This window comes from Nocardia sp. CA-128927, assembly GCF_050955855.1.
GTDB lineage: Bacteria > Actinomycetota > Actinomycetes > Mycobacteriales > Mycobacteriaceae > Nocardia.
Genome location: NZ_CP192087.1, coordinates 3201006 through 3257701, shown reverse-complemented (window position 1 = coordinate 3257701; position 56696 = coordinate 3201006). Strand labels below are relative to the sequence as shown.

The following is a 56696-nucleotide window of genomic DNA, read 5'->3' as shown; positions in this document are numbered from 1 at the left end:
CTGCGTGACTACTTCCCCGCCGCGCTGGCCGCGTTCGACGACCTCGACGCCGCCGACACCCTGGAACTGCTCGCCAAAGCACCCACCCCAGCTGCGGCGGCCCGGCTCACGATCCCCCAGATCAGTGCCGCGTTGAAGCGGGCGCGCCGCCGCAACGTCGCCGACAAAGCCACCGCTATTGCGGCCGCACTGCGCAGCGAGCAGCTCGGCCAGCCCGAGGTCGTGGCGCAGGCCTACGCAGCCTCGGTCCAGGCGCTGCTGGCGGTCCTGACTGTCCTCAACACCCAGATCAAGACGTTGCAGGGGCAGGTCGAGGCGCATTTTGGGCAGCACCCGGCCGCTGAGATCATCGCGTCCCAGCCCGGTTTGGGACAGGTCCTCGGTGCCCGGGTGCTCGCAGAGTTCGGTGACGACCCCGACCGCTACCGCAGCGCCAAAGCCCGCAAGAACTACGCGGGCACCTCCCCGATCACCCGCGCGTCGGGCAAGAAGAAGGTCGCCCTGGCCCGGTTCGTACACAACGACCGGCTCATCGACGCCCTCACCACCCAGGCGCAATCCGCGCTGATGTGGTCCCGGGGCGCCCGCGACTACTACGACCGTCAGCGAGCCCGCGGTGTCGGTCACTACGCCGCGCTACGCCAGCTCGCCAACCGACTCGTCGGGATCCTGCACGGCTGCCTCAAAACCGGAACCCTCTACAACGAGACCACAGCCTGGCCCGACCCAGCTCAGCAGTCCGCTGCTTGACATTCAAGCTCCTGGGATGTCTTTCTCGGGATCTGCACCGTTTCTGGGAGCCCATTCTGGATGCGGATCCCGAGACCAGGTTCGGCTCTTGTTCGGGCGCGCCTCCTGCCCGCGCCGACGCGTGCACGTCGATCCGGTTGATAACGTGCTGACGTGTCGCACAGTGCCTCGTCCGTCGAGCCGCGCCGGACGCTCGTCCTCGGCGGCGCTCGGTCGGGTAAGTCCGCCTATGCCGAAGAGTTGGCCGGCAATGCCCCGGGACGGGTCCGCTACCTCGCGACCTCGATTCCCGACCCCGCCGACCTCGACTTCGCCGAACGCATCGCCACGCACCGCGACCGCAGGCCCGCCGACTGGACCGTGGTCGAAAGTGCCGATCCAGCAACCGTTCTCGGCGCCTCGGCACCCGAGGGCACCACGCTGATCGATGACATCGGCACCTGGCTCGCTGCCCGCATCGACGCCCGCAACGCCTGGGAATCCCCGCGCGGCACCGTCACTCCCGACGCCGATGCCCTGGTCGCCGCCGTCGCCGCCTACCCGCATCGCCTGATCATTGTGAGCCCCGAGGTCGGCATGGGCATCATCCCCGCCACCCGCTCCGGACGCCTCTTCCGCGACGAAATCGGTACCCTCAACCAACGCCTCGCCCAAGCCTGCGACGAAGCCTTCCTCGTAGTAGCCGGACTCCCCCTGCGCCTCAAGTGAATCCACCCGGATTCGGCGCACCCGCACAGAACCGCCCATCCCGACTAGTCAGCACTTCGCACACCTGCTCAGCACATCACACAGGACACGAGCAGCTGAGCGGTGTGCAACAAGCGAATCACGTGCGCGAAGAGCACATCACTCGCTCGGACGGGACCTACGCGGGGCACCTAGTCTCCGTCTGCACCCGCGCACCCTCGAGCCGGGTCGCTGGACGGCGCCCCGTCTCCATCGGCGCGCTCGCACACACGAGCCGAGCTCGCGGGCTGCTGCGCGAAGTACACAGTGTGTGCGACACATCGCGGGTTGGGGCGGGTGATGTGCGGGGTGCTGGCTGGGGCGGGCAAGATTGAGCGGCGTATGAGTGTTTGGACCGTTCTGACCGGAAAGGCTCGACAGTGACACACGGATTTGGACCGGTGACGCCGCCCGACGCACAGGTTCGGGCGGCAGCCGAGCAGCGGCAGGCGCAGTTGACCAAACCCGGTGGGGCGCTCGGGCGGTTGGAGGAGCTCGGCAACTGGGTGGCGGCGTGTCAGGGTGTGTGCCCGCCGAAGCAGTTCGAGCGGGCCAGGGTGGTGGTGTTCGCCGGGGATCATGGCGTTGCGCGACACGGGGTTTCGGCGTATCCGAGCGAGGTCACCGCGCAGATGGTGGCGAACTTCCTCGGCGGTGGTGCGGCGGTGAATGCCCTCGCCGTTGTCGCGGGCGCCACCGTTCGGGTCGCGGACATCTCCGTCGACGGCGAGACCGATTCGCTCATCGCCAAGCACAAGGTGCGCCGCTCCAGCGGGTCCATCGACCGCGAGGACGCGCTCGCCGCCGAGGAAGTTCAGGCCGCGCTGGCCGCCGGTAAGGCGATCGCCGACGAGGAGATCGACGCGGGCGCCGACGTGCTCATCGCGGGCGACATGGGCATCGGCAACACCACCCCCGCCACCGCCCTCATCGCGGCACTCACCGACACCGAACCCGTTGCCGCCGTTGGCCGCGGCACCGGCGTCGACGACGCAGGCTGGGCGCGCAAGGTCGCCGCGATCCGCGACGCCATGCGCCGGGCTCGTCCGATCGTCAAGGACCCGGTCGAGTTGCTGCGCGTCGCCGCGGGCGCCGACTTCGCCGCCATGGCCGCATTCCTCGCGCAGGCCGCTACCCGCCGCACACCCGTCATTCTCGACGGCGTGGTCGTCACCGCCGCCGCCCTGGTCGCCGAAGACCTGGCCGCAGGCGCATCGGCTTGGTGGCTGGCGGGCCACCGCTCCACCGAACCCGCCCACAACCTCGCCCTGCAACGCCTACGCCTGGAACCGCTCCTCGACCTGAACATGCGCCTCGGCGAAGCCTCCGGCGCCCTCACCGCCCTCCCCATCCTGCGCGCCGCAGTCGCCACCCTCGCCGAGATGTCCACCTTCGCCGAAGCAGGCGTCAGCACCGCAGACACCGACACCGCAGAAAACACGGACCTCACCGTCCCCGCGGACACCGCCGACGCCCCGGGCCTCACCCCCGCCACCGAGACTCCCCCGGCCACGCCGGACCTGCGGAAATGACCGATCGGCCGTCGTGGACCGAAGCGCCCGCCACTTCGCACGGCGTCCATTGCTATTGCGGCACAACTGATCCCAGTCGTCGTGGGCTGACGATTTCCGCCGGATTCGCCGAGCCCTGCGGCCGCGGTAACGGCGGTTCCCTTGCGACACAGCGTTTTCCCACTGCGGTACGGGTAGACCGCCAATGAACGGGTTGCGGCTTGCGGTGTCCTGGCTCACCGTTTTGCCGGTGCGTGGGCCAGACAGTGTGGATCGGGCGGCGGCTGGGCGGGCAATTGCGTTGGCGCCGTTGGTTGGTGGGCTGCTCGGTGTGGGGGCGGCCGGGCTGCTGTGGGTGTTGGTCTGGGCGGGGGCCAGTTCGGCGCTTGCCGGGCTGCTGGTGGTCGGGGCGCTGGCGTTGATCACGCGGGGCATGCATCTGGACGGGCTGGCCGACACTATGGACGGGCTCGGCAGTTACGGGCCACCGGAGCGGGCCAGGCAGATCATGAAGAGCGGCGGTGCGGGGCCCTTCGGTGTCGCCGCCATAGTGTTCTCCATTGGTGTGCAAGCATTTTCGTTCGCCGCATTGGCGGAGGCAAACCGCTGGTTCGCCGTCGCCCTCGCGGTCACCGTCGGCCGCGTCGCGGTAGTTCTCGCCTGCCGCAAGGGAATCAACGCCGCGCCGGACGCCACCTTCGGTGCGCTCGTCGCAGGCACCCAGTCCTCACTCACCGCCGCCGCCTGGTCCGTCGCAGCACTCGCCGCCGCCATCTTCGCCACACCCAACCACTGGCAAGGCCCCCTCGCCATCCTCATCGCCATAGCCGCCTCCACCGTCCTGATCCGCCACTGCGTCCGCCGATTCGACGGACTCTCCGGCGACACCCTCGGCGCTACCATCGAACTCACCGTCTCCCTCACCGCCGCCACCCTGTCCCTCTGACACCGGAGGCAACAGCGCCGCCACAACCATATCGCGTTTGATCTTGGTCCGCCCTAGATGGGCAAACGTCCAGGTCTCTGCCGGGCCGGGAGTTCGACGCAGCAAACGATTTGCGCCTGCGGCGCGCGGATCGTCTGGGTCGGGCAATAAGGTGTGCGGTATGTCTTCTGAGCGCCTGTATTTTCGCCAGCTGTTGTCGGGGAGGGACTACGCCGTCGGCGATCCGATTGCGACGCAGATGCGGAACTTCGCGTATCTGATCGGGGATCGGGAGACCGGCGAGTGTTTGGTGGTCGATCCGGCGTACGCGGCGGGCGATCTGGTGGATATCGCCGAGGGTGACGGGCTCCGGCTGACGGGGGTGCTGGCGACCCACCACCATCCCGACCATGTGGGTGGAACCATGCTCGGGTTCACCCTGGGCGGGGTGCGTGAACTGCTCGAAAAGACAAGCGTCCCAGTGCATATCAACGCACAGGAGCTCTCCTGGGTCGCCAACGTCACGGGCATCGCACCGAGCGAACTCACCGGCCACGAACACGGCGACAAGGTCAGCGTCGGCACCTTCGACATCGAACTGCTGCACACCCCCGGACACACGCCGGGCAGCCAGTGCTTCCTATTCGACGACCGGCTCATCGCGGGCGACACCCTGTTCGTCGACGGCTGTGGCCGCACCGATTTCCCCGGCGGCGACTCCGACGAGATGTTCCGCAGCCTGCGCTATTTGGCCGAATTGTCCGGCGACCCGGTCGTCTACCCCGGCCACTGGTATTCGGAGGAGCCGCACGCCCCGCTCTCCACTGTCCGGGACAAGAACTACGTGCTGCGCCCCAAGACCTTGGACGAGTGGCACGTGTTCATGCCCAGCTGAGTCGGTCGTCAGGCCGCGAGTCGAGTGGCACACCATCACGGCAAATCGCGAGAGACCCCCACCATGGTGTGCCACTCACGGACTACATTCCGCGCATCCACCCGTGGATGTCGGCGAAGGTGCCGCGCTGGATCCCGGTGAGGGTGTCACGCAGCGCCATGGTGACCTCGCCGGGCTCGCCGCCGCCGATGGTGAACTCGCCGTCGTCGGAGCGGACCCAGCCGACGGGGGTGATCACCGCGGCGGTACCGCACGCGAAAACCTCGGTGATTTCACCGGATTCGGCACCCTTGCGCCATTCCTCGACCGACACCTTGCGCTCTTCGACCTTGAAGCCGGAGTCGGCGGCGAGGGTGAGCAGCGAGTCGCGAGTGATGCCGGGCAGCAGCGAACCGGACAGCTCCGGGGTGACCAGGCGCGCCTCGGAGCCGGAGCCGAAGACGAAGAACAGGTTGTTGGTGCCCATCTCCTCGACGTAGCGGCGCTCGCACGCGTCCAGCCAGACCACCTGGTCGCAGCCCTTTTCGGTCGCCTCGGCCTGGGCGAGCAGGGACGCGGCGTAGTTGCCCGCGACCTTGGCCTCACCGGTGCCGCCGGGGGCGGCGCGCACGTAATCGGTCGACAGCCACACGCGCACCGGCTTCACGCCGCGCGGGAAGTAGGCGCCGGCCGGGGAGGCCATGAGCAGGTACTTGTAGCCGGAGGCGGGCTTCACGCCGAGCCCGGCCTCAGTGGCGAACATGAAGGGGCGCAGGTACAGCGAGTCCTCGCCGCCCGCGGCGGGCACCCAGTCGCGGTCCACCTCGAGCAGTTGACGCACGGACTCGATGAACAGTTCTTCGGGCAGTTCGGCCATCGCCATCCGGCGGGCGGACCTGCGGAACCGCGCGGCGTTCGCGTCGATGCGGAAGCAGGCGACGCTGCCGTCGCTGTGCCGGTACGCCTTCAATCCCTCGAAGATGGCCTGGCCATAATGGAAGACCATCGTCGCGGGGTCGAGGGGCAGCGGACCGTACGGCTCGACGCGCGCGTTGGTCCACTCGCCGTCGATGTAGTCGATCGAGACCATGTGATCGGTGAAGAACCGCCCGAACCCGGGCGCCGCCAGTACCTCTTGTACCCGCTGCGCCGGGGCGGGCGCGGGATGCGGGACACGGGCAAACTGTGCAGCAACGGTCATGCGCCTGATCCTAACGAAGCCGCTTTCAAGCTTTGCGGCCGATTGCCCCTCGTACCGCAGAACTTCCCGCCACCCCAGCCACTCGCGCACCAATGTGCACCCCGCGCCTCAATTCGCCCCAGGAAATCACACCGGGCAGTACGCAACCTGCGCACCTGAGAGCGCGCCACGCCGCGACTTGCCGAACGACACGCCGCGTCGCGTCACGCCGCATCGCCGCGTCCTTCGGACAACCGCTCACGCGCAAGTCGGGTACCGCGCGCACCGCTCGGTTACCCACAAGACCAGCCACCTGCCAAGAGCATGCGCCGGTAGCCAGGCCTCGGGATATCCGCACGGCAGTCGCTGGCCGCTCACGACGAGATCAGGGTCCCGAGCATTGCCGGAGGCACACAACTGTTGCCGCGCGAGACGTCGTCTCACGCGAGCGGTGCACCTACTTCGTGTTCGTCTCCACGAACGGCGGGCGGATGACCTCGCAGCGGAGGCGGCGGCCGCGGACGTCTACCTCGACCTCGGTGCCGGACTCGATGCCTGCCTCGGTGTCGAGGAGGGCGAGGGCGATGCCGATCTTGAGGGTGGGTGAGAAGGTGCCGGAGGTGGTTTCGCCGACCGGCTCACCGTCGCGCAGCACGTTCTGGCCTTGGCGCAGGACGCCGCGGTCGAGTGCCTTGAGGCCCAACAGGGTTCGGCGCGGACCGGCCGACTTCTCCTGCTCCAGTGCGGCTTTGCCCCAGAACTCCGGCTTCTTCCAGCCGACGGCCCAGCCGGTGCGGGCCTGGACCGGGGAGATCTCCAGGGACAGTTCGTGGCCGTGCAGCGGGTAGCCCATCTCGGTGCGCAGCGTGTCGCGGGCGCCGAGTCCGGCGGCCTGGCCGTCGGCGGCCTTCACCTGCGCGACGAGGGCGCGGAACAGCGGTTCGGCGTCGGCCCAGCGGGGCAGCAGCTCGTAGCCGTGCTCGCCGGTGTAGCCCGTGCGGCACACGCGCACCGGACGTCCGTCCCATTCGGCGTCGGCGTAGGCCATGTATTCCATCTCGGTGGGCAGGCCGAGCGCGGCGAGCACCTCGGTCGAGCGCGGGCCCTGGACCGCGAATACGCCGTACTCACGATGCTCGTCGGTCACCGTGATGCCCTCGGGCGCCACCTTCTGCAGCTCGGCGACCACCGACGCGGTGTTGGCGGCATTGGGGACCAGGAAGATCTCGTCGTCGCTCACGTAGTAGGCGATCAGATCGTCGATCACGCCACCGTCGGGCGCGCAGCACAGTGTGTACTGCGCCTTGCCCGGCCGGATCCGGCCGAGGTCGTTGGTGAGCGCCGAGTTCACGAACGCCGCGGCACCCGCACCGCGCACCGTCGCCTTGCCCAGGTGGCTCACATCGAACAGTCCGACCGTGGTGCGGACCGACTGATGTTCGGCCACCGTCCCCTCGTACGAGACGGGCATTTCCCACCCGCCGAACGGTGCGAAAGTCGCCCCCAGCTCGACGTGTACACCATGGATAGGGCCTTGCAGCAGGTTCGAGTCGGTCACCCGGCGAGCTTATCCGCCGTGCCCCGACTCCGGGCCCGCTCCCTCGCCCACACCGTCTGAGCCCCCAGACGACCAGCCACCGACGCCCGCGTCGTCACCAGAAACCAGGCCACGCTTCGAGCACACCGAGTCCAAGTGTCGCTAGGCCCTCACCGAACGGGACATGACGGCGGCGCCCCTCGCACTTCGCCGCCACCATGTCCCGCTCGTGCAACCTCACGATCCGTCAGCCGCGGACGGCCCGCCGGGCCCCGACCTGGACTTGGACCGAATCCTCGACGCCGGGCTCGCACTGCTCCTCGACGGCATCACGATCAGACTGCCCAGTAGCCTGAGCCCATGACCGCTGTTGCAGATCGCTCACTCGGACCGGAACTCGCACGTACGCAGACCATCGGCGCGGATACCGACGTGCTCGTACTCGGCCTCACCTCGTCCGAGAACGGACCGGCCATCGTGCCCGAGGACCTGTTCGGCGACGTACTCACCGCGGACCTCCGTGCCGAACTGCTGGATCAGCTCGGCGCGGTCGGCGCGAAGGGCAAGGCCGAAGAGCTGACGCGAGTCCCCGCCCCGGCCGGGCTGGACGGCGTGACGAGCGTGCTCGCCGTCGGACTGGGCGCCGCCGAGAAGATCGACGCCGAGCAGATCCGCCGTTCGGCCGGTGTCGCCGCCCGCGCGCTGTCCGGCACCGAACTCGTGGTGACCACGCTGTCCGGTCTCGACATCGGTGCCGCCGCTGAAGGTTTCTACCTCGGCGCCTACACGTTCACGCCGTTCAGGTCGGGCAAGTCCGCGCCGAAGCCGGACGAGCGCCCGGTGGCCAGGGTCGAATTCCTGGTTCCGGAAGCGGAATTCGGCGAGGAAGAGCTGTTCCGCGCCCAGCTGATCGCCGAAGCCGTCGCCACCGCAAGGGATTTCACCAACACCCCGCCCAGCCACCTCTACCCCGCCGAATTCGCCTCGCGCGCGCAGGAATTGGCGGAGGCGGCCGGGCTCGAGGTCGAGGTGCTCGACGAAAAGGCCTTGGACGCAGGCGGTTACGGCGGTGTGCTCGGCGTCGGCAAGGGCTCCTCGCGGCCGCCGCGGCTGGTCCGGATCACCTACGCGGGCGGCCCGAAGAAGGTCGCACTGGTCGGCAAGGGCATCACCTTCGACACCGGCGGCATCTCCATCAAGCCCGCGCAGAACATGGAGAACATGACCTCGGACATGGCGGGTGCCGCCGCGGTCGTGGCCACCGTCCTGCTCGCCGCGCGGCTGAGCCTGCCGGTCACGGTCACCGCGACCGTGCCGATGGCGGAGAACATGCCCTCGTCCACCGCGCAGCGCCCCGGTGACGTGCTCACCCAGTACGGCGGCACCACCGTCGAGGTGCTCAACACCGACGCCGAGGGCCGCCTCATCCTGGCCGACGCGATCGTCCGGGCGAGCGAGGACGAGCCCGACTACCTGATCGACGTGGCCACCCTGACCGGCGCGCAGATGGTCGCGCTCGGCACCCGCACCCCCGGCGTGATGGGCACCGACGAGTTCCGCGACCGGGTCGCCGCGATCTCCCGCGAGACCGGCGAGAACGGCTGGGCCATGCCGCTGCCCACCGAACTGCGCGCGGACCTGAACTCGAAGATCGCTGACCTGGCCAACGTCGCACCGCACCGCTGGGGCGGCATGCTCTCGGCCGGGCTGTTCCTGAAGGAGTTCGTGCCGGAGGGCGTCCAGTGGGCCCACCTCGACGTCGCGGGCCCGGCCTACAACACCGGCGGCCCGTTCGGCTACATCGGCAAGGGCGGCACCGGCGTCCCGGTCCGCACCCTGATCGCCGTCATCGAGGACATCGCCGGAGAGTGAACGCCGGTGCGCCGTCCGGAACAACTCCGGACGGCGCACCACTTCCCGCGCATCAAGTCCGCGCCCATCCCGGCCTCCCCGCGCGCCGATTCGCATGCGGTTCAACGCACCCAGAATCAGGACATCTGCGACACCAAAACGGGTCGCCCATCGGTAGCTAAGGGCTATAGATCCCGCAAATCAGCCTCGAACGCGCGCTGACGCTCGATCCGTTTGCGAGCGTCGTAGTCCCGCATCCGCTGTGGATATCCAGTCTTACCGACCTCATAAACGGGAATCCGCAAATCCTTGGCAAGCCGCTGTCCTCCGCGCTCGCCAACGATCCGACGGGTCCATTCACCATCGGCCGCGATCAACACGACAGTGACATCGGTCACCGTCGTTTTAGGCTCCAGATAGCCTTCGACACCGACGTGAGTGCGCACCCACTCGGCGAGATAGCGGGCGTCCTCGCCGCCCCCCGAACCCGCACGTAACGCGCTACCACCCCGGGTCGCGCCGCCTCGGAAACGATCCAGCAAACCCAACGACGCGCACCTCCTTTCCAACCCCGGTACATCGCACGTACCGGTCTCCCCATCTTGCCAGCTCCGCGAAGTTCACTGCCCTTGTGCTACGCGCCGCGCAGTCGAGTGCAAGGATGGATCGCGGTACAAGAACCACACAGATCTCCGGTGCCACGCACAATGATCGGTGGCTTTCGGACTCGCGCCGCAACCCGCGACGGGGGTCCGCCGAGAGATCAACTGTTGTAGAAACCCGTCGAGCAGTCAGAGGAGTCAGAGGACATGGCCTTCTCCGTCCAGATGCCAGCTCTTGGTGAGAGCGTCACCGAGGGAACGGTCACCCGGTGGCTGAAGCAGGAAGGAGACACGGTCGAGGTCGACGAGCCGCTGCTCGAGGTCTCCACCGACAAGGTCGACACGGAGATCCCGTCCCCGCAGGCGGGCGTGCTGTCGAAGATCGTCGCCCAAGAAGATGATGTGGTCGAGGTCGGCGGTGAACTCGGCGTGATCAGCGATGCCGGTGAGGCGACCGAGTCGAGCTCGGCCCCTGCCCCCGAAGCCGCTGCCGCGCCCGCGCAGGAAGCCCCCGCCGAGGAAGCCCCGGCCGCCGAGCCCGAGCCCGCCGCGCAGGAAGAACAGGCACCCGCCGCCGCGGCCGCGCCCGCGTCGTCCGGCGATGGCACCGCGGTCAAGATGCCCGAGCTGGGCGAGTCGGTCACCGAGGGCACCGTGACCCGGTGGCTCAAGGCGGTCGGCGACGACGTAGCCGTCGACGAGCCGTTGCTCGAGGTCTCCACCGACAAGGTCGACACCGAAATCCCTTCGCCGGTGGCGGGCAAGCTGCTCGAAATCACCGCGCAGGAAGACGATGTCGTCGCTGTGGGTGGACAGCTCGGTGTGATCGGCAGCGGCTCCCCCGCGAAGGCCGAGGCGCCCGCGCCCAAGCCCGAGCCGAAGCCGGAACCCAAGCCTGAGCCGAAGCAAGAAGCGGCCCCCGAGCCGAAGCAGGGTCCCGCACCGGAACCGGCCAAGCCCGCGGCTCCGGCCCCCAAGGCTCCGGCTCCCGCCGCGGCCAAGGCCCCCGAGTCGGATTCCGCCGGCGGCAACGGCGCGACCCCGTACGTCACCCCGCTCGTCCGCAAGCTGGCCGACGAGAACGGCGTCGACCTGTCCGCACTCACCGGTTCCGGTGTCGGCGGACGCATCCGCAAGCAGGATGTGCTCGCCGCAGCGGAGGCCAAGAAGGCACCGGCTCCGGCCGCCGCCGCTCCGGCCGCCGCTCCGGCCGCAGCCCCGGCTGCCAAGGCACCGGCCGCCGCCCCCGCGGCGGCGAGCGCGAAGCTGGCCCATCTGCGCGGCACCGTGCAGAAGGCCAACCGCATCCGGCAGATCACCGCGACCAAGACCCTGGAATCGCTGCGCACCACCGCACAGCTGACCCAGGTGCACGAGGCCGACGTCACCAAGATCGCGACGCTGCGCACTCAGGCCAAGGCGGCGTTCAAGGAGCGCGAGGGCGTCAACCTGACGTTCCTGCCGTTCTTCGCCAAGGCCGTCGTCGAGGCGCTCGGCGTGCACCCGAACGTCAATGCCAGCTACGACGATTCGACCAAGGAAGTCACCTACCACGCCGCGGTGCACCTCGGCATCGCCGTCGACACCGAGCAGGGCCTGCTCTCCCCGGTGATCCACAACGCGAGCGACCTGTCGCTGGCCGGCCTGGCTCGCGCCATCGCCGACATCGCCAACCGCGCCCGCAACGGTGGCCTCAAGCCGGACGAGCTGGCCGGTGGCACGTTCACCATCACCAACATCGGCAGCCAGGGCGCGCTGTTCGACACCCCGATCCTGCTGCCGCCGCAGGCGGGCATGCTCGGCACGGGTGCGATCGTCAAGCGCCCGGTGGTGGTGAAGGACGACACCGGCAGCGAGTCCATCGGCGTGCGTTCGATGTGCTACCTGCCGTTGACCTACGACCACCGCCTGATCGACGGCGCGGACGCGGGTCGCTTCCTCACCACGATCCGGCACCGGCTCGAGGAGGCGGCGTTCGAGGCCGACCTCGGGCTCTAACCGTCGTGCCCACATGAAGGTCGTGATCGCCGGTTCGTCCGGGCTGATCGGGACAGCGCTCGTCGCGGCACTGCGCCGCGACGGGCACGAGGTCGCCCGCCTGGTTCGCAGGCGGGCGGCGGGGCCGGACGAATTCGCCTGGGACCCGGTCCGTGCCGAGCTGGACGACCGGGCGCTGCGCGGCGCGGACGCGGTGGTCAACCTGTGCGGCGCGAGCATCGGCCGCCGCCGCTGGAACGGCAGCTTCAAACAGGAGCTGCGAGACAGCCGGATCACCCCGACCGATGTGCTGGCCGCCGCGGTCGTCAAGGCGGGCGTGCCGACACTGTTGAATGCCAGCGGCGTGCACTTCTACGGCGGCGACACCGGCGACCGGGTGGTCGACGAAACCTCGCCCGCCGGTTCGGGTTTCCTCGGCACCCTGTGTCGCGACTGGGAGGCCGCGACCCGCCCCGCCGCCGACGCGGGCGTGCGCACGGTGCTGTTGCGCAGCGCGGTCGTGCTGTCCCGGCACGGCGGTCTACTCAGCATGCTGCACCCGCTCTACTCGCTCGGCCTCGGCGGACGCCTCGGCAGCGGACGCCAATACACGCCATGGATCTCGCTCGCCGACGAGATCGGCGCGATCGTCTTCACCCTCGGCACCGACACCCTCACCGGGCCGCTCAACGTCGTCGGCCCGGCACCGGTCACCAACGCCGAATTCAGCCGTGCGCTCGGCCGTTCCGTGCACCGGCCGACCCCGCTGGTGATCCCCGCGTTCGCGCTGCGGGCCCTCATCGGCGAGTTCGCGGAGGAGGCGATCCTGCGCGGACCGCGCGCAATTCCCACGGCCCTCGAGGAGGCGGGCTACGAGTTCCAGCACCCGACCATCGGCGCCGCACTGGCCGCGACGGCGGGCCGACCCGGAGACGATCGATGACCGACCAGCTCGACACCCGCCCCGCGACCCTCATCCGGGACGCGCACCGCGACGACCTGCCCGCGATCCTGGAGATCCACAACGCGAATATCGCCACCTCGACCGCGATCTGGGACCTGGAGCAGGTCGCCATCGACGAGCGGATCACCTGGTTCGAGACGCGCACCGCCGCGAGCCTGCCGATCCTGGTCGCCGAGATCGACGGCGCGGTCGCCGGATACGCGAGCTACGGTCCGTGGCGGCCGAAGGCGGGTTACCGCTTCACCGTGGAGAATTCGGTCTACGTCGACGAGCGGTTCCAGCGCCGCGGCATCGCGACCGCCCTGCTCACCGAGCTGCTCGACCGGGCACGGCAGTCGGGCCACGTGCACGCGGTCATCGCGGGCATCGAATCCGGCAACACCGGCTCGATCCAGCTACACGAACGCTTCGGCTTCCGGATCATCGGCGAGTTCCCCGAAGTAGGCCACAAGTTCGGCCGCTGGATGGACCTCACCCTCATGCAACTCACCCTGCCGGTGCACGCACACTAGGAACTCCCCGGCGAATCCACATTCAGTGGCACATGGTGGCGGCAAAACGCGAGAAGGCCCCGCCGTGGTGTGCCACTGAATGTGGATTCGTCGGCGGTTGGTAGACCCGCTAACCTGTGGCACTCCCCACAGAGCGCAGCTGGAATAGAAGTGCCCCTCGGGCGTACCGTCGAGCTCGTGAACGACACGCGCACCACGGCGTCCGCCCGATTCGATACGACCCCGATCGTGGTCGAGGATCTCGGACTCATCGACTACCACAGCGCCTGGGAGCTGCAGCGCACCATCGCCGCAGAGCGGGCCGAGGGCACCGGATCCGATCACCTGCTGCTGCTCGAGCACCCGTCGGTCTACACCGCGGGCCGCCGGACCGAGGCCGAGGATCTGCCCATCGACGGCAGCCCCGTGGTGGAGGTGGACCGCGGCGGCAAGATCACCTGGCACGGCCCGGGCCAGCTGGTCGGCTACCCGATCGTGCGGCTCGCCGAGCCGGTGGACGTCGTGCACTACGTGCGTCGCCTCGAGGAAGCCCTGATCACCGTCTGCACCGACCTCGGCCTGACCTGCGGCCGGATCGAGGGCCGGTCCGGTGTCTGGCTGCCCGCGACCGACGTGTTCGCCGAACGCAAGATCGCCGCGATCGGCGTGCGGGTGCAGCGCGGCGTTGCCCTGCACGGCATCTCGCTGAACTGCAACTCGGCCATGGACGGCTTCCAGGCGATCGTCCCCTGCGGCATCCGCGACGCGGGCGTCACCACGCTGTCGCGCGAGCTGGGCCGCGAGTTCACGGTGGCCGAGGCCAAGCCGCTCGTCGCCGACGCCATCGCCAGGGCGCTCAATGGCGAACTGCCGGTAACCGCCCACGATATTGCGCGCGTCACACCAACAGGAGGGGCCGCGAACGCCTGATGCGGTAGGCGTAATGTCGATCTAGTGACCTCAGCTTCAGCACCGGCAGGACGCAAACTGCTACGCATCGAGGCGCGCAACGCGGAGACCCCGATCGAGCGCAAACCTCAATGGATTCGTACCAAGGCCAAGATGGGCCCGGAGTATTCCGAGCTCAAGGGCTTGGTCAAACGCGAGGGCTTGCACACGGTGTGCGAGGAGGCGGGTTGTCCCAACATCTTCGAATGCTGGGAAGACCGTGAGGCCACCTTCCTGATCGGCGGCGAGCAGTGTACCCGTCGCTGCGACTTCTGCCAGATCGACACCGGCAAACCGGCCGCACTCGATCGGGACGAGCCGCGCCGGGTCGCCGAGAGCGTGCAGGCGATGGGCCTGCGCTACTCGACCATCACCGGCGTCGCCCGCGACGACCTGGAAGACGGCGGCGCCTGGCTCTACGCCGAAACCGTGCGCGCCATCAAGCAACTCAACCCGAACACCGGCGTCGAGCTGCTCATCCCGGACTTCAACGCCGTCCCTGATCAGCTGGCCGAGGTGTTCTCCTCGCGCCCGGAGGTGTTGGCGCACAACCTGGAAACGGTGCCGCGCATCTTCAAGCGCATCCGCCCCGCCTTCCGCTACGAGCGCTCGCTGTCGGTCCTGACCGCAGCACGTGAGGCGGGCCTGGTCACGAAGTCCAACCTGATCCTCGGCATGGGCGAGACCCCGGAAGAGGTCACCCAGGCGATGCGCGACCTGCACGAGGCGGGCTGCGACATCCTCACCATCACCCAGTACCTGCGTCCCTCCCCGCGCCACCACCCGGTGGACCGCTGGGTGAAGCCGCAGGAGTTCGTCGACCACTCGAAGATGGCCGAGGAGATCGGTTTCGCGGGCGTGATGGCCGGGCCGCTGGTCCGCTCGTCGTACCGCGCGGGTCGCCTCTACAGCCAGGCCATGGCGCACCACGGTCGCGAGATCGCGCCCGCCATGGCGCATCTAGCCGAGGGCGGCGCCGCGTCCCAGGAAGCCTCGTCCGTGCTGGCTCGCTTCGGCGGCTGACCACGGTTCGCAGACCGGGACTGCCCTCGGGCGGTCCCGGTGTGCGATCTGGGGGACGACACTCTGTCCACGATCGGCAAACGCGCCCGGTTACCCACGGCGTCTCGTGCTCCGGATGCGACCGGTGTGCGACACCATGCGGGCCAGTAGACACACCCTGTCCCGGTCGCCGGTAAACGCGCCCGGTAGCTCCGCCGATATACAGATGTGCAGATCCGTAGAACACCGGGGGGATCGAAATATGCTCGGTCGTAATAACTTCGCTCAGCTCATCCGCGCCGGTGCCGGGGCTCTCGCCGTTGCGGTGGTCACCACCGTGCTGGTCGGCTGCACACCCGATAACGAGTGCGGGTCGAAGGACAGCTGCGCCGCCATATTCCTGCCTGCGGATGCGCAGAGCAAGATCGACGAAACCGTCCGCAAGAACATCGACGCCGGCTTGATCCCCGGCGCGCTGGTCTCCATACGCGCCCCCGGTCTCGGCATGTACACCAAGGCGTACGGCGTCGCCGATCTCGCGACCGGACGTCCGATGACGATCGACGATCACGTCCGAATCGGCAGCGTCACCAAGACGTTCACCGCGACCGCGATCCTCCGGGCCGCCGACGAAGGCAAACTCTCCCTCGACGACACCCTGAGCAAATACGTCCCCGGCATACCCAACGGCGACACCATCACCCTCCGCGACCTGCTCGGCATGCGCGGCGGCGTCTGGGATCTGTTGGGCGACAACGATTTCGCCGCTCAGCTGGTGACGAAGACACCCGGCGAATGGCACGACGGCGACCGGCTGCGCGCGCTCGCCGCGCACCCTGAGAACGCGAAACCGCCACGCACCAACACCGAATACTCCAACTCCGAGTTCTTCCTGCTCGGCCTGGTGCTGGAGAAGGTGACCGGTAAGCCGGTGCACGAAGTCCTCACCGAACTCGCCCGCGCACACGGCCTCCCCGAAACCACCTACCCCGCCGACGCCACCATGCCGACGCCCGCCAGCCAGGGTTACACGTACTTCGACGAGACCGCCACGAACGTCACCGCCCGCAACACCCCGGCGATCTTCGGCGCCGCGGGCTCGATGGTGTCGACCATCTCCGACCTCGCCAGATATGCGCCCCTGCTCGCAGACGACTCCATGCTCGCCGAAGGCTCCCTGCTTAAGCCCGAAACCCTGCTGGCCAGAAAGCAATTCACCAGCGGAACCGCAGGCGGCTCCCCCTTCGAATACGGCCTCGGACTACAGCGCTTCGGCCCCTGGCTCGGTCACACCGGCGGTGTGCTCGGATACACCACCCACGTCGCCTACCTCCCGGCCCAGCGGGCAACCGTCGCGGTGGCGGTCAACCAGTACACGATCCCGCCATCCCTCCTGCGAATCAGCGCCTCCGACATCTGGGGCTCCATCGTCGAACAGCTGTTCCCCGACTCGCTCCCTGGCGACCTGCCGGCACCGCCGATCCCACCCCTGGCCCTGCCCGACTCCGCGAGCCTCACCACCCAACTCCAGCAGACCTTCGACACACAACTCCCTGCCGAGCAGAAGACGTTGCGCATCGCAGCCGACGACAAAGACCCCGAACTGATCACCAAGCTGGCGAAGGTCTACGCCGGATACCCCATGACCTTCCAGGTCGACAAGCTCACCGACCTCGACGGCACCACCCTCCTCGCCACCACAACAGTCAGCGCCCCCGACGGCAAACGTCGCATGGTGATCCCGTTCACCGCCCACGACAACACCTGGCGCCTCGACATCAGCTGGGTCTGCGAAAGCCTCCTCCTAGGCGGCGAATCCTCCCCCGCCTGCACCTGATCGCGCGGTTCGCCCAGAGCGTCCGCAACTTCGGGCTTACGGCAACGCTCCGCACCGGACAACGCCGACGTCCGTCAGCCTCAGAGGTGGAGGCCCTCGCGGCGCTCCAACCTATTCGGACCGTCAGTCGAGCGCCTCGGCATCACACTTCACATGTCCGGTGCCTATTCCGGCCTCTGCAGCGAGACCGAATCCTCCTGTGCGCCAACGCTGGTCCGTCTCCACAGCACCAGCGCACCGACAGCCGAGCCGATCATGGCGAACCCGACCACCCACAGCCCTGCGCGCTGCGTTCCGGTCCAATCCTTCAGTCCACCAGTGATATACGGGGCCGCAAAGCCGCTGATGTTGCCGATCGAGTTGATCAACGCGATGCCACCCGCCGCGGCGGCCCCGGTGAGGAAGGCGCTGGGGAGGGCCCAGAAAGTGGGCAGCGCGGCGAGAACCCCGACAGCACAGACGGTTACGGCGACCATGGCGGCGACGGGATTGCCGAGGTAGAGGGCGATCGGGATCGCCAGGCCACCGAGCAAGGCGGGCAGGGCAACGTGCCAGGGGCGTTCCCCGGTTCGGTCGCCGTGCCTGCTCCACCAGATCATCACGACGGCGCCGATGACGTACGGCACCGCGTTGATCAGTCCGCGCTGCACCACCGAGTAGTGCGTCCCGTACTGCTGCTGGAAGCCGTTGATGATCATCGGCAGGAAGAAGCCCAAAGCGTAGAGCCCGTAGACGATTCCGCCGTAGACGAGGGCGAGGCCGATGATCCTGACATCGGTGAGCGCCTTGCGCAACGTCCAGTGCTCACCCTTCTCCACCGCGGCCTGCTCGGCGGCGAGTTCGGTACTGAGCCACTGACGTTCAGCCTGGGTCAGCCAATTCGCCTGCGCCGGACTGTCGGTGAGGAAGAACCAGGTCACCACCGCGAGCAGCAGCGCGGGCACACCCTCGACGAGGAACATGAACCGCCAGCCGCTGAGACCGAACACCCCGTGCCCGTACTGGATGATCAGACTCGACATGGTCGAGCCGAGGGCCGTGGATATCGGTATGGCGACCATGAACAGCGCGACGAACTTCGCCCGCTGCTTCTGCGGGAACCAATGCGTCAGGTAGAGCAGGATGCCGGGGAAGAACCCCGCCTCCGCCACGCCGAGCGCGAATCGCAGGACGTACAGCACGGTTTCGTTGGGCACGAACGCCATCGCGGTCGCAACCACACCCCAGCTGGCCAGGATTCGGGCGATCCACCGGCGCGCCCCGAACTTGTGCAGCGCCAGATTGCTCGGCACCTCGAGCACCAGATAGCCGAGGAAGAAGATCCCGGACGCGAACCCGAACGCCGTCTCGGTGAGCCCGAGATCGGCCTTCATCCCGCTGGGTCCGGCGAACCCGATATTGACCCGATCCAGGTAGTTGACGAAATACAGCAGCCCGAGAAACGGCACCAGGCGAAGGGTGACCTTGCGCAGCGTCGCGCGCGGCACGTCAGGTGTGACAACCATGCGCGCACTGTCACCCCGGAGACACCCGCCGGTCAAGCCCCCCACCGGGGGTGCAGCCGACGATGTACCTTCGCCGACGCGGATTCGAGAGCCCCCTCGATGCACGTAATTCATAGCAGGACTGCACGATTCAGAGTCGACTCGACGCTCGGACCAGCCGTATACGCTGTGCTCATGGCGAAGATCAACGAACGGCTCACCGACATCCCCGGCGTCGCGCCCGGCTTCGGATACGCCCACGCGGTGACCACGTCGAACGGCCTCGCGTACGTGTCCGGCCAGATCGCGGTCGACGCCGACGGCAACCTGGTCGGCCCGGACGACATGGCCGCGCAGACCAGGCAGGCGCTGACCAACCTGCAGAACGTGCTGCACGCCCTCGGCGCCGACTGGACCGACCTGGTCAAGTTCACCTGGTTCGTCACCGAAACCAGCAGGTTGCCGGACCTCCGCGACGTCCGAGACGAGTTCATCCGCCCCGCGCTCGGCGACCTGCCCAACCCCGCCAGCTCACTCGTCCAGGTGGCCGGACTGTTCCGCCCGGAGTTCCTCGTCGAGGTGGAGGCCGTCGTAGCGATCGACTGATCGCGGCACGACCTGCTCTCGCGTAGCAGTCGCTGCCTTCGTCGTCGTCCCCGCTGGTACGGCTGCACCATCCGCACGGCCATAAGCCCTGATACGGACCGGACAGTCCGTGACACCGGATCTCCCGATCCGTGGACGCGCGCCGACCGCCGGTGGGAAGCTCGAAGGACCGCAGGTGTCGGGGCGCGAGGAAGCGAGACGCACAGTGGACAAGGCGAGTGGAACCGTAGGGGGCAACGGCAGAGTGGTTGCGGCCGAGCGGCCGGATCAAATTCGAAATGTGGTGCTGGTCGGGCACAGCGGGTCGGGGAAGACGACACTGGTCGAGGCGATGGCGCTGACCACGGGGACGGTGAATCGGGCGGGGCGGGTCGAGGACGGAACCTCACTCTCGGACTACGACGAGATCGAACATCGGCAGCACCGATCGGTGCAGTTGTCCGTGGTCCCGCTGGCCTGGTCGGGGATGAAGATCAATCTGCTGGATACCCCCGGATACGCGGACTTCGTCGGCGAGTTGCGCGCGGGATTGCGCGCCGCCGACGCGGCACTGTTCGTCATCTCGGCGGCCGAGGGCGCGGAAGGTGTCAGCGGTGCGACCCGCGCGCTGTGGGAAGAATGCGCGGCGGTCGGCATGCCCCGGGCGATCGTGCTCTCGCACCTGGACACCGCGCGAGCCGACTTCGAGGAGATGACCGAGACCTGCCGCACCGTCCTCGGCGGCGGCGCGTCGGAAAACGTTCTCCCACTGCATCTTCCGGTCTACGGGCCGAAGAGCGCGGACGGCCATCGCCCGGTCACCGGGCTGATCGAGCTGCTGCCGAACTGCGTGGTCGACTACTCCTCCGGGGAGCGAGTGGAAACCCGCCCGACGCCCGAGCAGCAGCCGATGCTGGAGGAGGCGCGCAACCGGCTCATCGAGGGCATCATCGCCGAAAGCGAAGACGAAACCCTGATGGACCGCTACCTCGGCGGTGCGGAAATCGACCTCGCCACCCTCGTCACCGATCTCGAACGGGCCGTGGCCCGGGGCAGTTTCCATCCCGTCCTGTTCGGCGCGCCCGCGCCGGAGGGGGCCAAGCAGGGACTGGGCACCGTCGAGCTGCTCGACCTGATCACCGGCGGCTTCCCGACCCCGTCGGAACACATCGTCTCCGCCGTCACCGCCGCGGGCGGCAACACCCGCCGCCAACTCGACTGCGATCCGGCCGGCGCGCTCGCGGCGGAGGTGATCCGCACCGCGTCGGACCCGTACGTCGGCCGGGTGTCGCTGGTCCGGGTGTTCTCCGGCACGCTGCGCGCCGACGACACGGTACACGTCTGCGGGCACGGCCTGGAGCAGCGCGGCCACGAGAGCCACGACGTGGACGAGCGGGTCGGCGCGGTCTCCTCGCCGTTCGGCAAGGGCCAGCGCCCGCTCGGCCAGGCCATCGCCGGGGACATCGCCTACGTCACCAAGCTCAGTCGCGCGGAAACCGGCGACACCCTCTCCGGCACCGACAAACCGTTGCTGATCGAGCCGTGGCTGATGCCGGATCCGTTGCTGCCCATCGCCATTACCGCGCACAGCAAGGCCGATGAGGACAAGCTCTCGCAAAGCCTGGCCCGGCTGGCCGCCGAGGATCCCGCCGTGCGACTCGAGCACAACGCGCACACGCATCAGCTGGTGCTGTGGTGTCTCGGTGAGGCGCACCGTGATGTTGCACTGGAGCGGCTACGGACCCGGTTCGGGGTGCAGGTCGACGTGGTCGATCATCAGGTCGCGCTGCGAGAAACGTTCGCGGGCAAGGCAAATGGGCGCGGCAGGCATGTGAAACAGTCCGGCGGGCACGGTCAGTACGCCGTCTGCGAGATCGAGGTCGAGCCGTTGCCCGGTGGTTCCGGCGTCGAGTTCGTGGACCGAGTGGTCGGCGGAGTTGTTCCGCGCCAGTTCATTCCGTCGGTGGAGAAGGGCGTGCGCGCGCAGGCGACGCGTGGTGTCGCGGCCGGATATCCACTGGTGGATGTTCGGGTGACGCTGTTCGACGGCAAGGCGCATTCGGTCGACTCCTCCGACGCCGCGTTCCAGACCGCGGGCGCGCTCGCGCTGCGCGAGGCCGCCGCGAGCGCGGGCGTCGCACTGCTCGAGCCGATCGCCGAAGTCTGGGTGGTCGTCTCCGACGACTACGTCGGGCCGGTCCTGAGCGACCTGTCCAGCCGCCGCGGTCGCGTCCTCGGCACCGAACCGCACGGCGTCGGCCGGACCCGAATCCACGCCGAGGTACCGGAACTCGAACTCAGCCGCTACGCCATCGATCTGCGTTCGCTCTCGCACGGCACCGGCGACTTCACCCGCTCGTACACCCGCCATGAGCAGATGCCGGGCCAACTCGCCGCCGCGCTGCGCGATCAGGCGAAAAAGCATTCCTAGCAACGACATCAGGCCCATCCACGGGGAAGTGAATGGGCCCGAGCATCTTTCATCGCTTAGGTGACCAGGTTCTTACGCAGCTTCAAGATGGTGCCCGCGTTCAGGCCGAGCCCCTTGGTGAGGAACTTGCCGAGATCGCCGTAGTCCTGCTCCATCTTGCGGACCGCGGCATCCAAGTACGCGGTCCGGACTTCCTGCAGCGGGATGAGCAGATCGGGGTTCTGCATCAGACCCGCCTGCTGCACCTGCTGCCGCAGTGCGGCGTCGGCGGCGGCGCGATACTGGTTGGACAGCAGATAGTCCTGCCGCGCAGTACCTTCCGGCACGCCGACCGCCCGCAGCAGCACGTACGTCAGCCAGCCGGTGCGATCCTTGCCCGCGGTGCAGTGGTACAGGGTGGCCTTGTCGGTGTTGGCCAGATCCTTCAGCGTCTGCCCGAACGCGGTCCGTGACTCCTGACGGCTGATGAACGTGGTGTACATGTTCAGCATGATCTGTTCGGCCTTGCCGTTGCCGAGCGCCGCCTCCTGCTTCTGCGGATCGCGGGTCTGGATCACGGCCAGCATCTGCTGGAACAGCCCCGTGTCGTCGATCGGCCGGGCCACCGCCTGCGCGCCCGGAATCGCTCTATCCGCACCGGCGAACTGGATCTCGCCCGGTGTGCGCAGATCGATCACGGTCTTCACCTTCAGACCCGCGAGCTTCTGCACATCCGCGTCGGTCAGCTTCTCCAGCGAGTCCGACCGAATCGCCTTGCCCGACTTGGTCTTCTCACCGTCGTAGGTCCGATATCCGCCGATATCACGGGTATTCACCGCGCCTTGCAAATCGATCTTCCCACTGGCCACCGCCAACTCCGCTTCGGGCTGCGCGGTCGCGAGAGGTGGAGCGGTCGTCATCGTCACGGCGAATATCGCCAAAGCAGCAGTTATCAATGAAATTAACGAAATCTTCATGACGCCGGACCCTAGAACCTGTTTCAGTCAGGTATCGGCGTTCGCCCCCATCCCGCCGCATCTGCCCCGCTCACCGGAACATACTCGGCAGTCAACGAGATTCCCCCTGGACACCCCGCCCGATCGCCGTACCCTCCACGCCGAACCCGCGTTCCCGCGCAGCGTACGGCGTCGACGAACCCTACCCCGCAACGGGCAACGGCCCACCCGCGGATCGCGGATGGGCCGTTGCCGAACGACTCGATGTACGAACGACTTACACGTCGTAGTACAGCTCGAATTCGTAGGGGTGCGGGCGCAGGTTCACGGGGGCGATTTCCTGCTCGCGCTTGATGCTGATCCAGGTCTCGATCAGGTCGTCGGTGAAGACGTTGCCCTCGGTCAGGTAGTCGTGATCCTGCTCGAGGCGGTCGATGACCGTGGCCAGGCTGGTGGGGGCCTGCGGGATGTTCTTGGCCTCCTCCGGCGGGAGCTCGTAGAGGTCCTTGTCGACCGGGGCCAGCGGCTCGATCTTGTTCTTGATGCCGTCCAGGCCGGCCATCATCATGGCGGCGAAGGCCAGGTACGGGTTGCCCGAGGAGTCCGGCGCGCGGAACTCGATGCGCTTGGCCTTCGGGTTGTTGCCGGTCACCGGGATACGCACGGCCGCAGAGCGGTTGCGCTGCGAGTACACCAGGTTGATCGGTGCCTCGTAGCCCGGAACCAGGCGGTGGTAGGAGTTCACGGTCGGGTTGGTGAACGCCAGCAGCGACGGCGCGTGGTGCAGGATGCCGCCGATGTAGTGGCGCGCCAGATCCGACAGACCACCGTAGCCCGCCTCGTCGTGGAACAGCGGCTTGCCGTCCTTCCACAGCGACTGGTGCACGTGCATGCCCGAGCCGTTGTCACCGAAGAGCGGCTTCGGCATAAACGTGACGGACTTGCCTTCTTGCCACGCGGTGTTCTTCACGATGTACTTGAACAGCTGCAGGTCGTCGGCCGCGCCGAGCAGCGTGCCGAACTTGTAGTTGATCTCGGCCTGACCGGCGGTGCCGACCTCGTGGTGGCCGCGCTCGAGCTCGAAGCCCGCGTTCTGCAGGTTGGTCGAGATCTTGTCGCGCAGGTCGACGTAGTGGTCGTACGGGGCAACCGGGAAGTAACCACCCTTGTTGCGAACCTTGTAGCCGAGGTTCGGGGTGCCGTCCGGGTTGGTCTTCGCGCCGGTGTTCCAGGAACCCGAGACCGAGTCGATCTCGTAGAAGGCGCCGTTCATCTTCGAGTCGTAGCGGATCGAGTCGAAGATGTAGAACTCCGCCTCCGCACCGAAGTACGCGGTGTCGGCGATACCCGTCGAGCGCAGGTACTCCTCGGCCTTACGCGCGATGTTGCGCGGGTCGCGGCTGTAGGCCTCGCGGGTGAACGGGTCGTGCACGAAGAAGTTCAGGTTCAGCGTCTTGGCGGCGCGGAACGGGTCCAGGCGCGCGGTGCTGAAGTCGGGCAGCAGCAGCATGTCCGACTCGTCGATCGACTGGAAGCCACGGACGGAAGAGCCGTCGAACGCTAGCCCTTCCTCTGCGAGATCGGTCGTGAAGGCCTTCGCCGGGATCGAGAAGTGCTGCTGAACGCCGGGAAGGTCGCTGAAGCGGATGTCGACGTATTCGACTTCTTCATCAGCGAGGTATTTGATGACCTCGTCGGCCGTGCTGAACGTCACTTGTTCTCCTTACGGATCGGTTCCCAGCGAGTGTCGATTGCATGGGTTCGTCGCGTCCAGACGCTATGGACGCGGTGTTTCCCGGCAGTCAAGTTTGTGTTTCGCCAGTGTTACACGTACGGCTGGCCGGGTGACTAGGCCCACCCGGGCTCGAACAGCATGCTAATCCTGCCATCCGTGCCGATGCGCGCTGACGTGAACTCCCCTTATGCGGTGCCGGGCGGCCGGTCGGCCCCGCATATTGTGGGGGCATGGCACGCATGACGGGATCGTGGCTCTCCGGCCCTTCGGAGGGCGCAGGGGATTCGGCAACCCCCGAGTTCCCCGGCGAACATCTGGGACTGCCGAAGTCCGGTGCGGGCTCGCTGTCCGGGATGGCGCGACGGATCGCCGCCCTGTTCGTGGACTGGTTGATCGCGCTCGGCATCGCGGCGCTGATCATGCGCGGCGGGTCGGCGTCCAGCCTGACCTTGTTGATCTGGTTCGTGATCGGGGTCGCCGCGGTGACGCTGTTCGGGTTCACGCCGGGGCAGTACTTCCTGCGGCTGCGGACCGTGCGGATCGACGCGCCGGTGACCGTTGGTTTCGTGCGGGCGCTGGCCAGGCAGGCGCTGCTGGTGTTCGTGGTGCCCGCGTTGTTCACCGACGCCGACGGTCGTGGCATGCATGACCGGGCGACCGGGACCGCGCTCGTTCACTCTCGCTGACACCTGAACGCCGGTTACGCTCCGGCGGTGTCACTCAATCCGGCGATGCTCGCGATCCGGTTTCTGCTCGAGCTCGTCGCTGTCGCTTCCTTTGGTGCGTACGGTTGGCGAACCTTCGATTCGCCGTGGAAGTTCCTGCTGGTAGCGCTGTTGCCGCTGGTCGCCGCGACGCTGTGGGGGACGTTGGCCGTGCCGGGCGACCCGAGTCGGAGTGGCGAAGCGCCTGTGTCGGTGCCAGGGGTGGTGCGGCTTGCGGTCGAACTCGGTGTCTTCTTCGGCGGTGCCGCGGCGCTGTGGGCGGCTAGTTTGCCCAGTTTGGCGCTGGTTTCCGTCGTGGTACTCGTCGTCTACCAAGCCCTCGCCTACGACCGCATCGCCTGGCTCGTCAAAGCATGACCAAGTACGAAAGGCCCGCGTCCTGGGGACACGGGCCTTTCGTGGTGGGTTCAGCTCAGCGACGACGAATCGTGCGCTGCACGCCGCGCATCTTGGCGCCCGCGGGCATCGGGCCCTTGGGCAGGGCCGGACCGGTGCGCGAGCTGAGGGCTGTCAGCCGGCCCTCGATGAGGTCCATGCGCTTGGCGTCGATGTTGCGGGGCAGCTTGGTCAGGTAGCGCTGCAGTTCCTTCAGCGGCACCTGGCCTTCGTCGTTGCCGATGACGACGTCGTAGATGGGGGTGTCGCCGATGAGCCGGGCGGTGCGCTTCTTCTCCTGCGCGAGCAGCGATTTCACGCGCTGCGGGGCGCCCTCGGCGACCAGCACCACGCCGGGCAGGCCGATCACCCGGTGCACCGCGTCGAGCTGGGTGGTCGCGGCGATGCCGTTGGACACCCGCCACTTGCCCTGCAGGTTGTCCAGCACCCAGGCCGCCGCGCCCGCCTGGCCCTCGGCCTTGCTGTAGACGCTCTTCTGCACCCGTCGACCGAAGATGATGAACGCGGCCAGCGCGCCGAGCACCACGCCGAGCGGGACGAGGAACCAGGTCAGACCGAAGATCAGGCCGATGACCAGGAAGACGGCGGTGATGCCGAGCAAGGCGCCGATCATCAACGGCAGCAGCAGCTTGTCTTCCTTGCGCTGCATCTGGAACGCCTGCCAGAGCTGCTGCCTGCGCTCTTTCGACTGCTGCTTGCGGGCCGCTTTCGCCGCGGCCTTCGCTTCCTTGGTGGGCTTACCTGCTGCCATGCCACTCAGGATAGTGCCCACGTCGTGCGAGTTCCGCCACGCCTGCCCCGGCGGGGTGCATTACCGTCGCTGAGGCGTCAATTCCAACCGCGCCTGGCCATCGATCCGAGGACGGTGAGATCCAAATCACCGGACGCCTCGGTCCAACCCATGGCCCGCAATTCCACCGGCTCGGCCACGCCCAGCGCGTCGTGCAAACCGATGGCGACCGAGCGGGCGAATTCGACCAGGCTGCTGGTGGAGATGGGCCAGAACATGGTCCTGGTCCAGTTGTCGACCTCGCGGCGCAGCATCGGCTCGTTCCAGCCGAGGTCGCGTAACTCCTGCGCGGCGTCGTCCGGAATGGGCTGCGTCAGATAATGATTACCGGCCAGCTCGGCAGACAATTTGATGTCGTATTGCATGAACTGGACGTACCGATTTCCGGGCGCGGCGATGATCAACGTCGCGCGCGAAGGTAGCTCAGACAGACACTGCGCCAGTGCTTGAACGAACTGTTCCCAGTCCGCGGTCACCGGCTCGTTCATTCTTCCCCCGGGCGCTCGCACTGGCCCGATCATACGCCGCCGCGCCTCAGACACCAGGCGAATCATGTTGTAGCCCCGAGCACTTCGCAACATCCATAGCGAATGCGAATGGCCCGTCGTTCGCTGGAACGACGGGCCATTTTCGACGCCGCATTTCTACGCCGCCGACAGCACTCCGGTCGGCATCTCCGGTGCACGTCCGTAATCGCGGAACACCCGCGCGCCGAGTTTGCGGCTCGCCGGTCGCAGCGCCCACGACGCCACCACGCACATCGCGAAAAAGCCGGTATCGAACCTATCTGATTGCGACGTTCAACCGTCCCGGAATCCACAGCCCGGAGCGCTGCGCGGTCATGGGTGTCCAGCCGCGCCTCGGTGGCTGCCGGGTCGTACCAGTGTGATTGGGCTGAAGGCCAGGCGTCCGCCCCGTTGAGGCAACCTCATCGATTAGTTTGAAGGTGTCGCCAGTTGTGGTCGGCCAGGTCCGGGGGTGGGGGCAGCATCAGGGCCCGGGAGACTGCGAATGTGGTTTTACCCGTGGGCTTTTGGGTCGTTCGCCACCATTCCAACCAGCCGAACACCAAGGGATTCAAACACCAGGGGAGATAGCAGTGAGCTCGACGATCCGAGACGGCGAATACGACCCGGACATCGCTCACACGGAAGACCCTGTCCGCGGTGACTGCCGCCGCAATGATCACGACCGCAGCGCCTCCGCACGCGATAGCTCTGCCCGCAATACCTCGGCTCTCTTCGACACCACCTGCGACGACGACGAGATAGCCCGCGCAGCCGACGAGGACATCGCGGGCACCGCCGCCCCGGTCGTGCAACCTTCCCGCCGCGCGGGCGGCATGTTCGCCTCACTCGCCGTCCGCAACTACCGCTACTACTTCGCCGGACAAGTGGTCTCCAACACCGGGACCTGGATGCAGCGCATCGCCCAGGATTGGTTGGTACTCAACCTGACCGGCAGTTCGTTTGCTGTCGGGATCACCATCGCCATGCAGTTCTTGCCGGTACTACTGTTCGGCCTCTACGGCGGAGTGATCGCGGACCGCTTCAGCAAGCGACGGTTGCTGATGCTCACCCAGAGCTCCATGGGTCTACTGGCCACTGTGCTCGCGATCCTGACACTCACCGGGTCGGTGCACGTCTGGCACGTCTACCTGCTGGCCTTCTTACTCGGGCTGGTCACGGTAGTGGACAGCCCCACCCGGCAGACGTTCGTCGCGGAAATGGTCGGCCAAGAACAACTGCGCAATGCGGTCAGCCTCAACGCGGTGAACTTCGAGACCGCGTCGATGACCGGGCCGGCGGTGGCAGGTGCGGTGATCGCGGCGGTCGGTACCGGGTGGGCGTTCGCAATCAACGCTTTCTCCTTCATAGCGGTGGTCGGCGGGTTGCTGCTGATGCGGCCCGCACAGCTGCGGCCGGTGCCGCAGGTGCCCCGCCAGAAGGGACAACTGCGCGAAGGTTTGCGCTACGTCGCTGCGCGTCCGGACCTCATCGGACCGCTGGTGCTGGTGGGGTTCGTCTGCACGTTCGGATACAACTTCCCGACCGTGCTATCGGGTTTCGCGTATCACGTCTTCCATATCGACGCCGGGCGCTACGGACGGCTCAACACGGCGCTGGCGGTGGGAGCATTGGTGGGCGCGTTACTGGCCTCGCGGCGCCGGCAGGTGCGAATGCGCCTGCTGGTCGGCACCGCCTTCGGCTTCGGTGTCCTCGAGTCCGTGACGGCGTTCGCTCCGAACTACTGGCTGTTCGCGGCGATGCTGACAACCGTGGGTCTGCTCGGGCTCACCTTCCTCACGTCGAGCAACTCCACGATCCAGTTGGCCACCGAACCGACGATGCGAGGCCGTGTGATGTCGCTGCACATGATCGTCTTCATTGGGGGCACTCCCGTCGGCGCACCGATCATCGGCTGGGTCACCGAACAGTGGGGCCCGCGAATCGGCCTGCTCGCCTGCGGCGCGGTATCCACATGCGCAGCCGCCGCAGTCGGCTGGATCATGATTCGCACCAACGGTTTACGGATGCGAGTGACCCGCCGCGGACTGTCCGTCGTGCCAAGTCAGAATCTGGCGGCGTCCTCCGCACAAGCCTGACACCGCTTCGCCCCAACCGACTTGGTCAGCTCGACCTCGTTCAGCGCGCGTCGACTCGGGTGTTGCGGCTCAGCGAGCCGAACGCCTAAATCCGGTGCATTGCGGCGGATTCGTCGGACGCTTCCATCGCCGACACGACTTTCACTGACCTGGCACCCTCAGCGTCAGCTTGGCGATGTGCAAGCCAGCCAGTGGCTGACGCCGGAGCAGACCCGCACAGCTACACGGGGAATAGCGCACTCACCGAATACATAACCTTCACCAGTGCCGACGCCGCGGCTCACCGAACGGGACATGACGGCGGCAAATCGCCGCGAGTAGCCACGCCACCATGTCCCGTTCGGCGAACAGACCGGGCGCTGGCGGCGCACCGAGTGGGACATGGTGGCGGGTGAAAGCGCTGCGATGTCGTCGCATCGAGGGGTGGTGGTGGTCTGGCAGCAGCTGGGCCTGCGACAGCGGGTGGCGGCATACCGAGTAGGACGGGCTGTGGTGAATTGGGGGTGATCGGAGCGTGATGTGCTGTTCGGTGGGGTGTTGGGGTCGGTACTGATCCGTTGGGTAGCGGCACCGCGCTGTTCAGCTGGTGGCCACCGGGCGGTGTTAGTTTGCGGTGCGTGTGTGCGCGGTTGGTGGTGAGCGTCCATGACGTCGCGCCGGCGAGTGCGGCGGCGACGGCGCGGTGGTGTGCTGATGCTGACGGATTCGGGATTCCGGTGTCGTTGCTGGTGATTCCTGGGCCGTGGTGTGGGGCGTCGTTGGCTGAGCGGCCGGATTACGCGAGTTTCCTGCGGGAGCGTCGTGCCGGTGGTGACGAGATCATGGTGCACGGATGGTTGCATCGGGCCGGGCCCGAAGGTGGGTGGCCGCGGCGAACCCTCGGGCGCGCGGTGGCGCGCGGTGCCGCCGAGTTCGCCGCCCTCGATACCGACGAGGCGGCCGCCAAGCTGCGGGCCGCCACCGAGGTGATGGGTGAATCCGGGCTTTCCACAACGGGTTTCACGCCGCCCGGTTGGCTGGCCTCACCCGCGGCCGAACAGGCTTTGCGCGCCGCAGGCTTCACCCACACCACCGACCACTTCGGTGCAAAGGACCTGCGCACCGGCCGCCGACACCGCGGCTTCGCCCTCTCCCACCGCCCCGGCGGCGGCTGGTCCGAACGCTTCGGCGCCACCATGCTGGAAACCATGGCCCGCCACAACGCAGCCCGCGGCGGCCTCGTCCGCCTCGCCCTCCACCCCGACGACCTCCACCGCCCCGGCCTACGCCACGCCACCTTGCGCGCCATCGACGCCGCCCTACAAGCAGGTGCACAGGCCACCACCTACGCGGAACTCGTCGGATCGGCGGTCAACTGATGCGAATCGTGCAGATCGCGAACTTCTACACCCCCGCGTCCGGGGGACTACGCACCTGCCTGGACGAGATCGGTCGTGGGTATCTTGCGGCTGGGCATAGCCGGGTGCTGGTGGTTCCTGGACCGGCTGATGGGGATGAGCTGACTGGGTCGGGGCGGCGGATCACCGTGCACAGCCCCAAGTTCGGGGCGGGCGGGTATCACGTGTTGACCGCGCGGCGGACACGGGCGGTTCTTGATCGGTTGCGGCCGGATGTGCTCGAGTGCAGTGACAAGTTGAGTGTTCGGTGGCTTGCGCCGTGGGCGCGGGGGGCGGGTGTGCCGCTGGTGCTGTTCTCGCACGAACGGATCGATGCCATCTTGCGTACTCGCGTCCCACCCGGCTTCCCGCTGATCACGGCGGCCGATCTGGCCAACCGTCGGCTCTGTGTGCGTGCCGAAAAGGTGGTGGTCACTTCGAGTTTCGCGACGGCGGAGTTCGCGCGCATCGGGGCGACCAATGTGCGGCGCGTTCCGCTCGGTGTCGATCTGACCACGTTCCGCCCGGTCGAACCTGCGGACGAAACACCATGGGCCGCAAACGAACCCATACGTCTGGTGCTGGTGAGCAGGCTGTCGAAGGAGAAGCGGGCCGAACGCGCCATCGAGGCGGTGCGCGTCCTGGTCGAGTCCGGTCTGCACTGCGAACTGGCCGTCATCGGCGATGGCCCGCTGCGGCCCCGCCTCGAACGTCTCGCCGCCGGCCTCCCGGTGGTCTTCCACGGCCACCTCACCGACCGCGCCACCATGGCAAACTTGGTCGCCGAAGCCGACATCGCGGTATTCCCCTCCCCCGCCGAAACTTTCGGCCTCGCCGTCCTGGAGGCCCTCGCCTGCGGCACCCCCGTGGTCGTCCCCGACGCAGGCGCCGCAGGCGAACTCGTCGGCGCACCCGGCTCCGGCATCGTCTCCGACGGCTCCCCGCACGGCCTGGCCAACGGCGTCCGCGACCTCCTCGCCGTCCCCGCCCCCCAACGCCGCCACGCCGCCCGCTCAGCCGCAGAACGTTTCCCCTGGTCAGCCACCGTCGCAGGCATGTTAGCCCTCTACGCCGACTACGACTCCCCCGCCCGCACAGCCTGACCGCCGCCCAACGGGACATGATGGCGGCAAACCCGACAAACTGGCGAGCCGGCCAGGGAGGCCTGGAAACACCCGCCTACCGGAGCTACGTAACACCCTCGTACGCCGGTTGATTCGGCGGTTTCGAGTGGGTCTGGTCCAGTTCGTCGTGCAGGGTCGGCGAATTCGCGAGCAGTGCAATCCCGGTGATCACCAGCGCGGCCGCGAGGACCAGCAGAACCGGGCGCGGGTGGATGGTCACCGCGAACAGGGTCAGCCCGGCCGTGTAGCTGAGGACCGGGTCGGTGATCGTCATCGCGGTGAGCGCGGTGGGAAGTGATCCGCGGGCGTAAGCCTCCTGAGTGAGAAGACCGCCGAGCACAGTGGACACCGGGATGCCGAGCAACGCCCAGCTCAGGTGGGGCAACGCCGATGTCGCGACGACCACCAGCACCGCCGTGGTCGAGAAACAACAGCCCGCCGCGACCGCCACCAGTGCCGAGCGCAACTGAGTCGAGTGCGTCAGTCGCGAGATCGCGATCAGCGTGATGATCGCAACGAACACCCCCGCACCCACACCGGGCAACAGCTGCGGCCGCACATCCGCGTGCCCGGGCGCACTCTGCCCGACCAGCAGAATCAGCCCGCCACACACGAAAACCGTGCCCGCCCAATCTCGCCCGAGCAACGCCCGCTTGCGCCGCGCCGCCGCGAACGGCAGCGCGAACAGCAACTGCACCACAAGCAGCGCCTGCACCACCGCGATCGCCCCGAGCCGCAACGCCACCGCATGCACGACGAACCCGGCCACATTCGCACCCTGCCCGGCCAACCACCTTCGATCGGTGATCAGCCGACGAGCGATCCCCACGATCACCAGAAACCGACCTTGCGTGGCTTCCGTCGCCGCCTGTCGCGCAGCCCCCTGTTGCAACGCGGCCGACACGGCGAACAAGAGCGCGGCGAACAGCGCGAGGGAGATCGTCCCCACCGCGAGCGCGTCCACGGACGCACTGCCAAGCACATCCGCAGCATCCGGCATACCGCCCATGCTCGCGGGCGGGAGTGAACACCGGATGGCATCCGCCCGGCGGCTCGGCAACAGCTCGGCAGGCAACGCGGCTCGCGGTCTCCGCCAGACTGCTCAACGCCCGGTGAACCTGGAAACGGACTACCCCGGTTCCAGGGGCTGGACGGTCGTCCGGGCACACTCGATAGTCCTATGGTGAGCGAACGAACCGTCCTGCTGCGCGCCCTGTGTGGGCTGCTGCTTTTGCTGGCTGTGGCCACACCGGTGAGTGCTACGGCCGAGCCGCTGGCGGTGCCGTTTCAGTGGAGGCAGGCGTTCATCGATGCGCCGGACGGCACTCGCTTGCATGCGGACATCGTGCGGCCGGCCGGTATCGCCGACGATGTGCGGACTCCGGTGGTCCTGACCGTCAGCCCGTACCGCGCTCACCTGGCGTATCTGAGCGAACCACGGCTGAGCGGCGGTCCGTCGACCGACAACCTGCAGGCCGACATGTTCCTGCGGGCCGGCTACACCTACGTCATCGTGGATCTGCGCGGTTTCGGCGGCTCCTCCGGTTGCCCCGATTTCGGCGGACCCGGTGAACGATCCGATGTCGCGACCGCGGTGGAATGGTCCGCGAACCAGCCGTGGTCCACCGGCAAGGTGGGCATGTTCGGTGTCTCCTATGAGGCGTGGACGGGTCTGATGGGTCTGGCGACGAAGCCGAAGGGCTTGGCGGCCGTTGCGGCGTTCGAGCCGGTAGTCGACCCGTACTCGTACCTGTACATGCAAAGTGTCTCGTGGAAGTTCTCCGGCAAGCCGATCACCGAGAACGGCGTGCGCCCAGCCGATTTGGCGGGTCTGGAGCACCTGCTGATCGCGTCGACCCCGGCCCGCCCGGACGATTCACCCGAATACCAAGCCGACGCGGCTCAATTGCCGCTGCAGTGCTATCAGCAGTACCTGGCCGACATGACCAACCACGACGGCAACTCCCCCTTCTGGCGCGACCGCGACCTCGTTCCCCGGTTGCGCGGCAACACGATTCCGCTGTTCCTCGGCCAGGGCTTCGTCGACTACAACACCCGCCCCTACCGGGTGTTCGACCTGTGGAACGGCCTCGGCCCCGGCGAGCACAAAGCATGGTTCGGCCAGTGGGGCCACCGCACCTGCCACGACAAGTGCGACACACCGCATTTCGACACCGAGCTGCTCGCCTTCTTCGACAAGCACGTCGCGGGCCGCGACGTCCAGGTGCCCGGACCACGGATCACGGTGGGCCAGTTCGACGGCCGCTGGCGTGCCGAAACCGCGTGGCCGCCCACCGATTCCACCCGGGTCCCGGTCGAGCTGCGCCCCGGCGGCTACACCGATCGCGGCCTGCTGCCCGGACCGGATCGCGAATTCTGGTCCGTCTCCGAACCTTTGGCTCAGGACCAGCACCTGTCCGGCTTGCCCTCCGTATCCTTGCACGTGAGCGGACCCACCAATGCCACGGTCGCCGTGGAGATCTACGACATCGGGCCCGACCAACTGGCCACCGTCATCACCCGAGGCATCGCCCCGGTCACCGGCGACACCGCCGAAGTCCGCCTGCTGGCCCAGGATTGGCCGATCCCGGCGGGCCACCGGATCGGCGTGCGGATCACCGACGTCGTCGACGACGTCTGGTCGCACACCCCCGCCTTCGCCCCGGTCACCGTGACCGAGGCCCACCTCGAGCTCCCGATGCTGACCACACCGCGCAACCCCGACCTCCCAGGCGGGGTCACCGAGGGCATCGTGAAGTGGCGAAACGAGAAGACCATACCGATCAACCCCGGCATGCTGAACAATGCAGTGGTGTCCATGAATTTGCCGAACCGCACCGCTGACCGATGACGGACCCTGTCGACGACCTGACCGCCGAGCGCCTTGCGGTCGCATTGCGCTGCGCAACGGTGTCCACCGACAAACGGGGCGAAGCAGACGAATCGGCCTTCACGCAGCTCTCCGCACACCTCGAGCAATCCTTCCCGCTGGTGCACGCCGAGCTCGAGTTGGAGCGATTCGGCTACAGCAGGCTCTACCGCTGGCCAGGCATCGAGCCGGAGGGCGTCGCCGCGATCCTGCTCGCGCATCAAGATGTGGTCCCGGTCGACGATCCGCACCGTTGGACCCATCCACCTTTCGCGGGCGTGGTCGACGACGAATTCATCTGGGGCCGTGGCGCGATCGACGACAAGAGCCGAGTGCTGGCCATCCTGGAGGCCGTCGAATCCGCCCTCGCCGATGGAATTCGCCCGCGACACACCATCTTTCTGGCCTTCGGCCACGACGAGGAGGTGTTCGGCGACACCGGCGCGGTGCTTATGGCGGACCGCCTCCGCCAACTCGGCGTGCACGCCGAACTGCTGCTCGATGAGGGCGGCATGATCACCGAGGGCGTCGCCGACGGGGTCGAGCAACCGGTCGCCAACATCATGCTCGGCGAAAAGGGTTATGCGACGGTACAACTGTCGGTCACCGAAGTAGGTGGCCATTCGTCCATGCCCGGCAAGCAGACCGCGGTCGGCCGGATCGCCCGCGCGGTGAGCCGCATCCAGGATCATCCGATGCCGTTGCGGATGACACCGGTGACCGCCGACATGCTGGCCCGGCTGCGTCAGGCGATGCCCGCGTCGCGCCGCCGCTTGCTCGGCATGGCCGGTATCGCCGGACCGGTGATCGCCCGGGTGATGGCGATGCGACCGCACACCGAGGCAATGGTGCGCACCACCACCGCTCCCACCGTGATCCGGGGCGGCGTGAAGTCGAACGTGCTCCCCCAGCACGCCGAGGCGTTCGTCAACTTCCGCATCCTGCCCGGCGATTCGGTCCGGTCCGTCCTGGAACACTGCCGGAAGGTGGTGCGCGACAATGGTGTTCACATCGAAGCCGAAGGCATGGCCTCCGAGCCGACGGTGAACATCCAGCCCGGCCCGGCGTTCGAGCTGATCGCGGATATCGCCAGGGCCATGGTGCCCGGCACCATCGTCACCACCGGCATCGTCCCCGGCGCCACCGACTCCCGGCACTATCACGACCTCGCGGGCACCCGCTGCAACTTCGCCCCGATCGTGCTCGGCGAACGCGACCTGGCCTCGATCCACGGAACCGACGAACGCCTCTCCCGTCTGAACTACGCTCGACTCATCGAGTTCAACCGGCGGCTGATCGCGCAGTTCGCGCAGTCGCCGAACACCGCGCCGCAGACGTCAGGAGCCGATGCATGACCGCCGAGAACGCGCCGCAGATCCAAACCCGAACCGGCCGATTCGACGGCACGGGCAGCGGAATCGCCTGGCGCGCATGGCTTCCCGAGTCCCCAGCACGCGCGGTAATCGTCCTGGTACACGGCGTAGCCGAACACTCCGGCCGCTACGTCCACGTCGGCCAGCGCCTCGCCGCCGCCGATTTCGCCGTCTACGCCCTCGACCACATCGGCCACGGCAAATCCGCGGGCAGCAAGGCTAATATCGGCTCGATCGACGGCGCCGCCGACAACGTGGCCGCCATGCTCGACATCGCCACCCGTGAACACCCCGGCGTCCCCCGCTTCCTGATCGGCCACTCGATGGGCAGCCTCATCGTGCTGCACCTGGCCACCCGCGCGCCGATCGACGTCGCGGGCATCGTGCTCTCCGCGCCGCCGCTGGACATCTCCGCGGGCAACGCCGTACAACGCGCACTCGCCCCGATCCTGACCAGGCTCACCCCGAATCTCGGTGTGCTCAAACTGGATTCGTCGCAGATCAGCCGTGACCCTGAGGTAATCCGCAAATACGACAACGACCCACTGGTGTACCGCGGCGCACTCCCGGCCCGCACCGCCACCGAGATTCTCAACACGACCGTCCTCGTCAAGGGCCGACTGGCCAAGCTCACCGTTCCGGTGCTGGTTATGCACGGCACCGCCGACGCACTGGCCGCACCGTCCAGCACAGACCTCATCGAGCAGGGCGCGGGCTCGAAGGATCTCACCGCGATCCGCTACGAGGGCCTCTACCACGAGATCTTCAACGAACCCGAGCAGGACAAGGTGCTCGGCGACGTGGTGGACTGGCTGGAAACGCACGTTACCGGCAAGTAAGATTCGGGGATGGGAACCACCGGATCCGTCGCGTTCATTCGCGCCAGCTGGCACAGCAACATCGTCGGCAAGGCCTACGAGGGCTTCACTGCCGAGTACGCCGATCTCGGCTACGACCCGGCCGCCGTCGAGGTCTTCGACGTGCCCGGCGCGTTCGAGATCCCGCTACACGCCAAGCGCCTCGCGCGCTCCGGCAAGTACGCGGCGGTCGTCGCGGCGGCACTGGTCGTGGACGGTGGCATCTACCGGCACGATTTCGTCGCGTCCGCGGTGATCGACGGCTTGATGCGGGTGCAGCTGGACACCGACGTGCCGGTGTTCTCGGTCGTGCTCACCCCGCACCACTTCCACGAGCACAGCGAGCACGGCGGCTACTTCACCGAGCACTTCGTGACCAAGGGAGCCGAGGCCGCGCGTGCGGTCGCGACGACGCTCAACTCCCTGCGGTCACTGCCGGTGTAGTGGTCACTTGTAGCGGGACAAGCAAGCCTGCTCGCCCTCCAGCACTCCAGTGCGGAACGCCTCCACGCGTTGGTAGCCGCTCGGCACCACCTTGCCGTTCACGTCGCTGGCGGCAAGGCCTTCGCTGAGCAGCTCGGAAACGGCCTCGTCGAGGTCACCGGCGGACAGACGCGGGTCGCTCCTCGGCTCGCTCAGCTTGGTCGTCACCACACCGGACAGGCAGGCCGTGCGCAGTCCGGCGGTCTCCGCGCCGGTCAGGCCGAGCTTGCGATCGTTCTGCACCGCAAGGACGTACCGCGACACGAAGATGACGAACGCGTTGTAGTCGCCGTTCACCGCCGCCGAGAGCGGATCCTCCTCGCCGTTCGCCGGTGCGCCGCGCTTGGCCAGCGCCGGCACGTCGGTGCCGATCTTGTTAGCGGTGGGACAGTACGAAACCGGTTCGGTAGCAGTGACATTCGAGCAGTTCTTGACCACGCCCGCATAGTCGAACTGCGGCTTTCTACTGGTCGGGAAGATGGTGCTCAGAGCCTGGCTCAAGCTGTTCAGCGACTCGGCGGTCACCGGAAGCTGGGCGAATTCCTCGCCGGGCTGGAACGAGACCGGCAGCGTGCCGCGGCGCTGCGCGATCTGCTGCGTGGTGATCGACTTACAGCCCTGCGCGCCATCGGAGTAGCCGATCTGTACCGCCGTCACCCGCTCGAACGCCGACCCGTGCGCGTTCTTCGGATCGCTCGGATCCTGGTCACGAATCGCCACCGTGGCACCGAGTACCGCGTTGAGTCCGTCGGTGGTGTTCAACGTGAAGTGCGCCGAATCCCCTTCCGCCACATGGCGTAAGAACACCCCGGCCAGGCAGTCCGCCTGCTGCTCCAGCACCAACGTCGGTGTCCGCATACCGGCGAGCCTGGCCTGCCCCTGAATGGCGTGGCCGTATTCGTGCGCGAGCACCATCACGACGGCCATCTCACCGAACTTCGCCACCACCGCGGGCAACAGCACGCCGCGATCCCAGCCGATGGTGTGGTCGAGACTGCAGTAGGCGGCATTCACCACGTGATACGTACTCTCGCCACAGAATTGGATCGCCTGCTTCCGGGGCGCCGCCGCATCCCAGGAGTCGAAGATCGACACCGGCGTGAACGTGCCGGGAAAGTTCTTGGGGTAGGCCGCAGTCCAGAATTCCTGCAAGTCGGAGATGGAGTTGAGCGCGAGCTTGTCGTACTTGCCGCCGTCTCCGTTGATCGCCTGCAGTGGCGCGTCCGGCACACCTTTGCGCGGACCGTTCGGCCCGGTGGCCGTCATCGATCCGGCGACCTCCCAGACGGTCTCGGCGCTCGGCGCTTTCGGTGCGGGCGGGCCATCCACGCCTTTGCCGCATCCGGCCAATACCGCGCCGAACAGCGCGAGCACGGCGACCGCACCCCACCGCCGCCGTTGTGTACTCATCATCCACGGGCCTCCCCGACTACCGGTGCACGCGCAGCGCGCACTAGGACTCGGGGCGGGCCGCTGCCCGGCCGCCGAGCGTTCACACGGTAATCGCCGCGCAACCCGCGCGCGCATCACAAACGGTCGAAAAACCTACGCGCGGTGTCCGGTACAGACCGTGCCTACGAGATCAATTCAACCGCACCCTGGCGATCAACGCGCGGTGATCGGAGCCGGGAACACTGAGCGTGTGCAGTTCTTGCGCCGTGGCATCGGCGAGCAGGACATGGTCGATGCCGATGATCGGACCCCACCGCCGATCGTTCGGGAATGTCAGCAGCAGTCCAGCACCCACCTGATCGGCCGCGGCGGCGAACCGGCCGTGCAGCAGTTCGCGATATGCCGCGTGATCGCGCGTCGCGTTGAAGTCCGCGCCGACGATCGCGGGACCCTGTTGCGCGTCGAGGATTTCGCGGATCTTGTGCATCTCCACCAGCCAGTCGGCGAAGTTGAGCGATGGCGGGATGGGGTGGAAGGCGAACACCGAGATCGGTCCGCGCTCAGGATGATCCATCGTCGCGGACACCTGATTCAGGATGAAGCCGTCGTATTTCTTGGTGTCGCGCAACGGGTATCGGCTGTAGATCCCGGTGCCACCGTCGGCCGTCGGCTCGACGTATGAGTACGGCAGCACCGCGCCGAGCTCCGCCGCCGCCAACCGGTCGACCGCGGCGGTCGTCAACTCGTTCACGGTCAGCACGTCGATGCGGTTGTCCCGCACCGCCCGCACCACCGCGTCGACGTCCGCCTTCCCGAACAGCAGATTGGACTGCATCACCATGACCTCGGGACCGCCGGCCGCGCGCCCCTCGGGCACGAACGCGGGCACCACCGTCCACAGCACCACGCCGACCAGCACCCCGGCCACGCCCGCACTGCGCCAGCCGCGCGCGATCAGGAAGATCACCAGCCCGACGATCGCGCCGATCATCAGGTACGTCGCCCCCGACTGCACCAGGACCAGCGACCGCTGCTGCCAGTCCCCGAAATACAGCACGACCCCGACGAGCCCCGCCGCCAGCGCACACCAGCCCACCCCGAGCACCACCCGCTTCAACCATTTCGGCATGTCCCGAGCCTAGGTGGCGGATGTGGAGATGATGTGTGCCGACCGTGGAATTCCCGAGGTCATCATGATCAACGGCACATGACGGCGGCATTCGCCGAGACGGCTCAGCACCGTTGATTCATGAATTCCGCTGCTTAAGATGGGTCGCAAGCGTCGGAAGGAGGCCTGATGTACGTCGAAGAGTTCCGCGTCGCAGGCCCGCTCACCGTCGAGAGCGCCGAAGAACTCACCACGGTGCTGCTCGGGTACACCTCACGAATCACCGTCAGCAGCAACGGGCGCAGCGTGAATGTTCCCTTACTGCCGACGTGCCTGGACGTGCTGCGACTGCGCGCGGGCAGCGTGGTGACGGTGACCGTCGAGCACGGCCACCATCCGGAACTCGATGAGGACCGGCAGGCGATTCGTGCCTTCGTCGACCGGTTCCAGGAACTCACCGGCAGGTAATCCCCTAGCGCACAGGCACATCCCTCGTCCCCACACAACCTGCCCGTGCGGGGTGCCTGTGAGCTAGGGAGTCAGCAACGGTCCATCAGATCGATCAGCGACTCGGTATCGGTCATCAGCGAGCCGCCCGCGAATTCTAAAGTGGCATGCGATCTTTGGGCCGCCATCGGATGTCCCGCGCCGCACGCGTCGGTGACCATGATCGGCAGGTAGCCGAGGTCGAGGCTGTGCCGGACGGTCGGTTCGATGCCGACCTCCATGGCGATGCCCGCGATCGCATAGGAGTCGATACCGCAGTCGCGCAACGCGATATCGAGCGGTGTCGCCGCGAAGGCGGACATGGTGATCTTGTCGAAGACCACCTCGTCGGCGTTGGGTGTCAGCTCAGGAACGAGCTGATATTGCGGCGAACCCTGCGGAAAGCTGGCGTGCAACTCATCCAGGTCGTCCACCCGCTGCCATTGCATGGCGGTGCGCAGTTGCGACACACCGGACGCGGCGATCGGCAGCGACACATGCCGGGTGTAGAAGACCCGAAACCCACTGGCCCGCGCGGCATCTCGCAGCCGAACGCAGGCCTGCACGATCTTGTCGCCGTCGGGGATCTGACCGACGATGCCGACCTGCATGTCGTAGATCACCAACGCCATCCGCGTGGGCTTGCAGGCGTCCGCGACGGTTTGCGGGATGCTGAGTCCGAAGGCGTTTCGCATGGGAACGCCCTCACTTGGTCCGGTCGTAGGGCTCGGCGACGTCGACCTTCGGATCCATCAGCGCCTCCAGTGGCAGCGGGGCCTGCACCGGGACGTAGGTCCACTCCAGGTATCCGGCTTTGGTGAGCGGGAAGTCGGCGACGTACTTCTGCGCCTCCTCGACGCTGTCCACCTCGAACACGATCACCACGCCCGGCTCGTCGGCGCGCGCGTAGTTCTCCCGCACGATCCCCGCCTTCCACAGCCGCCACACATTGGCGACCTCCTCGGGCAGGTACGGGTTGATGGTCGCCAAGGTCACGCCGGGCTTGAAACGGTCGAAAACGATGACCTTCATAGGGATTCGGGCTCCATGTCTGCAGTAGGGATGCGGTACTCCCATCCATGGAATCGCGATGATTACAGTGTTACAAGAACGCACTTTTTGGTGAGTACCCGAAAGGCCTGCAATGCCGGAGAAGCGCTACCACTGCGCGGTGGAGGTGACCGTCGACCTGATCGGCGGCAAGTGGAAGCCGGTGATCCTCGCCCACCTCAAGGAGGGCGTACGACGCTACGGCGAACTCCGCCGCCTGATGCCGACGACCAGCGAGAAGATGCTCGTCCAGCAGTTGCGCGAGCTCGAGGCGGACGGGTTGGTCCGCCGCACCGTCTTCGACACCGTGCCGCCGCAGGTCGAATACGACCTCACCGACGAAGGCTGGACCCTCGTTCCAGCGCTCACGGCGCTCTACGAGTGGGGTGAAAAGCGCGCCGAGCGAACAGGTTTGCTCATCGAGCCCGCGCCATCGATCGCGAACTAACGCCTCGTGCCGGGGCGTCGCAGCGGCCGATCCACCGCAGCTCCCGAACCACACGCACAGCACCCAGCCTCGCGACCACAGCGGCCGCCCTATCTCCGCAGCCGCACACCTTCTGACAAACGCACACGTGTCAGGGCGGCGATTCGCTGTGCGGGAAATCAGAAGGTGTGCGTCAGCGGTTCGCCCCAGCACCTCAGCACCCAGCCTGCGCGACCACGGCGGCCGCCCTATCCCCGCAGCCGCACACCTTCTGGCAAACGCACACGTGTCAGGGCGGCAAGTCGGTGTGCGGGAAATCAGAGGATGTGCGGCTGTTGCCGCAAACCTCAGCGCACGAGCCGGTGATCCGCGCACCGGCACGCACTCAGCGTGCCGGGTGCGGCTGCCCCCTACTGGCCGAAGACGCGCTCCACCACCGCTTTTGCGCGACGGGTCACGCGCATGTAGTGATCCAGGAACTCGCTACCGTCGTCGTTGGGCCACCCCGCTACGCGCGCGACGGCGGACAACAACCGCCCCGGCCCGGGTAACTGGTCCGCAGGTTTGCCCCGAACCAGCACCAGCGCATTGCGTGCCTTGGTCGCGGTCAGCCAGGCATCTCGCAGCAACGCCACATCGGCGGCCTCGAGCAGCTTGGTCTCCTCGATGACGTCCAGCGACTCCAGCGTCGAGGTGTTGTGCAAGCCGAGCACGTCGTGCGCATAGCGCAGCTGCATCAGCTGCACCGTCCACTCGATATCAGCAAGGCCACCGCGACCCAACTTGGTGTGGGTAGCCGGATTGGCATTGCGGGGTAGTCGTTCCGCGTCGATGCGGGCCTTGATCCGGCGGATCTCACGCACCGCTTCATTCGATACGCCGCCCTCGGGGTAGCGCACCTTATCGATGATGTGCAGGAAGCGCACGCCGAGCTGCTGGTCGCCCGCGACCTGATGGGCCCGCAGCAGCGCCTGCACCTCCCAGGACTGCGCCCACTGCTGGTAGTAGGCGGCGTACGCGGCCAGCGTGCGGACCAGCGCACCATTGCGTCCCTCCGGCCGCAGCCCAGCGTCCACCAACAGCGGCGGGTCGGTGCTTGGCGCGCCGAGCAACTTCTGCACCCGGTCGGCTACGCTGTTCGCCCACTTCACGGCCTTGGTCTCGTCCTCCCCCGGCCTCGGATCGCAGACGAACAGCACATCGGCGTCGGATCCGTAACCGAGTTCCTTACCGCCGAGCCTGCCCATCCCGATCACCGCGAAGTCGGCGGGCGCGGGCGCACCCATCTCGGCCTCGCTCGCCCGAATCACCGCCGCGAGTGAGGCTTCCAGCACCGCGACCCACACCGAGGACAGCGCACGGCAGACCTGTTTGACGTCGAGCATGCCGAGCAGATCCGCCGACGCGACGCGGGCCAGCTCGTGTCTACGCAGCGAACGTGCCGCGCCCACCGCACGTTTCGGATCGTCATAGCGCGCCGCGGCCGTCATGATCCCGCGCGCAACATCTTCCGGCTGCGGACTGAGCAGCAACGGACCGCCCGGCCCGTCGGCATACATGCGAATGGTGTCCGGCGCGTTGATCAGCAGATCCGGCAGATACTCCGAGGACCCGAGCACGATCATCAACCGCTGCGCGATCGCACCCTCGTCACGCAGCTCGCGCAGGAACCAGGTCTGATCGCCGAGCCCCTCCGACACCCGCCGGTAGGCGAGCAGGCCCGCGTCGGGATTCGGTGTCTCGCCGAGCCATTCGAGCAAGGTCGGCAGCAGCAGCGCCTGGATCCGGCCCTTGCGCGACACCCCACCGGTGAGCGCCTTCAGGTGGCTGAGAGCATGTTCGGGCGCCTGGTAACCCAGCGCGGCCAACTGCCGCACCGCCGCTTCGGGGCTGAGCCGCAGCGCTTCGGGTTCCAGCTTCACCACCGATTCGAGCAGCGGACGGTAGAACAACTTGGCGTGTAATCGCCGCACCCGCACGGCATTTCGGCGGATCTCGTTGCCGAGCACCCCGACCGCGTCCTGCCTGCCGTCGGCCCGGATGTGTGCGGCGCGGGCCAGCCAGCGCATGCCCTCCTCGTCGTCCGAGGCGGGCAGGGTGTGCGTGCGCCGCAACCGTTGCAGTTGCAGACGGTGTTCGAGCAATCGCAGGAACTCGTACGACGCAGTGAGATTCGCGGCATCGTCGCGACCGATGTAGCCGCCCGCGGCCAACGCCGTCAACGCCTCGACGGTGCCCTGCACGTGCAGCGACTCGTCCACCCGCCCGTGCACCAATTGCAGGAGCTGGACGGCGAATTCGACGTCACGCAGGCTGCCGTGCCCCAACTTCAGCTCGCGCTCGCGCATATCGGCGGGGACCAGATCTTCCACCCGGCGCCGCATCGCCTGCACGTCGGCCACGAAGTCGGGTCGCTCGGAGGCGGTCCACACCATCGGCATCAGCGCGGCTTTGTACTCCTCGCCGAGCTCCAGGTCACCGGTCATCGGCCGGTTCTTCAGCAGCGCCTGGAACTCCCAGGTCCGCGCCCAGCGCTTGTAGTAGGCGACATGCGAATCCAGCGTGCGCACCAGCGCACCCGCCTTGCCCTCCGGCCGCAGCGCCGCATCGACCTCGAAGTAGGCCGCACTGGCGACGCTCATCATCTCGGCCGCCAGCCGGGTCGCGGTGGCATCGGCGGGTTCCGCGACGAACACCACGTCGACATCGCTGACGTAGTTCAGCTCGCACGCGCCACTCTTGCCCATCGCGATCACCGCGAGACGCACCGGCACGGGGCCGTCCTTGCACACCCGGGCCACCGCCACCGACAGTGCCGCGGTGAGCGCGGCATCGGCCAGCGCGGTCAGATGCCGACCGACCACCTGGTACGCCAGTACCGGTTCGTTCTCGACGGTCGCGGCGAGATCGAGCGCCGCCAGCAGCATCAGCTGATCGCGATAACGCTTGCGCAGCAGCGCGACCACCTCGGGACCCGACTCACCGGCCCGGAACAGCAACGGACCCGCGTTGGGCCCCTCCTCCGGTACCGCATGCACCGCGTCGAGCAGGTCGGCGATCAGTTCGTCGCGGGTCGGCAGGTCCTTGCGGCGCAGGATCTGCCAGGCCGCCGGGTCGACGACAAGATGGTCGGCGAACGCGCTGGACGCGCCGACCAACGCGAACAGCCTGCCACGCAACGCCGTTTCCGCGCGGATCGCCGAATCCAGTGCGGCCCAATCGTTTTCCATCCGCTCACGCAGCTTGACCAGCGTGTTCAACGCCAGATCGGCGTCGGGCGCGCGCGACAGCGCCCACAGCACGGGGATACTTTCGACGTTGTCCCAGCCCAATTCGTGCAGCGAGGCAGCGGCGGAGGGCTCGAGGAGTCCGAGCCGACCGACGCCGGGGACAGCGGAGCGGGCAGACGGTGGCCGGACCATAGGTCTCAAATTACATGCTGGAGGTCAACGACTCGCCCGCACCTGGACATACGTTCGGTTGCAGAACCGCGGCTTTCGCTACAGGCCGAGGTATTCCTTGAGCTCGTACGGCGTCACCTGGCTGCGGTAGTCCGCCCACTCCCGGCGCTTGTTGCGCAGGAAGAAGTCGAACACATGCTCACCGAGCGTCTCGGCGACCAGTTCGGACCGCTCCATCGCCTGCAACGCCTCGTCCAGCGTGCCGGGCAGCTCACGGAAGCCCATCGCGCGCCGCTCGGCGACGGTCAGCGACCACACGTCGTCCTCGGCCTCCGGCGGCAGCGTGTAACCCTTCTCGATGCCGCGCAGACCGGCCGCGAGCAGCACGGCGAAGGTCAGATAGGGGTTGCAGGCCGAGTCTGGGCTGCGGATCTCGACGCGGCGCGAGGAGGACTTGTTCGGCGTGTACATCGGCACCCGCACCAGCGCGGATCGATTCGACCGGCCCCACGAGGCCGCGGTCGGCGCTTCGCCACCGTGGATGAGCCGCTTGTAGGAGTTCACCCACTGGTTGGTGATCGCGCTGATCTCCGGCGCGTGTTCCAGGATGCCCGCGATGAAGGCGCGCGCGGTGCTGGACAGGTTGATCGGGTCGTCCGGATCGTGGAAGGCGTTCGCCTCGCCCTCGAACAGGCTCATGTGCGTGTGCATCGCCGAGCCCGGGTACTGGGCGAACGGCTTGGGCATGAACGTCGCGCGCACGCCCTCGTCGATGCCCACTTCCTTGATCAGGTAGCGGAAGGTCATCACGTTGTCGGCCATGGACAGCGCGTCGGCGTAGCGCAGGTCGATCTCCTGCTGGCCGGGCGCGCCCTCGTGGTGGCTGAACTCCACCGAGATGCCCATCGACTCGAGCGCGTCGATCGCGTGGCGACGGAAGTTGGGCGCCGAATCGTGCACGGCCTGGTCGAAGAAGCCGCCGGAGTCGGCCGGGATCGGCTGCGAGCCGTCGACCGGGCCGTTCTCCAGCAGGAAGAACTCGATCTCCGGGTGCACGTAGCAGCTGAAGCCGACGTCGGCCGCCTTGTTCAGCTGACGACGCAGCACGTGCCGCGGGTCGGCCCAGGACGGCGAGCCGTCGGGCATGGTGATGTCGCAGAACATCCGCGCGGAATGCTGGTGGCCCTTGCTCGTAGCCCACGGCAGCACCTGGAAGGTGGACGGATCCGGCCGGGCGACCATGTCGGCCTCCGAGACCCTGGCGAAGCCCTCGATGGCCGAGCCGTCGAAGCCGATGCCCTCCTCGAAAGCGCCCTCTAGCTCGGCGGGAGCGATGGCAACGGACTTCAGGTAACCCAACACGTCGGTGAACCAGAGCCGCACGAAGCGGATATCCCGCTCTTCGAGCGTCCGCAGCACGAATTCCTTCTGGCGATCCATGTCCGCGAGAGTAAGCACCCGGCGTTAAATCCGTGTTACATACACGCTGAGTGTGCTGTGCTTGTTGTGCGAAAAAGACATCACGGCCCGTTCGCTCAGCAAGTGAGGCCCGGCTCCGGGTCGGTGAGGTCGACCAAGTAGTCGATCACCGCGTCGTCCACGCACGACGAGCCACCCGACAACGCGATCGTGTGCCGATTGCCCTTGTAGGTCAGCAGCGAGGCCCCGAGCTGCGACGCCAGGTCCACACCCGCCTGGTACGGCGTCGCCGGATCCTCGGTGGTCGACACGACCACCACCTTCGGCAGCCCGGTCACGGTGATCCGGTGCGGCTCACTGGTGTTCGGCACCGGCCAGGCCGTGCACTGGTCCAGCGGGGCCGCGCCGGTGCCGCGGCCGTCGTCGAGGAACGGTGCCGCCTTGCGGTATTCGACGTCCTGCTTGGCGGTGATGCCGCGGTCGCTGATCCGCGGATCGTCCACGCAGCGAATGGCGGTGAACGCGTCGGTGGTGTTGCTGTAGGTGCCGTCGTCGCGGCGGCCGTCGTACAGGTCGGCCAGTTGCAGCAGGGTGTCGCCGCGGCCGTCGCGCAGTTCGGAGAGGCCGAGGGTGAGCACCGGCCACAGATCGTTGGTGTAGAGGGCTTGGCGCACGCCGGTGAGCGCGTCGCTGTAGTTGAGTCCGCGCGGGTCGGTGGTCGCTACGGGCTTGTCCCACAACGGGTTCACCAGTGTGCGGAACCGCTGCACGGTCTGCGTCTTGTCGGTGCCGAGCGGGCAGTCCTTCTTGCCCGTGCAGTCCGCGGCGTAGGCGTCGAACACCTTCTGGAAGCCCTCCGCCTGGCGCAGCGATTCCTGCACCGGGTCCTGCGAGGAGTCGATGGCGCCGTCCAAGACGAGGGCGCGCACGTGGTCCGGGAACTTCTCCGCGTACGCCGAACCGATCTTGGTGCCGTACGAGTAACCCAGGTAGCTGAGCTTCGCGTCGCCGAGCGCCGCGCGCATCACGTCCATGTCCTGCACCACCTCGCGGGTGCCGACGCGGGCGAGGAAGTCCTTGCCGGTGCGTTCGGTGCAGCGGTCCGCGTACTGCTTGTTCTCGTTCTCCGCGGCGGCGATGCCCTCGGGCGTGTTGTCCTTCTGCGGTTCGGCACGCTCGGCGTCCTGCTCCTGCGCGGTCTCGCAGACGATGGCCGGGGTCGAGGAGCCGACGCCACGCGGGTCGAAGCCGACCCGATCGAACCGGTCGGCGAGCGGGGTCTTGTTGCCGAGCGCCGACATGGTCAGGCCCGATTCGCCCGGGCCGCCGGGGTTCATCAGCAGCGAGCCGATCCGCTTGCCGGTCGCCTTGATCCGCGAGACGGCGATCTGCGCGGTCGGCCCGTCCGGGGCGGCATAGTCGACCGGCACGGTGATCCGCGCGCACTGCGCGTTGGGTGCGAAACGATCGTCCTGGGAGCCGAACCCGGTGCAGGTCCCCCACTGGACGGTCTGCGAGTAGAACTTCGTCAACTCGGCCGGCGAGGCAGGCATCGGCCCCGTCGGATGACCATTGATCGTGCACCCCGCCACCATCGACGCCAGCACCGCCACCACCAGCGCACCGCGCCCACTCCGAACCAAAGCCATCCACTGATAGTGGCAGCTCGACGGCTCGACAGGGACAACGCACCGGTCAGACGCCCCGAACCACCCCCGGTCAGCCGCCTGATGTGATCAATCGCATGGCTCGCATCCCTTAATACGGCCTGGTGACAGCTGGCACACTGGACTTCGTCAGACGAACCCGGGGACCCGAATGGGCCCCGAGGAGACACCAGACGAAAGGGACGAAGATGTCCGCATCCGATTCGGAAACCCCTGCCTACGGTGCCGCACCCGCCGAGCCCAAGAAGGCTATGCGCAAGACCAGGGTGCACCACCTGCAGCAGATGAAGGCCGACGGTCAGCGCTGGGCCATGCTCACCGCGTACGACTACTCCTCGGCTCGGCTGTTCGAAGAAGCAGGCATCCCGGTGCTGCTGGTCGGCGACTCCGCGGCCAACGTGGTCTACGGCTACGACACCACCGTGCCGATCACCGTGGACGAGCTCATCCCGCTGGTCCGCGGCGTGGTGCGCGGCGCACCGCACGCGCTGGTGGTGGCCGACCTGCCGTTCGGCACCTACGAGTCCTCGCCGCAGCAGGCGCTGGCCACCGCGACCCGGTTCATGAAGGAGGGCCAGGCGCAGGCGGTGAAGTTCGAGGGCGGCGAGCGGGTCGCCGAGCAGATCGCGCTGATCACCTCGGCCGGCATCCCGGTGATGGCGCACATCGGGTTCACCCCGCAGAGCGTCAACACCCTCGGCGGGTTCCGCGTGCAGGGTCGCGGCGACGGCGCCGAGCAGCTCATCGCCGACGCCATCGCGGTACAGGAGGCGGGCGCGTTCGCCGTGGTCATGGAGATGGTGCCGGCCGAGCTGGCCGCACAGGCCACCCGCAAGCTGACCATCCCCACCGTCGGCATCGGCGCCGGCGTGGAAACCGACGCGCAGGTACTGGTCTGGCAGGACATGGCCGGATACACCAGTGGCAAGACCGCCAAGTTCGTCAAGCGGTTCGGCAATGTCGGCGATGAACTGCGCAGCGCCGCGGCGGCCTACGCTGATGAGGTAGCCCGGGGCACTTACCCCGGGCCCGAACACAGCTTCTAGTGGAGTAACGATGACCGGCCGAGCAGTGCACGCACCCGCCGCACTGCTCGGCCAGCCCGCCGAGCCGCTGATCGACTGGGCATCGGGCGTGCTCAAGGCGGATGAGATCGAATTGACCGGCGCCCCGACGGAAGTCCGCCGCCGCGCCTGGTCGTTGATCGTCCGGATCCCGACCGAAATCGGCCCGATGTGGGCGAAAGCCAACGCCCGCGCCTTCGCGCACGAGGGCCCGCTGCTCCAGCTGATCGCCCGCCTGCGTCCCGGTAGCGTGCTGGAACCCCTTGCCGTGCAACCGGATCACGGCTGGCTGCTGAGCCCGCACGGCGGCGACACCGCGCGCGACACCGACGCCGAATGGTCCGGCCTGCTGCGCTCCTACGCCGACCTCCAGCAGTCCGTCGCGCCATACATCGACGCCTTGCTCGACACGGGCACGCCCTACTTCCCGCCCACCCGACTCGGCACGATCTACCGGCACTACGAGCCACGCGTCCCCGGCCTCGGTCACCGCATCGAGGAGGCCGCCGCCGAACTGGCCGGATACGGCAGGCTCACCATCGAACACAACGACGTCAACCCGCATAACGTCTTCGCGGGCAGCACTCCCGGCACCGGTCGGCTCTTCGATTGGGGCGACGCGGTGATCACGCACCCCTTCCTCTCGCATCGCATCCTGCACAACCCGCGCCGCGACGACTACTTCGACTTCTGGCGGAGCACCGGACCGGTGTCGGCCGCCGAGATCACCCTCGCCGAACGCCTCGCTCCCTTGATCGCGCTCAACCCCTGGCGCACGATCGACACCTCCATCCCCCGCTTCGCCCGCTGCGTCGAAGCACTGCTGGACGAGCTGCGGGTCACCTTCCGATAGGTAGACAGTCCGGGCCGCTGCGGCGAATCAATGGCAGACTCGATGCGGACATTCGCGATAGAAGTTGAGGTACTGATGCCGCACAGCCGTTGGATTTCACGCAGCACCCTGCTGCTGGCGGGCGTTTTCGCCGCCGCAGCACTGACCGCATGCGGAAGCGAGTCGAACCCGGCTCCGACCGGGAGCTCGAGCTCGACAACGGGGTCAGCGACGGCGACCACCAAGCCGAGCGGCACCGCGGGCACGAACAAGCCGGGCACCCCGCCGGTGATCTCCGATGCCGCGGCCGCCCAGCTCTGCGACATGATCAAGCCGGAGCTGTCGAACTGGCGAGTCCAGGGTCCGACGCTCGGCAAGATCGGGCTCAACGCGCTGGTGCACGAGTGGGCACTGCGCAACGGCGGCATCAACGGCGCGGTGCTCGCCGACAAGCCGATCGTCGACCGTCTCACCACCAAGAGCTGCCCCGACGTGCGCACGGAAGCGATCCAGGCGCTGGAGCTCCCCGACCTCGCCTCGGGCCTGGCGTTCTGATGGGCGGCGCACAGTTGCGGACGCTCTATCCCGAGATCGAGGCCTACGACTCCGGCAAGCTCGATGTCGGCGACGGCCAGTCGATGTACTGGGAGGTGAGCGGCAACCCGGACGGCAAGCCGGTGGTCTTCCTGCACGGCGGCCCCGGCGGCGGCACCTCGCCCGCCCAGCGGCAGTTCTTCGACCCGGCGGCCTATCGCATCGTGCTGCTCGATCAGCGCGGCTGCGGGCGCTCCACCCCGCACCTGGCCGATGACCCGAGCCTGGCGACCAACACCACCCAGCACCTGATCGCCGATATCGAGGCGCTGCGAACACATCTCGGCATCGAACGCTGGCAGGTGTTCGGCGGCTCGTGGGGTTCGACGCTCGCGCTCGCCTACGCCGAGACGTACCCGGACCGGGTGACCGAGCTGGTGTTGCGCGGCATCTTCCTGTTGCGCCGCAAGGAAATCGACTGGTACTACAACGGTGCCGCAGGCTACGTGTACCCCGACGAGTGGGAGAAGTACCTCGCGCCGGTGCCGGAAGCCGAGCGCGGCGAAGATCTGGTCGAGGTCTATCACCGGCTGCTGCACTCGCCCGACGAGGAGGTCGCGCTCGCGGCCGCCGTCGCCTGGTCCTCCTGGGAGGGCGCGACGAGTTCGCTGCTGCCCCAACCGGATCGGGTCGCCGATTCCGCCGAGCCGCGGTTCGCGCTGGCCTTCGCGCGGATCGAGAACCACTACTTCCGCAATCACGCCTTCCTCGACGAGGGCCAGCTGCTGCGCGATATCGACGCCATCGCACACATTCCCACGGTCATCGTGCAGGGCCGCCACGACGTCGTCTGCCCGACGGTGAGCGCCTGGGATCTGCACAAGGCGTTGCCCGGTTCGGAGCTGCATATCGTCGAAGACGCCGGACATGCCTCCTTCGAGCCCGGCATCACGCATCATTTGATCGAAGCCACCGATAGATTCGCGAAGGCGGGATAACCATGACGGCCACCGCAGGCAAGGCCATCGTCGCGGCACTCAGCGACAACGTGGACCGGCTGCTGGCCGCTGAACCCGAGGTCCGCGGTGACGAACCGGATTCGATCCACCAGATGCGGGTGGCCACCCGGCGGCTGCGCAGCGTGCTGCGGTCCTACCGCGGACTGTTCGAACGGACACCGGCCAGGACGATGGGCGATGAGCTCAAGTGGCTGGCCGGTGTGCTCGGCGTCGCCCGCGACGCCGAGGTGCGCGCCGAACGTTTCGAGACGTTGCTGACCAAACACGGTCAGCAGTCCGAACATTCGGAGGCCGACCTCGAACTGGTGACCGCCCGGTTGGTCACCGCCGAGAACAACAAGTACTCCGTCGCGCACGCCGACGTGCTGCTGGCGTTGGACAGCGTGCGCTACCGCGAGTTACGCGACGAGCTCACCAAGTGGCGCACCGAACCGCCGCTACGTTCCTCGCGTGCCGAGGTACCCGCGGCGGAGTTCTTCAACGTGGTGCTGGAACGCGACCGCGAACGCGTGCAGCGCCTGATCGAGCAGGAAACCACCGTCACCCCGACCGAACGGGTCGAGCTGCTGCACGATATTCGCAAGAGCGCCAAGCGATTACGGTATTCGTGCGAGGCCGCTGAAACCGTCCTCGGCGCCGACGCCAGCGACCTCGGCAGCCGCGCCAAACGACTACAGACCGTCCTCGGCGACCACCGCGACGCCGTCGAATCCCAACACGCCATCTACGGCATCGCCGCGGATGCCGGTGCCGCAGGCGAAGATACAGCCCTCTACCGAATCCTGGCCGGCGCCGAAGACACCGCCGCCCGCCAAGCCCTCACCCGCTACCCTGACGCCGCAGCCGCCCTGTCCGGCGAGTAGCCCCATCAGCAGCACCCTAATCAGTTCTGGGAGTGAGCTATCCGGCACACTCCTGGTAGTAGCCGGCCGGTAGGTGAGCACTTTCGCACCCTGGACTTCGAGTCCTGGAGAAAGACCGTGCCCCTGCCGGTAGGCCGGGAGAGTTGATCGCTGCTGGGATGTCGTGCCCGCCCGAATGGGCGTGAGCACTGCTTGATTAGGTCGCTGATGGTTCTCCTGCTGGCTGCTCGACGGTGATCGGCATTAGCAATTGGAGGATTGTTGCGACTGTTCGTAGGAGATGACTGGGCTGAAGACCACCACGACGTGGAGGTGATGGACACCGCCGGGCGCCGCCTGGCCAAAGCGCGCGTGCCCGAGGGCGTCGCCGGAATGGCGAGACTGCACGCGATCCTCGGCGGCCTGGTCGACGACGCCGACGAGGTCGAGGTCCTGGTCGGGATCGAGACCGACCGCGGTCCCTGGGTCGGGGCGCTGGTCGCCGCCGGATACACGGTACTGGCGGTGAATCCATTGCAGGCGGCCAGGTTTCGGGACCGGCTGGGAGTCTCGGGTGCCAAAAGCGACGCTGGTGACGCTCACGTGCTGGCGGATATGGTCCGCACCCATTCCCACGAATTGCGACCTGTCGCTGGGGATTCCGCGCGAGCCGAGGCCGTGAAGGTGGTGGCCCGTGCTCACAAGACGATGATCTGGGACCGAACTCGCCACACCCAGCGGTTGCGTCACGCTCTGCGTGACTACTTCCCCGCCGCGCTGGCCGCGTTCGACGACCTCGACGCCGCCGACACTCTGGAACTGCTCGCCAAAGCACCCACCCCAGCTGCGGCGGCCCGGCTCACGATCCCCCAGATCAGTGCCGCGTTGAAGCGGGCGCGCCGCCGCAACGTCGCCGACAAAGCCACCGCTATTGCGGCCGCACTGCGCAGCGAGCAGCTCGGCCAGCCCGAGGTCGTGGCGCAGGCCTACGCAGCCTCGGTCCAGGCGCTGCTGGCGGTCCTGACTGTCCTCAACACCCAGATCAAGACGTTGCAGGGGCAGGTCGAGGCGCATTTTGGGCAGCACCCGGCCGCTGAGATCATCGCGTCCCAGCCCGGTTTGGGACAGGTCCTCGGTGCCCGGGTGCTCGCAGAGTTCGGTGACGACCCCGACCGCTACCGCAGCGCCAAAGCCCGCAAGAACTACGCGGGCACCTCCCCGATCACCCGCGCGTCGGGCAAGAAGAAGGTCGCCCTGGCCCGGTTCGTACACAACGACCGGCTCATCGACGCCCTCACCACCCAGGCGCAATCCGCGCTGATGTGGTCCCGGGGCGCCCGCGACTACTACGACCGTCAGCGAGCCCGCGGTGTCGGTCACTACGCCGCGCTACGCCAGCTCGCCAACCGACTCGTCGGGATCCTGCACGGCTGCCTCAAAACCGGAACCCTCTACAACGAGACCACAGCCTGGCCCGACCCAGCTCAGCAGTCCGCTGCTTGACATTCAAGCTCCTGGGATGTCTTTCTGCAAGCTGCACACCCCGTGTAGGGGGTGTGCGGTTCAGGCAAAGGGTGTGCACAGAGCGTTTTTGGTGCGGACGCGGCTACGCGGGGTAGGCGAAGCTGATCTTGCGGGTGATGGGGTCGGCGGATACCAGGCGGACGCGGACGGCTGCTCCCTCCGGAGGTTCGCCCACGCACGGTCCGAGCACCGGCGGGTCGGCGATGAAGATCTCCGCTGCCCGGTTGCCGTTGGCTTCGCGCACCACGACCGCGTCGAACTCGGTACCGGCCCGTTCGGCGAGCAACGTGGACTCGGCGAGGTCGATGCACGCCCGTTCCACCTTGCCAGCGATCGCGTCGCTGCGGCGCATGCTGTCGGCGGTGTCGGCCAGACCGTCCTGAACCCATTGCGGTACTTCGGTTCCCGCGCAGCGGGCCAAACAGATCTCGGTGCTGAACCGGTCGGTCAGCCGCCGCAGCGGCGCAGTGACGTGCGCGTACGGGGCGCGGATGGCGCTGTGCTCCAAGCTTTCCGGCGTGGCAACCTCGGTGTCTCCGTTCACCACCGTGTAGGACGCCCCACGCAACAGACTCGTCGCCTCCGACATGAGCACAAGCGCGGCAGGCGTATTCGGATCCAACCCGGCCAACATCTGCCCGACCGACAGATTCTCGGGCCACTCGACGCCCAGCGCGGCGGCCGTGCGATGCATGGATGCTATCGCCGACTCGGCGGGCGGCGGCATAGTGCGCAATAATGCCGGCGCTCCCGCGTCGATCATGATGCGCGCCGCGCACATTCCGGTCAGCAGCGAAACCTGCTCGTTCCAGTCGTCGGCGGCGGTCCGCGGTTCGACGATCAACCGCCAATGACCATCCGACTGATCGTCGCGAACGATGCTCTGGTCCGGCAGCCGCAGCCCGATCGCGCCGCGCAGCAACCCGGCCTCGATGCGCCGCGTGCCGAATTCCGGCAGGGCCGCGATCGACGGGTGCAGTCGGCCCGCGTCGGCGTCGGCTTGCACGCCCGCGTAGTCGAGCCTGGCGCGCGAACGCACCAGTGCCCGTTGTACCGAAAAACGTTGCGGCTCGGCCTTTTCGTCGAGCTCTATGGTCCAGAGCGCCGCGGGTCTGGTCTGCTCGGGCAGCAGGCTCGCGGTGCCGTCCGACAGCACCGGCGGGTGCAGCGGCACGGTGCCGTCGGGTAGGTAGAAGGTTTGCCCCCTGGCGCTCGACTCCTTGGCGAGCGCGCTGTGCGGATCGATCACCGCGGCGACATCGGCGATGGCGTAGTGCAGCAGAAAGCCGGTGTCGGTGCGTTCGAGATGCAGGGCCTGGTCCAGATCCATGGCCCCCGGCGGGTCGATCGTCACGAACGGGATGTCGGTGCGATCGGCCCGGTCGCCCGCGAACGCGTCGGACGCGTCGCGGGCTTCCGCGGTGGCCTCGGCGGGATACGCCGAGGCCAGACCGAACTCGGAACGGATGGCGCCGAAATCTACCGGCGCCGAGACGATCCGCTGATGCAATTCCACGCTGTGGGTGCCAGACCTACTGCAACGCCAGCATGGTGCCGTTCAACGAGTCGAACGGTCCGTACACGGTGAAGGTGACATGTCCGCCCGGGACGGCGGCCGACACCGCGGCCGCCGCGTCCAATGCTTCACCGAACGAAGCCGCCGAAGGATGCGGCAGACCACCGAGGGTCTGTCCGAAACGGTTCTGAGCAACCCAGACCGTGTCAGCCGGGCTGAGGTCGACCTGTACCCCACCCGGCAGCGGCGTCACCGCTACGGCGCTGGCGGAGCCAGCACCCATCATGGCGAAAACCGAAGCAGCCCCGGCGATCAACGCGCCGGCGACCAGTGAGCGAACAATCCGCATAGAGTTGAGACCTGCTTTCCCGCATTCGAAGTGTGAAGGGCTCGTTGCGGCCAGGCAACGGGCCGTGCCAACGCGCACTACTTTATGACGTCGATCACGGTCCGGCTAGTTACCGGCGCATACGCCCGGCGAGTTCACCGTGCCGACATGGCCGCGACGTGGCTGCTAACGTGGGCCGCCGTAGCGGGTCTCACACTTTGCCCGCACATTTCGAAAGGTCCTGTACGTCGACAATTGGGAGTTCCGCAGCTATGTCATCGATTCTTTTCGACTACCTGGTGCCGCTGATCGGGGCAGACCAGGCAGCGTATTGGGCCCAGGTCTTCGTCATCGCACCGGTCTGACCCACAAGCCTTCTGCCACAAGCCGTCGCCTCCCGTTCACCCAACGGGAGGCGACTTTTGTCCCGGACCGCTAGCATCCCGCTCCGTGATCAGAACTACCGCCGCTCTCGCGGCCAGCGCCACCCTCTTTGCCCTACTGCTCACCGGCTGTGGGGACGACAAAGCCTCCAGTGCCACCCCCTCCTCCTCAGCTCCCGCGGCGCAGTCGAACGGCGACGCGCAAGTCGTCGACAATGTGAAGGCAGGCGCGTTCGTCGTCAGCTTCCGCGGCGCGTTCCCGAAACTTGCCGACGGCAAGGACGACACGAAGATCGCCACCATCCTCAGCGACACGTGCAAGGAGATCAAGGCGAACAAGTCCGAGGACGACGTCGTCAAGAGCATCGTCAAGCGGTCGTCCGGCAAGGTCGAGGCGACCCCCGAGGAGGCGAAGGCCGTCTACCAGATGGCCAAGATGATGTGCTGAGCTAGCGCTCCTTCAACCACGGCAGGTAGTCGGGCAGATACTTCAGCAGGTAACCGATCGTGATCATGCTGATGATGGCGATGACGGGAATGAGCACGGACATCGGTCCGGTCCTTACGTTGTGCTACCGGTGCGGGTCGTACGGCGCCGAAATGGCGGCGGCTGTACTCGTATCGGTATACGCCGGTTGTGTTACGTATGTGTGGTGTTTTCCGACGCCGTCGGCGATTCGTCCGGCGGATCGAGCTGTCGCTGCTCCGGGGTGGTGGGGAGCGCGGCAGGCTCGTCGGATCGTTCGACTACCGCCGCAGGC

The 56696-nt window shown here is 67.5% G+C and carries 52 protein-coding genes (2 of these 52 cut by a window edge); 33 read left to right on the top strand and 19 right to left on the bottom strand.

Annotated features, from left to right (window positions below; all coding sequences use genetic code 11):
• The 5 genes from ACQPW1_RS15425 to ACQPW1_RS15405 form a co-directional block, all read left to right on the top strand.
• Positions 1–750 carry the 3' portion of an IS110 family transposase gene (locus ACQPW1_RS15425; protein ID WP_433653875.1) on the top strand. It extends 474 nt beyond the left edge of the window, so 750 of the gene's 1224 nt are visible here — the last part of the coding sequence; its start codon lies beyond the left edge, outside the window; the stop codon is at positions 748–750.
• Positions 751–903: 153 nt separating this feature from the next.
• Positions 904–1458: a bifunctional adenosylcobinamide kinase/adenosylcobinamide-phosphate guanylyltransferase gene (gene cobU / locus ACQPW1_RS15420; protein ID WP_433663392.1), complete on the top strand. Its 555-nt coding sequence runs from the start codon at positions 904–906 to the stop codon at positions 1456–1458.
• 398 nt (positions 1459–1856) lie between these two features.
• Positions 1857–3008, top strand: coding sequence for a nicotinate-nucleotide--dimethylbenzimidazole phosphoribosyltransferase (cobT, locus tag ACQPW1_RS15415; protein ID WP_433663391.1), 1152 nt, complete (start codon positions 1857–1859; stop codon positions 3006–3008).
• A gap of 184 nt (positions 3009–3192) precedes the next feature.
• Positions 3193–3933, top strand: coding sequence for an adenosylcobinamide-GDP ribazoletransferase (locus ACQPW1_RS15410; RefSeq protein ID WP_433663390.1), 741 nt, complete (start codon positions 3193–3195; stop codon positions 3931–3933).
• 160 nt (positions 3934–4093) lie between these two features.
• On the top strand, positions 4094–4807 hold the full coding sequence (locus ACQPW1_RS15405; protein WP_433663389.1) for an MBL fold metallo-hydrolase: 714 nt from the start codon (positions 4094–4096) through the stop codon (positions 4805–4807).
• Between the two features lie 82 nt (positions 4808–4889).
• Here the strand turns inward: ACQPW1_RS15405 and ACQPW1_RS15400 are convergent, their stop codons facing one another.
• Together ACQPW1_RS15400 and gcvT are read right to left on the bottom strand one after the other, a co-directional pair.
• On the bottom strand, positions 4890–5987 hold the full coding sequence (locus tag ACQPW1_RS15400; RefSeq protein ID WP_433663388.1) for a branched-chain amino acid aminotransferase: 1098 nt from the start codon (positions 5985–5987) through the stop codon (positions 4890–4892).
• Between the two features lie 436 nt (positions 5988–6423).
• Positions 6424–7524: a glycine cleavage system aminomethyltransferase GcvT gene (gcvT, locus tag ACQPW1_RS15395; RefSeq protein WP_433663387.1), complete on the bottom strand. Its 1101-nt coding sequence runs from the start codon at positions 7522–7524 to the stop codon at positions 6424–6426.
• Between the two features lie 163 nt (positions 7525–7687).
• Here gcvT and ACQPW1_RS15390 point away from each other — a divergent pair, with 163 nt between their 5' ends.
• Both ACQPW1_RS15390 and ACQPW1_RS15385 read left to right on the top strand, forming a co-directional pair.
• On the top strand, positions 7688–7867 hold the full coding sequence (locus ACQPW1_RS15390; RefSeq protein WP_433663386.1) for a hypothetical protein: 180 nt from the start codon (positions 7688–7690) through the stop codon (positions 7865–7867).
• Positions 7864–9375, top strand: coding sequence for a leucyl aminopeptidase (locus ACQPW1_RS15385; protein WP_433663385.1), 1512 nt, complete (start codon positions 7864–7866; stop codon positions 9373–9375). Before ACQPW1_RS15390 ends, ACQPW1_RS15385 begins: the two co-directional genes overlap by 4 nt.
• 164 nt (positions 9376–9539) lie before the next feature.
• Here ACQPW1_RS15385 and ACQPW1_RS15380 read toward each other — a convergent pair whose 3' ends face one another.
• Positions 9540–9902, bottom strand: a complete 363-nt coding sequence (locus ACQPW1_RS15380) for an oxidoreductase (RefSeq protein ID WP_433663384.1) — start codon at positions 9900–9902, stop codon at positions 9540–9542.
• A 261-nt stretch (positions 9903–10163) separates the two neighbouring features.
• On the opposite strand from ACQPW1_RS15380, the gene sucB reads away from it, so the two are divergent.
• From sucB to ACQPW1_RS15350, 6 genes are all read left to right on the top strand, one after another.
• Positions 10164–11954, top strand: coding sequence for a 2-oxoglutarate dehydrogenase, E2 component, dihydrolipoamide succinyltransferase (gene sucB, locus ACQPW1_RS15375; RefSeq protein WP_433663383.1), 1791 nt, complete (start codon positions 10164–10166; stop codon positions 11952–11954).
• A 13-nt stretch (positions 11955–11967) separates the two neighbouring features.
• Positions 11968–12876 (top strand): TIGR01777 family oxidoreductase, encoded by a 909-nt coding sequence (locus ACQPW1_RS15370; protein WP_433663382.1) that lies wholly within the window; start codon positions 11968–11970, stop codon positions 12874–12876.
• A complete protein-coding gene (locus ACQPW1_RS15365) occupies positions 12873–13409 on the top strand; it encodes an N-acetyltransferase family protein (protein ID WP_433663381.1) in 537 nt (178 codons plus the stop codon). The genes ACQPW1_RS15370 and ACQPW1_RS15365 overlap by 4 nt, the downstream gene beginning before the upstream one ends.
• Positions 13410–13586: 177 nt before the next feature.
• Positions 13587–14318, top strand: coding sequence for a lipoyl(octanoyl) transferase LipB (lipB, locus tag ACQPW1_RS15360; protein ID WP_433663380.1), 732 nt, complete (start codon positions 13587–13589; stop codon positions 14316–14318).
• A 24-nt stretch (positions 14319–14342) separates the two neighbouring features.
• The gene (gene lipA, locus ACQPW1_RS15355; RefSeq protein WP_433663379.1) at positions 14343–15359 is read left to right on the top strand and encodes a lipoyl synthase; all 1017 of its coding nucleotides are present in this window, start codon (positions 14343–14345) and stop codon (positions 15357–15359) included.
• A gap of 241 nt (positions 15360–15600) precedes the next feature.
• A complete protein-coding gene (locus tag ACQPW1_RS15350) occupies positions 15601–17175 on the top strand; it encodes a serine hydrolase domain-containing protein (RefSeq protein ID WP_433663378.1) in 1575 nt (524 codons plus the stop codon).
• 164 nt (positions 17176–17339) lie between these two features.
• Here the strand turns inward: ACQPW1_RS15350 and ACQPW1_RS15345 are convergent, their stop codons facing one another.
• Entirely contained in the window at positions 17340–18680 is a 1341-nt protein-coding gene (locus ACQPW1_RS15345) for an MFS transporter (RefSeq protein ID WP_433663377.1), read from the bottom strand.
• A 174-nt stretch (positions 18681–18854) separates the two neighbouring features.
• Here ACQPW1_RS15345 and ACQPW1_RS15340 point away from each other — a divergent pair, with 174 nt between their 5' ends.
• Both ACQPW1_RS15340 and ACQPW1_RS15335 read left to right on the top strand, forming a co-directional pair.
• A complete protein-coding gene (locus ACQPW1_RS15340; protein ID WP_433663376.1) occupies positions 18855–19265 on the top strand; it encodes a RidA family protein in 411 nt (136 codons plus the stop codon).
• 205 nt (positions 19266–19470) lie between these two features.
• The gene (locus ACQPW1_RS15335) at positions 19471–21675 is read left to right on the top strand and encodes an elongation factor G-like protein EF-G2 (protein WP_433665242.1); all 2205 of its coding nucleotides are present in this window, start codon (positions 19471–19473) and stop codon (positions 21673–21675) included.
• 56 nt (positions 21676–21731) lie between these two features.
• Here ACQPW1_RS15335 and ACQPW1_RS15330 read toward each other — a convergent pair whose 3' ends face one another.
• Positions 21732–22574 (bottom strand): tyrosine-protein phosphatase, encoded by an 843-nt coding sequence (locus ACQPW1_RS15330; RefSeq protein WP_433663375.1) that lies wholly within the window; start codon positions 22572–22574, stop codon positions 21732–21734.
• A gap of 313 nt (positions 22575–22887) precedes the next feature.
• On the bottom strand, positions 22888–24324 hold the full coding sequence (gene glnA / locus ACQPW1_RS15325) for a type I glutamate--ammonia ligase (protein WP_433663374.1): 1437 nt from the start codon (positions 24322–24324) through the stop codon (positions 22888–22890).
• 251 nt (positions 24325–24575) lie between these two features.
• Between glnA and ACQPW1_RS15320 the strand changes: the two genes are divergently transcribed.
• Both ACQPW1_RS15320 and ACQPW1_RS15315 read left to right on the top strand, forming a co-directional pair.
• Complete coding sequence (locus tag ACQPW1_RS15320) at positions 24576–25031, top strand: RDD family protein (protein WP_433663373.1); 456 nt, start codon at positions 24576–24578, stop codon at positions 25029–25031.
• 27 nt (positions 25032–25058) lie between these two features.
• Positions 25059–25427 carry a YrdB family protein gene (locus ACQPW1_RS15315; protein ID WP_433663372.1) on the top strand — a complete coding sequence of 123 codons (369 nt, stop codon included), beginning with the start codon at positions 25059–25061 and terminating at the stop codon, positions 25425–25427.
• Between the two features lie 55 nt (positions 25428–25482).
• Here ACQPW1_RS15315 and ACQPW1_RS15310 read toward each other — a convergent pair whose 3' ends face one another.
• Both ACQPW1_RS15310 and ACQPW1_RS15305 read right to left on the bottom strand, forming a co-directional pair.
• Complete coding sequence (locus ACQPW1_RS15310; RefSeq protein ID WP_433663371.1) at positions 25483–26217, bottom strand: DUF4191 domain-containing protein; 735 nt, start codon at positions 26215–26217, stop codon at positions 25483–25485.
• Between the two features lie 77 nt (positions 26218–26294).
• Positions 26295–26744 carry a TY-Chap domain-containing protein gene (locus ACQPW1_RS15305; RefSeq protein WP_433663370.1) on the bottom strand — a complete coding sequence of 150 codons (450 nt, stop codon included), beginning with the start codon at positions 26742–26744 and terminating at the stop codon, positions 26295–26297.
• 611 nt (positions 26745–27355) lie between these two features.
• Here ACQPW1_RS15305 and ACQPW1_RS15300 point away from each other — a divergent pair.
• The 3 genes from ACQPW1_RS15300 (at position 27356) to ACQPW1_RS15290 (ending at position 31340) form a co-directional block, all read left to right on the top strand.
• Positions 27356–28861 (top strand): MFS transporter, encoded by a 1506-nt coding sequence (locus ACQPW1_RS15300; RefSeq protein WP_433663369.1) that lies wholly within the window; start codon positions 27356–27358, stop codon positions 28859–28861.
• A gap of 617 nt (positions 28862–29478) precedes the next feature.
• Complete coding sequence (locus ACQPW1_RS15295) at positions 29479–30219, top strand: DUF2334 domain-containing protein (RefSeq protein WP_433663368.1); 741 nt, start codon at positions 29479–29481, stop codon at positions 30217–30219.
• Complete coding sequence (locus ACQPW1_RS15290) at positions 30219–31340, top strand: glycosyltransferase (protein WP_433663367.1); 1122 nt, start codon at positions 30219–30221, stop codon at positions 31338–31340. Before ACQPW1_RS15295 ends, ACQPW1_RS15290 begins: the two co-directional genes overlap by 1 nt.
• A gap of 85 nt (positions 31341–31425) precedes the next feature.
• Here ACQPW1_RS15290 and ACQPW1_RS15285 read toward each other — a convergent pair whose 3' ends face one another.
• Positions 31426–32361: a DMT family transporter gene (locus ACQPW1_RS15285; protein WP_433663366.1), complete on the bottom strand. Its 936-nt coding sequence runs from the start codon at positions 32359–32361 to the stop codon at positions 31426–31428.
• 180 nt (positions 32362–32541) lie between these two features.
• On the opposite strand from ACQPW1_RS15285, the gene ACQPW1_RS15280 reads away from it, so the two are divergent.
• Genes ACQPW1_RS15280 through ACQPW1_RS15265 form a run of 4 tightly spaced genes read left to right on the top strand, consistent with a single transcriptional unit; the run spans position 32542 to position 36904 of the window.
• A complete protein-coding gene (locus tag ACQPW1_RS15280; protein WP_433663365.1) occupies positions 32542–34212 on the top strand; it encodes a CocE/NonD family hydrolase in 1671 nt (556 codons plus the stop codon).
• Positions 34209–35585: a M20/M25/M40 family metallo-hydrolase gene (locus ACQPW1_RS15275; protein ID WP_433663364.1), complete on the top strand. Its 1377-nt coding sequence runs from the start codon at positions 34209–34211 to the stop codon at positions 35583–35585. The genes ACQPW1_RS15280 and ACQPW1_RS15275 overlap by 4 nt, the downstream gene beginning before the upstream one ends.
• Positions 35582–36442, top strand: a complete 861-nt coding sequence (locus ACQPW1_RS15270; protein WP_433663363.1) for an alpha/beta hydrolase — start codon at positions 35582–35584, stop codon at positions 36440–36442. Before ACQPW1_RS15275 ends, ACQPW1_RS15270 begins: the two co-directional genes overlap by 4 nt.
• A 9-nt stretch (positions 36443–36451) precedes the next feature.
• Positions 36452–36904, top strand: a complete 453-nt coding sequence (locus ACQPW1_RS15265) for a 6,7-dimethyl-8-ribityllumazine synthase (RefSeq protein WP_433663362.1) — start codon at positions 36452–36454, stop codon at positions 36902–36904.
• Between the two features lie 3 nt (positions 36905–36907).
• Here the strand turns inward: ACQPW1_RS15265 and ACQPW1_RS15260 are convergent, their stop codons facing one another.
• A complete protein-coding gene (locus ACQPW1_RS15260; protein ID WP_433663361.1) occupies positions 36908–38353 on the bottom strand; it encodes a metallopeptidase in 1446 nt (481 codons plus the stop codon).
• Between the two features lie 172 nt (positions 38354–38525).
• Positions 38526–39464, bottom strand: coding sequence for an endonuclease/exonuclease/phosphatase family protein (locus ACQPW1_RS15255; protein ID WP_433663360.1), 939 nt, complete (start codon positions 39462–39464; stop codon positions 38526–38528).
• A 168-nt stretch (positions 39465–39632) separates the two neighbouring features.
• Between ACQPW1_RS15255 and ACQPW1_RS15250 the strand changes: the two genes are divergently transcribed.
• Positions 39633–39911 carry a hypothetical protein gene (locus tag ACQPW1_RS15250; protein ID WP_433663359.1) on the top strand — a complete coding sequence of 93 codons (279 nt, stop codon included), beginning with the start codon at positions 39633–39635 and terminating at the stop codon, positions 39909–39911.
• A 71-nt stretch (positions 39912–39982) separates the two neighbouring features.
• Here ACQPW1_RS15250 and ACQPW1_RS15245 read toward each other — a convergent pair whose 3' ends face one another.
• Both ACQPW1_RS15245 and ACQPW1_RS15240 read right to left on the bottom strand, forming a co-directional pair.
• Positions 39983–40624: a cysteine hydrolase gene (locus ACQPW1_RS15245; RefSeq protein WP_433663358.1), complete on the bottom strand. Its 642-nt coding sequence runs from the start codon at positions 40622–40624 to the stop codon at positions 39983–39985.
• A 10-nt stretch (positions 40625–40634) separates the two neighbouring features.
• Entirely contained in the window at positions 40635–40961 is a 327-nt protein-coding gene (locus ACQPW1_RS15240; RefSeq protein ID WP_379286950.1) for a hypothetical protein, read from the bottom strand.
• A gap of 112 nt (positions 40962–41073) precedes the next feature.
• Between ACQPW1_RS15240 and ACQPW1_RS15235 the strand changes: the two genes are divergently transcribed.
• Positions 41074–41427 (top strand): winged helix-turn-helix transcriptional regulator, encoded by a 354-nt coding sequence (locus ACQPW1_RS15235; protein ID WP_433663357.1) that lies wholly within the window; start codon positions 41074–41076, stop codon positions 41425–41427.
• 389 nt (positions 41428–41816) lie between these two features.
• Here the strand turns inward: ACQPW1_RS15235 and ACQPW1_RS15230 are convergent, their stop codons facing one another.
• The 3 genes from ACQPW1_RS15230 to ACQPW1_RS15220 all read right to left on the bottom strand — a co-directional run bounded on the left by ACQPW1_RS15230 (position 41817) and on the right by ACQPW1_RS15220 (position 47875).
• Positions 41817–44828 (bottom strand): bifunctional [glutamine synthetase] adenylyltransferase/[glutamine synthetase]-adenylyl-L-tyrosine phosphorylase, encoded by a 3012-nt coding sequence (locus ACQPW1_RS15230; protein ID WP_433663356.1) that lies wholly within the window; start codon positions 44826–44828, stop codon positions 41817–41819.
• Between the two features lie 78 nt (positions 44829–44906).
• On the bottom strand, positions 44907–46247 hold the full coding sequence (locus tag ACQPW1_RS15225; RefSeq protein WP_107655058.1) for a glutamine synthetase family protein: 1341 nt from the start codon (positions 46245–46247) through the stop codon (positions 44907–44909).
• 95 nt (positions 46248–46342) lie between these two features.
• Complete coding sequence (locus ACQPW1_RS15220; protein WP_433663355.1) at positions 46343–47875, bottom strand: alpha/beta hydrolase; 1533 nt, start codon at positions 47873–47875, stop codon at positions 46343–46345.
• A 206-nt stretch (positions 47876–48081) separates the two neighbouring features.
• Here ACQPW1_RS15220 and panB point away from each other — a divergent pair, with 206 nt between their 5' ends.
• The 6 genes from panB to ACQPW1_RS15190 all read left to right on the top strand — a co-directional run bounded on the left by panB (position 48082) and on the right by ACQPW1_RS15190 (position 53687).
• Positions 48082–48939, top strand: coding sequence for a 3-methyl-2-oxobutanoate hydroxymethyltransferase (panB, locus tag ACQPW1_RS15215; RefSeq protein WP_433663354.1), 858 nt, complete (start codon positions 48082–48084; stop codon positions 48937–48939).
• 10 nt (positions 48940–48949) lie between these two features.
• Entirely contained in the window at positions 48950–49810 is an 861-nt protein-coding gene (locus tag ACQPW1_RS15210) for a hypothetical protein (RefSeq protein WP_433663353.1), read from the top strand.
• Positions 49811–49885: 75 nt separating this feature from the next.
• On the top strand, positions 49886–50344 hold the full coding sequence (locus ACQPW1_RS15205; RefSeq protein ID WP_433663352.1) for a hypothetical protein: 459 nt from the start codon (positions 49886–49888) through the stop codon (positions 50342–50344).
• Positions 50344–51321: a prolyl aminopeptidase gene (pip, locus tag ACQPW1_RS15200; protein ID WP_433663351.1), complete on the top strand. Its 978-nt coding sequence runs from the start codon at positions 50344–50346 to the stop codon at positions 51319–51321. The genes ACQPW1_RS15205 and pip overlap by 1 nt, the downstream gene beginning before the upstream one ends.
• A gap of 2 nt (positions 51322–51323) precedes the next feature.
• Positions 51324–52205: a CHAD domain-containing protein gene (locus tag ACQPW1_RS15195; protein WP_433663350.1), complete on the top strand. Its 882-nt coding sequence runs from the start codon at positions 51324–51326 to the stop codon at positions 52203–52205.
• A 258-nt stretch (positions 52206–52463) separates the two neighbouring features.
• A complete protein-coding gene (locus ACQPW1_RS15190; RefSeq protein WP_433653875.1) occupies positions 52464–53687 on the top strand; it encodes an IS110 family transposase in 1224 nt (407 codons plus the stop codon).
• A 103-nt stretch (positions 53688–53790) separates the two neighbouring features.
• Here the strand turns inward: ACQPW1_RS15190 and ACQPW1_RS15185 are convergent, their stop codons facing one another.
• Together ACQPW1_RS15185 and ACQPW1_RS15180 are read right to left on the bottom strand one after the other, a co-directional pair.
• Positions 53791–55224, bottom strand: coding sequence for an RNB domain-containing ribonuclease (locus ACQPW1_RS15185; RefSeq protein WP_433663349.1), 1434 nt, complete (start codon positions 55222–55224; stop codon positions 53791–53793).
• A gap of 16 nt (positions 55225–55240) precedes the next feature.
• Positions 55241–55573 (bottom strand): hypothetical protein, encoded by a 333-nt coding sequence (locus ACQPW1_RS15180; RefSeq protein WP_364729589.1) that lies wholly within the window; start codon positions 55571–55573, stop codon positions 55241–55243.
• A 429-nt stretch (positions 55574–56002) separates the two neighbouring features.
• Here ACQPW1_RS15180 and ACQPW1_RS15175 point away from each other — a divergent pair, with 429 nt between their 5' ends.
• Positions 56003–56383, top strand: coding sequence for a hypothetical protein (locus tag ACQPW1_RS15175; RefSeq protein WP_433663348.1), 381 nt, complete (start codon positions 56003–56005; stop codon positions 56381–56383).
• Positions 56384–56575: 192 nt separating this feature from the next.
• Here the strand turns inward: ACQPW1_RS15175 and ACQPW1_RS15170 are convergent, their stop codons facing one another.
• A protein-coding gene (locus ACQPW1_RS15170; RefSeq protein WP_433663347.1) for a slipin family protein crosses the window boundary here: on the bottom strand, positions 56576–56696 show its 3' end. It continues 818 nt past the right edge of the window; only the last 121 of its 939 coding nucleotides appear in the window; its start codon lies off the right edge, out of view; its stop codon occupies positions 56576–56578.

Excerpts from the sequence above, each read along its gene's own strand:
- ACQPW1_RS15390 (WP_433663386.1), top strand. The coding sequence starts at position 7,688 with ATGACGGCGGCGCCCCTCGCACTTCGCCGCCACCATGTCCCGCTCGTG.
- ACQPW1_RS15260 (WP_433663361.1), bottom strand. The coding sequence starts at position 38,353 with ATGAGTACACAACGGCGGCGGTGGGGTGCGGTCGCCGTGCTCGCGCTG.
- ACQPW1_RS15180 (WP_364729589.1), bottom strand. The coding sequence starts at position 55,573 with ATGCGGATTGTTCGCTCACTGGTCGCCGGCGCGTTGATCGCCGGGGCT.
- ACQPW1_RS15365 (WP_433663381.1), top strand. The coding sequence starts at position 12,873 with ATGACCGACCAGCTCGACACCCGCCCCGCGACCCTCATCCGGGACGCG.
- pip (WP_433663351.1), top strand. The coding sequence starts at position 50,344 with ATGGGCGGCGCACAGTTGCGGACGCTCTATCCCGAGATCGAGGCCTAC.
- ACQPW1_RS15370 (WP_433663382.1), top strand. The coding sequence starts at position 11,968 with ATGAAGGTCGTGATCGCCGGTTCGTCCGGGCTGATCGGGACAGCGCTC.
- sucB (WP_433663383.1), top strand. The coding sequence starts at position 10,164 with ATGGCCTTCTCCGTCCAGATGCCAGCTCTTGGTGAGAGCGTCACCGAG.
- ACQPW1_RS15345 (WP_433663377.1), bottom strand. The coding sequence starts at position 18,680 with ATGGTTGTCACACCTGACGTGCCGCGCGCGACGCTGCGCAAGGTCACC.
- panB (WP_433663354.1), top strand. The coding sequence starts at position 48,082 with ATGTCCGCATCCGATTCGGAAACCCCTGCCTACGGTGCCGCACCCGCC.
- ACQPW1_RS15330 (WP_433663375.1), bottom strand. The coding sequence starts at position 22,574 with ATGACGACCGCTCCACCTCTCGCGACCGCGCAGCCCGAAGCGGAGTTG.
- ACQPW1_RS15350 (WP_433663378.1), top strand. The coding sequence starts at position 15,601 with ATGCTCGGTCGTAATAACTTCGCTCAGCTCATCCGCGCCGGTGCCGGG.
- ACQPW1_RS15250 (WP_433663359.1), top strand. The coding sequence starts at position 39,633 with ATGTACGTCGAAGAGTTCCGCGTCGCAGGCCCGCTCACCGTCGAGAGC.
- ACQPW1_RS15265 (WP_433663362.1), top strand. The coding sequence starts at position 36,452 with ATGGGAACCACCGGATCCGTCGCGTTCATTCGCGCCAGCTGGCACAGC.
- ACQPW1_RS15230 (WP_433663356.1), bottom strand. The coding sequence starts at position 44,828 with ATGGTCCGGCCACCGTCTGCCCGCTCCGCTGTCCCCGGCGTCGGTCGG.
- ACQPW1_RS15305 (WP_433663370.1), bottom strand. The coding sequence starts at position 26,744 with ATGAACGAGCCGGTGACCGCGGACTGGGAACAGTTCGTTCAAGCACTG.
- ACQPW1_RS15220 (WP_433663355.1), bottom strand. The coding sequence starts at position 47,875 with ATGGCTTTGGTTCGGAGTGGGCGCGGTGCGCTGGTGGTGGCGGTGCTG.
- ACQPW1_RS15385 (WP_433663385.1), top strand. The coding sequence starts at position 7,864 with ATGACCGCTGTTGCAGATCGCTCACTCGGACCGGAACTCGCACGTACG.
- ACQPW1_RS15285 (WP_433663366.1), bottom strand. The coding sequence starts at position 32,361 with ATGCCGGATGCTGCGGATGTGCTTGGCAGTGCGTCCGTGGACGCGCTC.
- ACQPW1_RS15400 (WP_433663388.1), bottom strand. The coding sequence starts at position 5,987 with ATGACCGTTGCTGCACAGTTTGCCCGTGTCCCGCATCCCGCGCCCGCC.
- ACQPW1_RS15290 (WP_433663367.1), top strand. The coding sequence starts at position 30,219 with ATGCGAATCGTGCAGATCGCGAACTTCTACACCCCCGCGTCCGGGGGA.
- ACQPW1_RS15280 (WP_433663365.1), top strand. The coding sequence starts at position 32,542 with ATGGTGAGCGAACGAACCGTCCTGCTGCGCGCCCTGTGTGGGCTGCTG.
- ACQPW1_RS15410 (WP_433663390.1), top strand. The coding sequence starts at position 3,193 with ATGAACGGGTTGCGGCTTGCGGTGTCCTGGCTCACCGTTTTGCCGGTG.
- ACQPW1_RS15210 (WP_433663353.1), top strand. The coding sequence starts at position 48,950 with ATGACCGGCCGAGCAGTGCACGCACCCGCCGCACTGCTCGGCCAGCCC.
- ACQPW1_RS15225 (WP_107655058.1), bottom strand. The coding sequence starts at position 46,247 with ATGGATCGCCAGAAGGAATTCGTGCTGCGGACGCTCGAAGAGCGGGAT.
- ACQPW1_RS15270 (WP_433663363.1), top strand. The coding sequence starts at position 35,582 with ATGACCGCCGAGAACGCGCCGCAGATCCAAACCCGAACCGGCCGATTC.
- ACQPW1_RS15245 (WP_433663358.1), bottom strand. The coding sequence starts at position 40,624 with ATGCGAAACGCCTTCGGACTCAGCATCCCGCAAACCGTCGCGGACGCC.
- ACQPW1_RS15275 (WP_433663364.1), top strand. The coding sequence starts at position 34,209 with ATGACGGACCCTGTCGACGACCTGACCGCCGAGCGCCTTGCGGTCGCA.
- ACQPW1_RS15240 (WP_379286950.1), bottom strand. The coding sequence starts at position 40,961 with ATGAAGGTCATCGTTTTCGACCGTTTCAAGCCCGGCGTGACCTTGGCG.
- ACQPW1_RS15310 (WP_433663371.1), bottom strand. The coding sequence starts at position 26,217 with ATGGCAGCAGGTAAGCCCACCAAGGAAGCGAAGGCCGCGGCGAAAGCG.
- ACQPW1_RS15405 (WP_433663389.1), top strand. The coding sequence starts at position 4,094 with ATGTCTTCTGAGCGCCTGTATTTTCGCCAGCTGTTGTCGGGGAGGGAC.
- ACQPW1_RS15340 (WP_433663376.1), top strand. The coding sequence starts at position 18,855 with ATGGCGAAGATCAACGAACGGCTCACCGACATCCCCGGCGTCGCGCCC.
- ACQPW1_RS15235 (WP_433663357.1), top strand. The coding sequence starts at position 41,074 with ATGCCGGAGAAGCGCTACCACTGCGCGGTGGAGGTGACCGTCGACCTG.
- ACQPW1_RS15205 (WP_433663352.1), top strand. The coding sequence starts at position 49,886 with ATGCCGCACAGCCGTTGGATTTCACGCAGCACCCTGCTGCTGGCGGGC.
- ACQPW1_RS15320 (WP_433663373.1), top strand. The coding sequence starts at position 24,576 with ATGGCACGCATGACGGGATCGTGGCTCTCCGGCCCTTCGGAGGGCGCA.
- ACQPW1_RS15195 (WP_433663350.1), top strand. The coding sequence starts at position 51,324 with ATGACGGCCACCGCAGGCAAGGCCATCGTCGCGGCACTCAGCGACAAC.
- ACQPW1_RS15255 (WP_433663360.1), bottom strand. The coding sequence starts at position 39,464 with ATGCCGAAATGGTTGAAGCGGGTGGTGCTCGGGGTGGGCTGGTGTGCG.